We start from the raw sequence: 57,671 nt of genomic DNA on the forward strand, positions 1-57,671 counted from the left end.
ATTATCGTCTCTTAGAATGCGCACCGGGGAAGAAGTTCTGCTTTCCACACCAGCCAAAATTGCGTCCGGTGCGTTGAACCCATTAATTTTTCGTGCAAACGTCTCTACCCCTTCTAGGATGGAATCCGATAAGCAGCTAGGAAGAATACTTCTTAAATCCGAGAATTCATAAAGGCCTTTTATCTGTGGCTGTATGCTGCCAAAGCTTTTGGATTGTTGGTTTTTCTTGAAATCACCATAAAGCTGTACTGGTATTTTTCCATTTCCACATTGATAAGCAGCTTCTTCCAGCTTTCTTTGATACGCAATTCCCGATAAGGGAGAACTGTCTCCAAAATCTTCAGGAGTCACTGTAACGATTAAGGCACTGTTTGCATTCACTCCAGCTCGGTCATGATAGCTCATTCCATTGATCGCCAGACGTCCTTTCTCAGAAGAAGCATTCACTACATAGCCGCCAGGACACATACAAAAAGTATAGATCCCTCTTCCGTTGCTGCTTTTATGCGTCAATTTATAATCTGCCGCCCCTAAAATCTTTGATTTCTTACACCCGTATTGAGATAGATTGATCGCTTCTTGTGGATGCTGTATCCTAAGCCCTACGGCGAATGGCTTGGCTTCCATCGGAAATCCTCTCTGTTCTAAAACTTCAAAGGTATCCCGCGCACTGTGTCCGACAGCCAAGACCAATACATCCGCTGGGATTTCTTCTGCATCATTAACCTTGACGGCACTTAAGGAACCGTCTTTGATGACAAAATCTGTAACCTGAGCGTTAAAACGAACTTCACCCCCAAGACGGTTGATCTCTAACCTCATATTTTTCACAATGTCACTTAAAACGTCAGTCCCGATGTGAGGCTTATTCTTATAAAGAATCGAAGGATCCGCCCCAAATTCAATAAATAATTCCAAAACTTTTCTGCTTCTCAAAAATGGATCCTTAACCAGCGTATTTAATTTCCCATCTGAAAAAGTCCCGGCTCCGCCTTCTCCAAACTGAACATTGCTCTGAGGGTTTACTTCCCCTCCATTCCAAAAAGATTCAACCGATTTTTGTCGTTTGTCTACCGATTCCCCGCGTTCTAATATAAGGGGACGATATCCATTGCGCGCTAACATCACACCGCAAAAAAGGCCTGCGGGACCAGAACCTATGATAACCGGCCGGTTTTTCATCGACTCGTATCCAATTTTAGGAAAGTGGTATCCTTTTTTTACTGTCTTTAATACATTTGCATTCTTTGCCCTATGTATCACGGTTTCTTCTTTTTGTGTTTTTGCATCGATGCTGTAAGTAAAATGAATCTCATCTTTTTTCCGGGCATCTACGGATTGTTTTATAATTTTAATAGATTGTATTTCTTTTACAGGTATTCTTAATAATTTCGCTGCTTGGTTTAATAAATCTTCTTCGGTGTGATCCACCGGTAATTTTAACTGATTAATTCGTATCATATTTTCCTTCTTCCTGCATGAATCCCGGCTGATTTCCCACTCGCCCATGCCCACTGTAAATTGTAACCTCCACAAATTCCATCAACATCAAGAATTTCCCCTGCCAGATAAAGACCGGGAATCCGCTTTGATTCCATGGTGTGAGGATCTACTTCTCTTGTATCAATTCCTCCGCTGCATACTTGACATTGTAAAAAAGAATTGGTTTCTGTAACCACGGTTTGCAATCCTTTCATCGCATCCACCAGCCTTTTTATGTTTTCTGTTGGAATCTCCTTACTTTTATTCATTTTAACAATTCCAGCTTCTTTTAATAAAATATTTCCCAGCTTTTCATGGATCACCCCATGAAGGAACTCTTTGGCAGACCGGTAAGAGAACTGCTGTTTCCGGTCAAATAAAAACCGTTCCATACAATCCCGATCCATAGCAGAAAACAAGTCAATCTCTGCTCTAACTTTTGCCCCTGCGTCCAATCCCTTTGCTGCAAACCGGCTGATCTGAAAAACCGGAATTCCAGAGATTCCATAATCCGTAAACTGGAGTTCTCCCTGGTCTTTTGCAACCTGTTTTCCGTCTATGTACAGACTGACACAAGCTTCCGTCCGAACTCCGGCAGCCTGGGAATACCATGGTTCCTTGCACCGAAGCTGTACCAGTGCTGGCAGAGGTTTAATGATACGGTGCCCCATAGACTTTGCCAATTGATACCCGCTTCCATCTGAACCAGTTTTTGGAGCCGCCATAGAACCAGCCGCCAGAATTACGCCATCCGCCCGATACGATCCCTTTGTTGTCTGAACGGTTAAATCTTTTTTTATGGATTCAACTTCGCAATCTGTTACTGTCTTTACACCCAGATGCCCCAGCTCAAATAACAGGGATTCCAATACTGTAACTGCTTGTCCGGAGTAAGGATAGACATACCCATTTCGATTGGTAAGTACCATTCCAAGTTCACGAAAAAATTCTAGCGTTTGTTCCGTTGAAAACTGATCCAGTACTGTTTTTATGAAATCCGGGTTTCCGCCACGATAGGCGCCTTTTGGTGTCATCAGATTCGTGATGTTGCATTTTCCATTTCCGGTAGAAAGCAGCTTTTTCCCTGGTTTTGGCTTGTGTTCCAATAGAGTCACACAAGCCCCCTGTCTGGCTGCGAATATAGCTGCAGTCAGACCAGAAGCTCCTGCCCCTACTACGATTACCTGCGATCTCATGTTGTCCTCCTGTGTCTATTCTCAGACCTATTCATCACGGTCTGCCTCTTTTTATTGATTTTAACTTGTATAAGATTCTAGGTAATTGAATACCTCGATCATGGAAGAAAACCATATCCCATCCATTAACTTCCCCCGCTCTTCCTCTGGAAAATCGGTTACTGGCATATGGGTATAAAGACATATGGTTGTTTTATCCTGATAGAGGACGAGTAGATATCCGTCCTCTGAGACAAGATAATATTTTTCTTTCTCCTTCGCATTTGCAGGTTTAACGTCTTGCTGATTAATCACGATCTGTGCTTCTGTCACAGTTTCTGTTTCAATGGTCGCCCCAGGCACGGCCTCTTCCGGCCGGACGCTGTCCTTTGTAATGGCAAACCCAATTCCTAAACAGATTGCAGATGCCGCAACGAACAAAAGAAAGCAGAACATATACTTCTTCATGAGATGATACCTCCTTCAAGTAAGTATAGTATCTGCTTTCTTTTTCCATTTTAATCACAATAAATGGAATTTTCGTGCAAGCCGTGTCAGTTTACGCCCCCCCGGAAAGCTAAGAAGCTCATTTTCAGACACACATTGTAGTTTAAGCAGTAAAACTCCATAAAAAATGACTGCAGTCAGAATTGCTGCTAATACACCAAGCAAATTGCTTTTTATTACCAAATATACGATAAAGTGAACACCATAGGCTGCAGCCCCCATGATACTCGCAGACAGTGTGGGAAGAAGAAACGTCTTCTTTATCTCCTGTCTATAATTCAGGATCCTACGGATTGCATATCCATTTAATGAACACATCATCACTGCAAATAAGATATTAGAGAACAAAACTCCATAAATCCCCAAATGAAATCCAAACAGCATAATGCAAAGGATTCCTACATGAAGTACCAAAGAGATCAGCGCATGCTTTAGTGGCACCTGCATATGATTGATTCCTTGTAACACAGCATTGGTAACCGTTGACAGGGAGAAAAAAACAACAGCTATGGAACCGTATATCATCATGCGAATAAGCGCTGTATTATCACTTCTGTGAAACAGCAAATTACAGATTGGCGCAGCGAGTACGGTCAAACCTACCGTGGCAGGAATGGCTATAATCATTGACATGCGGATTACCATAGAGATTTTATTGGTTATCAGTTTTTTCTCTTTTCCTGCGACTGCCTGTGATAAAGATGGGATCAATGCAGAGGATAGAGAATTGGCGATGGCAACCGGTATATTAAAAAGCAACCGATATTTTCCTGAATAAATCCCCCAGTTTACTGCAATCTCAGACGTCTTCATCCCAAGAAAAACCATACCATTCCCGTAGATACTATTATCAATTACAATGCTGATGTTATAAGCTACACTGCTAAATACAATAGGCAATACGGTCATAATCAGCAAACCCGAAATTTCTGTGTAAGTTTCTCTGCGTCTGCTCCGATCTTTCCGAACTCTTTTTTTAATGACTGGCCGGTAGTTAAATAAAATAAAACCTAGAAACAAAAATGCCGCCAAAGCTCCAACACCAGTTCCGATGGTCCCTCCCGCTGCGCCAAACGCATACGAATATTGGTTTGATCCGAAAACAGCATTGGAGTGAAGTCCAACCTGAAACAATTTTGATGCGGCATAGATACTTATTACAGCATTGATAATCTGCTCTAGGATCTGGGAAACAGCAGTAGGCATCATGGTACCCAGACCTTGAAAATATCCCCGAAAAACTCCCAAATATGCAATGATTAAAATGGTTGGCGCCAAAGTTTTCAAAGCATAACTGGTAAATGGCATCTGCAAAAACTTATTCGCAAATAAATCAGCCCCAAACCAAAGAACCGATGCTCCGATGCCACCGACTACGGTTCCATAAAACAATGAGACTTTAAGTACCCTTAAAGAATTTATGTATTCCCTTCTAGCCAATCTGGTTGCAATCATCTTGGAAACCGCAGTAGGCAGGCTGTAGGAAGATACAATCAAAAGAATGGAGTAAATAGAAAAAGCGGAACTGTAATACCCATTCCCTTCATCTCCTAATATATCTGCTAGCGGAATCCGGTAAAACATACCGATAACGCGAACAATAATTCCTGCTGCTGCTAAAATAATCCCCTGAACCAGAAAACTAGAGGAACCTCTGCTATTTGTCTTTTTTTTCTTCCTATTGTTTTCCATATAATTTTACATTGGGAGAATCCTGTGCGGATATTACACATACCCAGGTTTTTCCCTGGTTCAGGATGATCTCTTTATTCTCCATGTCGTAATAATGTGTGGGACCAAATTCCCCATCCTTTGACCACTTTACAGGAATCGCTCTTCCTTCCGTCACATAAGTGCCGTAAGAATCATCCTGTACATTCAAATTTAAATATTCCGTAGTGGCATAATGCGCCATGGGACAGTACTGCAAAATGATGTTTTTTACTTTAATCTGTCCTTCCTCTCCCATATGGGGCTTGCCATACTGATAACGGTAATATAGACCATCCTCTTCATGATATTCAAACCATGGCTTGTTCAAAACGTAACCTGGGTCAACTTTATAAGCATCTTTCCCATCGGAAGCATTTTTTAACGTAACCTTTTGATTGGATCTTGCAAACTGATAATGGCCGCGATATTTGGTATCATAAGATTTTGTAAAACCAAGTTTTTCAATGGACTGATTCAACCTCGCAGCACTTGTATATGCGTTGTGGGGAGATTTTCTGTCTTTGGTTCGAAAATATGCCACTGACCCAATCGCTTCTAATCCATTGATGTGATCAACATTCGATAAATATGGCTTTGCAAAGGTACTTTGACCGTAATGGGCATAAATTGCATCAAATTCTCTGGCGAAGTATGTATAGTACGTTCTGCAGCTTCTGACGGACCCAATTCTCTTTAAGTCATCGTAATTCTCTATGATTGCCATAAAGCGGTTCATACCGCCCTCCACGGGTGCCTCATAAACGACTCCTGCCCGGTTGATCCCATATTGTGGGAGCGCCGCTTTGTCATTGCTCATCATGACTGCAATTGGTCTTCTATTCCCAATCGTGACAGAAACCATCTCTCCTGTAAGGTAACTGCGAATTTTCCCGTCTTTTTCCAAACGTTCTTCAAACGTATACGGACCAGAAGCTTTGTCTGTATTCAATTCTTCTGTTTCACTGGTTATGGTTATTTCTTTTGTTTCAGACAAATCGCCTGACTCTGTAAGGGATCCGGTCATTGATGTTTCTTTGTCTTTTAGCCCACACCCGGATAAACAAATAACCGTCATTGCAACACAGGCAACACCGAATAACCCCTTTTTTATCATCTCACGTACCCCTTCCGGTTTAATATTTCCTCCTGCTTTCCTTCCATCAAAAGCCGTTCCTCTTCTTCCATATGATCGTATCCACATAAATGGAGCATACTGTGCGCCACCAGGAAAGCAAACTCTCGTGTCTGTGAATGTCCATATTTCTCTGCCTGTTCTATAACCTTGTCCACAGATATAACGATGTCTCCAAGAAGAAGTTCTCCGGATTCCGGATTGAAACAATCAAATGCAGATGCATCTTCTAAAAAATCAAAATCGGATGGAGCCTCAAACTCCACCATCGGAAATGAAAGTACATCTGTGGGGCGATCAATCGTGCGAAACTCCTGATTAATACGGCAAATTTCTTCATTTCCTGTAATTAAAACATTAACTTCTGCTTCATACGGACAGTTTTCATAGTCCAGAGATTCTTCCATTATTTCATGAATGATCTTTTCGTAGGGGATATCCAATTTATTGTCTGCCTCATATTCTATATTAATTGTCATTTCGTGCCTTTCTTTCGGTAAATATTTTCCCCTTTTTATCAACTGGTTCTTTCCTTGACTCATACTCTTCATAAGCCTGAACGATTTTTTGAACCAATGGATGTCTAACAACATCACTGCTTGTAAGCTGACAGAAACCGATGTCATCAATTTTATTTAATATTCTCTTTGCCATGTCAAGACCGGAAGCAGCGCTAGCAGGAAGATCCTTCTGCGTCTGATCTCCAGTAACGATGACTTTAGATCCAAAGCCGATTCTGGTAAGAAACATCTTCATCTGGGCAGGCGTAGTATTCTGAGCCTCATCTAGAATAATATAAGCGTTATCTAAAGTTCTTCCTCTCATATAAGCAAGAGGTGCCACTTCAATCAGTCCCTTTTCTGCATTATGAAGATAGCTTTCCGCTCCCATAATTTGATATAACGCATCATAGAGTGGCCGTAAATAGGGATCTATTTTACTTTGTAGATCTCCAGGTAGAAATCCTAGCTTTTCACCAGCCTCAATTGCGGGTCTGGTTAATATGATTCGGTTTACCTCTCCGTTTTTAAACGCTTGAATTGCCATGGCCATAGCAAGATAAGTTTTGCCGGTTCCAGCTGGACCAATTCCAAATACAATTATCTTTTTTCGAATCTGATCCACATACTGTTTTTGGCCAATGGTTTTGGGCTTTACTGGTTTTCCATTGATGGTTCTGCATATAATGTCTTTATCAATCTCCAGAATTTGATCATCACTTTCTGTAAAAGAAAGAGACAACGCGTAATCAACATTTTGCTCTGTTATTATATTACCACGCTTTGATAACTCAATTAAATTACTAAATACACTTTTCCCTTTTTTAACCATCTGTTCTGGACCAATGAGTTTAAGGGCACCATCTCTTGCAATCATGGTTACATGCAAAGTTCGCTCAATCTTTTTTAAGTAACTATCAAATTGTCCACATACGTTTTTTTCATGTTCCACAGGGATATCTATGATTGTCTCAATTACGCTCATTCGTTTTATTCGTCTCCTCCGGTTCATCCGTAGTTTGTATCTCCACCGCCTCTGACTGGCCTAAAGGTTCCTCTGTAGCTAAATCAATAGCGATTTGGCATAAAGATTCATTATCTAGTATTTTAACATGATTTCCCAGAATTTGAACCCCTTTTTCCATTAATTTTTTTTGAATGTCCTCATTCATGTGTTCCGCCAGTTCTTTTTTTTCTTTTTCTGTATAAGGACGTTCATAAGAAACGTATTCTTTTGCCGTAATTTTACCCAAATGTATGGGCAGATAAAAGTTCTGAAATAAATGAAGCTGTGTTTCTTCAGTCGTCCTTTTCCATGATGTCCCAGCCGGGCGAGGTAAGATCAGCAAAAATGAAAACGGTGATACTCTTATATAATGACCTTTCCGGATTCTTCCTGTTTCCATATCTACTTGTTTAAACAGCGGAATCTTATGATTATAATGGTATTCGGTCTTTGCCCGGATATCCGCATCGGAATGAATGTAATGGATATTCATAATAGTCTCACTGTCATCGACTACAGGCAATGTTCCACTGACGAGAATCTGTCCTTTTTCCACCTGATCTCCTACTTTCACCATAGGGACACCACTTCTTACAATCATGGAGGTGATCGTTCCATCTTTTTGAGCAATCAGATCACAGGGCGAATCATCCTTAATGGGAATTGCGGAAAGTACTTCATTTTCTTTTATTTTAACCAAAAGTCTAGTTCCTGATACTCTTGCAGATACCCATGTTATTTCTGGAAATTCGGTTCGTAGCGACTCCTCTAGAACAGTGCAGTTTATGTTTGACTTTTTCATTCCATAGCGTATTTCTACTGACTCACAAAATCTTAACAGGGTATCATACGTATACCTTTGGTTTCCTTCAAATTCAATGTCCCACAGAAAAAGAGAAAGGGAGTAAAGAATTAAAAAAAAGAACAGGCATCCGGCTGCATATAATTTACGTTTTCGATTTCTATGTAAAAAAAAAGGAAGTCCAAACTTTTTTAAAACTCTAAGCCTGACCTTCGATTTCCGGACAAGTGGTTTTATTTTTCGAAACCCAGGAACAGTCATAAAAAATCGATAGGATTGACCGGAATTATTTACTTTCCATAATTCAATTTCATGAACATTACACATATTTAAAAAACGTTCCGGGGAAAACCCGGTTATTTCAACAAAAAGATATCCCAAAAACCGTCGGCTAATCCAAGCAAGCATTCTTTCACCTCCACTTCCTTTATTCAAATTCCAGGGATTTTATAGAACCGTTTATTTTCATTTCTTCTTTGGTGTAATACTCAATCATCAACCGATTCCCTCCTATGATCACCCGACAGTTTTTTGCCTGAAGCTTAATCAGACTATCCGTGTATAGGATAATACTCCTGTAATTTTCTATCACCACACTGTGACGCCCCAGAAAAGATACAAGAACTTCTCCAAGAACCACATCTTTCGGAAGTCTGAGGGCAGAAACTGCTTTTCCCTTTGTCTCCTCCAACATACCTTTTCTGCCTTTCATATTTCATTCATTTATACTATATGCAAATAAGATATGGAAAATTCGAAACACATAAAAAGTCGAAAAAACCCCTGATCATATCGGAACATGACCAGGGGTTTATCGATTAACATTTAGTTATATTTACGTTTTCTTGCAGCTTCAGACTTTTTCTTACGTCTTACGCTTGGCTTCTCGTAATGCTCTCTTTTACGAATTTCCTGTTGGATACCTGCTTTCGCACAGTTTCTTTTGAATCTGCGTAAAGCGCTATCTAAGGTTTCGTTGTCTTTAACGATTACATTTGACATAGCTCACACCTAACCTCCCTCCAGTTGTGTACTTGTGCATAATACAACTGTTTGGGTATTTTATAGCACTGATATGATTATAGCATAATTTTGCCGTACGTCAAGAAAAAAATTTCAATTTTATTGCTGTTTATGACAATTTAATCTGTTCGGCAACAACTTCTGATACTTTTTGAAGACAAGCGTCAACGCCAGCCGGATTTTTACCACCTGCCTGCGCCATGTTTGGGCGTCCACCGCCGCCGCCGCCAATGAGTGATGCAATCGCTTTGATCAGGTTGCCTGCATGGGCACCCTTTTCTTGAGCTACTTGTGTAACCGTTGCCATTAAATTAACTTTTTCTTCCTGAATCGAAGCAATTACAATAACGCCCTCGCCCAATCGATCTTTTAATTGATCTCCCAGATTACGAAGTCCATTCATATCTACATCCAATACCTTTACTGCCAGTACTTTCACACCATTTACATCATTTACCTGGTTCATTACATCTCCAAGAGAATCTTTTGCCAGCTTGCTTTTTAATTTTTCACTTTCTGAATGCAAAGCTTTTATTTCTTCTAAAAGGGATTCAATTTTATCCACTAATGCAGACGAATTCACCTTTAAAAGTTTTGCTGCCTCATGAAGCACTTTTTCTGACTCCTGGTAATAGTCCACCAGGCCATCACCGGTCAATGCCTCTATCCTGCGAACTCCAGCAGCAATTCCTGTTTCAGACAGAATTTTAAATGATCCTATGGCAGATGTATTTTTAATATGGGTTCCTCCGCAAAGTTCGGTAGAAAAATCCCCCATTGTTACAACACGTACCTTATTTCCATACTTTTCGCCAAATAGCGCCATTGCACCAGATTTTTTTGCTTCATCAAGAGACATAACCTGAGTGGCTACGGCAAGGGAAGCTCTTATTTTTTCATTCACAAGATCTTCTACGTCTTTAATCTCTTGAGGAGTCAATGCGGAAAAATGGGTAAAGTCAAACCTAAGTCTGTCTCCGCTTACATAGGATCCTGCCTGTTCCACGTGATTTCCTAATACGGTTCTCAATGCTTTTTGTAATAAATGGGTGGCACTGTGATTTTTACCAGTATTGAGCCTGTTTTCTTCATTGACGCTGCAGGTCACCACATCTTGGATCTTTAGCATCCCTTTTGTCATCCGGCCTACATGACCAATCTTACCGCCCTGTAAATGAATGGTTTCCTCTACTTTAAATTCTCCGTTTTCACTTACAATGTAACCCGTATCTCCCTGCTGTCCCCCCATGGTTCCATAGAAAGAAGTTTTCTCTGTAATTATAGTACCAATCTCACCATCTGTGAGTGCTTCGACCAGATCGGTTTCTGTGGTGAGAGCCGAAATTACTGTACTGCAGTTTAAATCGTCATATCCTGTAAACTCAGTGGTAAGAGCTAGGTCAAGAGATTGGTATACCGTTACATCGGCTCCCATATAATTGGTGGTTTTTCTGGCATTTCTTGCTGTTTCTCTCTGTTTTTGCATCGCAGCCTGAAATCCATCTTCATCCACGTTTAACTGTTTTTCTTCCAATATTTCTTTCGTAAGGTCAAGAGGAAATCCATAAGTATCGTATAGTTTAAACGCAGCTTCACCCGATAATATGGTTTCTTTTTTCTGAATCATCTCTTCTTCCATGTCGTTTAAGATTGCAAGACCCTGATCAATCGTCTTATTAAACTTATCCTCTTCTTGGATTAAAACCTTTCGTATCATGGCTTTTTTATCTTCCAGCTCCGGATACCCATCTTTTGACAATTCAATCACTGTTGAAGATAATTCAGCAAGAAATTCCCCGTTTATTCCCAATAATTTCCCATGTCTAGCCGCTCTTCGCAACAAACGTCTCAGGACATAACCACGTCCCTCATTCGAAGGCATAATACCATCGGAGATCATAAAAGTACAAGAACGAATATGATCTGCAATCAGACGAAGTGACACATCTACAGCCAAATCCTTTTTATATTCTGTTCTAGCCAAATCTGCAACTCGGTTTAGAAGGGTTTTCACGGTATCTATATCAAAGATGGTATCCACATCCTGAACAACCACAGCAAGACGCTCTAGTCCCATACCGGTATCTATATTTTTCTGATCAAGTTCTACATAATGCCCATGACCATCATTCTCGAACTGCGTAAATACGTTATTCCAAATTTCCATATAGCGATCGCATTCACATCCAACGGTACAGTCCGGTTTGCCACAACCAAATTTTTCTCCGCGGTCGTAGTATATCTCAGAACAAGGGCCGCAAGGACCAGCTCCATGCTCCCAGTAGTTGTCCTCTTTTCCAAGGCGAAAAATTCGATCCTTATCAATACCGATCTTAAGATTCCAGATATCGAATGCCTCATCATCTTCTTGATATACGGAGGGATACAGCCTGTCTGGGTCAAGCCCAACTACCTCAGTTAAAAATTCCCAAGACCATTGAATCGCTTCATTCTTAAAATAGTCCCCAAATGAGAAGTTTCCCAACATCTCAAAAAAGGTGCCATGACGTGCTGTTTTCCCTACATTTTCAATATCTCCTGTTCGGATACACTTCTGGCAGGTAGTCACCCTTTTCTTTGGCGGAATCTCCTGTCCTGTAAAATATGGCTTCAGAGGCGCCATCCCTGAATTGATCAACAGCAAGCTGTTATCATTATGCGGAACCAAAGAGAAGCTATTCATAGCCAGATGTCCCTTACTTTCAAAAAAATCAAGGAACATTCTCCTCAGATCATTCACACCGTAATTCTTCACGTTCCTGTCCTCCGTTAGTTATTTAGTTTCGTCTGCCACATGAGAGGCACTTATGGCATCTTTGTGATCTCTGTATTTCTTTCCGCAGATAATTCCGCCCCATGCAAGAAATACAAAAAATATAAATTTTATTGCTGTTCCAAGGAAACTTGCAACGATTGCTGTCATATTTTTATTCCTCCCTAATTTTTGATATAATATTACTCATTTTATTATCCTATCACAAGGTTTTTTATTTATCAAGATATAACGATGGAATTTTTTACTAAAAAAAGCACGGTATAAAAACCGCACTTTTCTTAATTTGCCTTTTTTGTGAGAATTTCACCATATTCACGTATCAGTGCATAGGCTCTAGCTCTTGTCTCTGCGGACAGTGTTGCTGTGTACTCAAGCCCCTCCAGTGTTCCTCCACTGTATCTTTGAGCTGCTTCCTCTGCCTTTTTATCCCTAATTTTCGTCCATGCCTGCTGCGACTCTTCCAGATTCTTTTTATCTTCTTCCTCGAGATTTTCGTATACTGAACCATAGATAATATCCATCTCTCTGGTCCATGCCTTTAATTCTTTCTCTGCCATAGCCTTCATGGAATAAGTGTTGGAATCACCCGATTCATCCCACATCTTTTTAATCTTTGAATCCAGATCCATCAGGTTTTTCTCATAGTAGTTTGATTCCTCTATCGGTTTGGAATCCGAGAATAACTTAGCTTTTGTATCCGGACTCACGGGAGAGACGGATACCTCTGGCATATCATTTTCCTGTGATTTAAAGATTTTACTTTCATCAGGTCCCTTCTTTGATTGGCTGGAACGCATCATGGGCTCGGATTGTGGTTCGTCATCCGAATCAATTGGAGAAGGTACGGGAATGTCTTCTTCCTCGAAAGAATCTTCTTCTGGATCTTCTAAATCTTCTGATGACTTGGAATCAACTACTTTTTCAGGAGGGGTTTCCAGGATTTTTTCCTCTTGAGAAACCTCTTCTTTTATCTCATGATTGATAAATCCTGAAACTTGGTAAGGATCTGTCATGCTCTCTTTCTGTTTTACATAGGTGAAGGTGGCATAGGTCACCAAGATTCCGATAACTAGTATGCAGCCTATTACAATCCAAATCCCTCTATTCTTTTTCATGAGCTTTCATCCTTACATGATTTGATAAAATTACCATAACACAAATAAAGATGATTGAAAATAGAAATTCACATATAGTAAGACATTGTAAGAGATATGTAAGCTTTTACTGTCCCCCATAAATGGGTGCCTAACCCCCTTCATCCACCAGAAGATTGTTCCCATCTGCTGCACTGGTAGCAAGCACGTCGCACCGTTCATTCATTGGATGGCCAGCATGTCCTTTCACCCAGTGAAAGGTGACCTGATGGGGCTCTTTGGCGCTTAAAAGTCTTTCCCATAAGTCAATATTTTTTACAGGACCACTTTTGCCTCTCTTCCAGTTATTTTTCACCCAGTTATCAATCCAATGCTGGTTAAAGGCATCGGTAACATATTTGGAATCGGAATATACTTCTACCTGACAGGGTCTGGTAAGTGCTTCCAGCCCTGCGATTACCGCCATCAATTCCATCCGGTTATTTGTGGTTTTTTCATAACCAGCCGACAGTGTCTTCTCATGGAGCTGCTCCTTGGAATCCGTAAACTGCAAGACTGCTCCATAACCACCTGGTCCATCTGGGTTTCCTCTTGCAGCTCCATCTGTATACAATCGTACTTTTGTCACTTTATCTTGTTCTCCTTATCTATCCCATTTATCACATAACGAATTAATTTGATCTGCAAATTTAGCAAGATCTTTATTGGCTCCTCCTTCGTTGTGGCGAATCACCTGTAAAAGTCTTTCTCCGGCAGCAAAAAGTCTTCCGTAGACACCTACAGGTTTTTTAGCGGTCACAGGTGCTCTGGTGACTTCAATTCCTTCCGTTTCTTTTAACCATCTGCCTAAACTAAGATCATAGATGGATCCGGAATAGGGGGCATTCACCCGGTATCCATAATCTTTTTTAAGCAGTTCTTCGAAGGACTTGCAGACCAGATTATCTCCATGGACCAGAAATACTTGACGAGGCTTTTCTTCAAATGCATTCAACCAGGCAATCAATCCTTCCATATCTGCATGGGAACTCATCCCATCCATCTGTTCTATATGAGCTTCTACCTGAATGGTCTCACCAAACAACCTTACTTCCTGGTTTCCCTCAATCAGGCTTCTGCCAAGCGTCCCTATAGACTGATAGCCTGTAAAGACAATGGTGCACTCCGGCCGCCAAAGATTATGCTTTAAATGATGTCGAATACGACCTGCATCGCACATCCCCGCTGCCGATATAATCACCTTCGGTTTCGAATTAAAATTGATGTTTTTGGATTCTTCACTGGTAACGGATAGCTTCAATCCCTGGAAAGAAATGGGGTTGATCCCTTCCATAACCATCTTCTTGGTCTCCTCATCGTAGCAGTCTGCCAGGTTATCTTTAAAAACCTGCGTTGCTTCTACTGCCAGAGGACTGTCGACATATACTAGAAATCCATCGTGTCCCGATACTAATTTTTCTGCTTTAAGCCGTCGAAACATATAAAGTAATTCTTGCGTTCTGCCTACCGCAAACGCTGGAATCACCACATTACCTCCTCGGTCAAGGGCTTTTTGAACTATATCTGCCAGAACAGAAACATGATCCGGGATGGCTCCATGTAACCGGTCACCATAGGTACACTCCATCACTACATAATCCGCATCTTTTATGTATTGTGGATCACGAATGAGAGGTTTGTTCTGATTGCCAATGTCTCCGGAGAATACAATCTTTCTATCACAGTTAAGTTCTTTGACCCATACTTCTATGGAGGATGAACCAAGAAGATGCCCTACATCAATAAACCTTATCGTTAGGCCATCTTCTAGTTCTACCTTTTCATTATAGTCAAAGGAGTGAAATAATTCCAGTACACCCATGGCATCATCGATTCCATATAAGGGCTCTTCCTCTGGGATACCTGCACGTCTTGCCTTCCTATTTCTCCACTCTGTTTCAGATTCCTGAATATGAGCACTGTCCTTTAGCATAATTTTACACAGGTCAGCGGTTGCCTCGGTTGAAATCACCTGTCCTCTGAAGCCTCTGGCATATATAAAAGGGAGCAATCCTGCATGATCAATATGTGCATGCGTGAGTAATACGTAATCAATTTGCGCATAACTGACTGGGAGATCTGAATTTTCGAATTTGTCAATCCCCTGCTCCATTCCACAGTCCACTAGGATTTTTAAGCCCTCCGCTTCCAGATAATGACAGCTTCCAGTAACCTCGTGGGCTGCTCCAATGAACATCAATTTCATATAAGCCCTCCTTTAGTATCTGATTTTTCTTATTATACCATTAATTTAGATAATAATGCAAATCATACCACCATTACTATCGTTAATGATTTTTTGGAGGGTATCTTGTAGTTTCATCTGACAATCTTCCGTTAATTGCGATACTTTTGCTTGAATTCCATCTTCCACAATTTGTTCAATGGATTTTCCAAATATATTCGTATTCCAAATTCCTTCTTCGCTATCTCTGGCATTTTCTTTGATATAGGCAATCAGATCTTCTGCCTGTTGCTCGCTTCCTACAATAGGGGCAATTTCCGTCTGGATATGTGCTTTGATCAAATTAATGGAAGGAGCTTCCGCACGCATTTTTACACCATATTTGTTTCCATGTTTGATTACTTCCGGTTCGTCTAGCATAATTTCTGACCGTTCTGGTGTCACGACTCCAAATCCTTTTAATCGAACCTGGCTCATGGCCTGATTGACTTTTTCATACTCCGCCTTCATCTTTGCCAGTTCACTTAAAGTCTGCATCAGCTGATACTCCCCTTCTATGGGGATTCCCACATAATCACTTAGAATCTGATAATAAAAACTGTCATCCACATCCATACCCATGGACACACTGCCGTCAGCCATATTCAGATTTTGGACTTTGACGGAATGAACGCTCTCTACTTCACCGTCATATAGATCTGACGATACATCTTTCATGTGTGTTACTTTTTTCACCATATCCTTAGCTACCTGAATAACCTGGGATTTTAACCAATGGGTTGCCGGAAGAATTTCCAGCCACTTTGGAATGAAAAAATCCACTTCTGTTACAGGGAACTCTTTTAAGACACGTTCTAAAATATGAGTTACATCTTCTTTTTTTAATTGCTCGCAGTTAACAGGCAAGACAGTCACTCCATATTTTTCGCTCAGTTCTTTTGAAAGTTCCGTCGTTTCTTCGGAAAATGGTTTGGAAGAGTTTAGCAGAAGAAGAAACGGTTTTCCCAGATTTTTTAACTCTTGGATGGTACGTTCTTCGGCAGCTATGTAGTTTTGACGTTTTAGTTCACCGAATGAACCGTCTGAGGTGATCACTACCCCTATGGTGGAATGATCGTTGATTACTTTTCTCGTTCCGATTTCTGCCGCTTTTGTAAATGGGATTTCATAATCGAACCAGGGTGTTTTTACGAGTCGTTCTTCGTCATTTTCAATATGACCAGCGGCTCCATCAACCATAAAACCAACGCAATCAATCAGACGAACTTTTGTCTCAATTTCATTCCCTAGTTTTATGGTGGCTGCTTCTTTTGGGATGAATTTAGGCTCTGTTGTCATAATTGTTTTTCCTGCCGCGCTTTGGGGCAGTTCGTCCCTGGTTTGAGTTTTCTGATGTTCATCTTCCATTCCCGGCAGAACCATTAATTCCATAAATCGCTTGATAAATGTAGATTTTCCGGTTCTTACAGGGCCGACTACTCCTATGTAGATTTCTCCGTTGGTTCGGGCTTTGATATCATTGTATACGTTATAATTGTCCATAAAGATTCCCCCTTCTGTGCTGTTACACTATATGCAAAGGAGAAGGGAATATTACCTTTTCTTGTGATTCCCATTGTTATGCTTATATCGTTGTCCTGATTGGTTCTAATAATTTCGTCCCCTTTACAAAGTAAAATCACTAAAGAAAAGAAAAGGATGTTACAGTTTTTTTAACTGTAACATCCTGACTGAATATCATTATTCACTTAAATAAGCTTTTTTCACAGAATCATCATTCATCAACTCTTTCGCATCACCACTTAATACGATAGATCCTGTTTCCAGAACATAAGCCCTGTTTGCAATAGACAATGCTTTTTTTGCATTCTGTTCTACCAGTAGTACAGTGGTTCCTGTTTTGTTGACTTCTTTGATGATATCAAAAATTTCATTTACATAGATTGGGGATAGACCCATGGAAGGTTCGTCAAGTACAATCACCTTGGGATGACTCATTAAAGCACGCCCCATAGCAAGCATCTGTTGCTCTCCACCGCTCAAAGTCCCTGCCGGCTGGTTCTTTCTCTCTAACAGACGAGGGAACCGTTTATAGATCATCTGGAGCGTTTCCTCGATTTCATTCTTGTCTCGTCGTGTGTAGGCACCTAGTCTTAAATTCTCATATACGCTTAATGAGGAGAAAACCCTTCTACCTTCCGGAACATGTGCCATTCCAAGTCCCACGATTTTATCTCCACGAATCTTTGTAATGTCGCGTCCATCAAATTGTATCTTTCCGGAAGCCGCTTTTATAAGACCAGTTATGGTATGGAGGGTGGTAGTTTTACCTGCGCCATTGGCACCGATCAAAGCGACGATCTCGCCTTCTTTCACTTCAAAGGAAATATCTTTTAGCGCTTTAATCACGCCATAATATACTTCCAGATTTTTCACTTCAAGTATTGCCATGTTTAAAGCCTCCTTATTCTCCCAGATATGCCTTGATGACTTCCGGATCATTCAGTACATCCGCTGTTTCTCCCTGGGCAAGAACCTGACCAAAATTTAATACGGTCAGTCGTTCGCAGATACCGGAGACAAGCTTCATGTCATGTTCAATTAATAAAATCGTCATATCAAATGTATCTCGTACAAAACGTATAGTATCCATAAGTTCTGTGGTTTCATTGGGATTCATTCCTGCAGCTGGCTCGTCTAAAAGGAGCAGTTTCGGTCCAGTGGCAAGTGCACGGGCTATCTCCAATTTACGCTGTTTTCCATAAGGCAGATTCGCTGCAAGTGTATTCTTCTCTGACTCTAGATCAAACACACGTAATAGTTCTTCCGCCTTTTCATCCATCTGTTTTTCCACTTCAAAAAACTTTGGAAGACGAAGGATTCCGGAAATTGTTCCATAAGAATAGCGGTTATGAAGACCCGTTTTTACGTTATCTAGAACAGTCAGTTCTTTAAACAGCCTGATGTTCTGAAATGTTCTTGCAATTCCTGCGTTGTTAATCTCTACTGTCTTTTTCCCTGTGATTGTAACACCATCTAATAAAATAGTTCCTGCATTCGGTTTATAGACACCCGTTAAAAGGTTAAAAATCGTCGTCTTCCCTGCACCATTGGGTCCAATAAGCCCGTAAAGCTGTCCTTTTTTAATGGTAATACTGAAATCATCAACAGCGCGTAGGCCACCAAATGAGATTCCGAGATTTTTAATTTCCAGTAATGCCATATTTATACCCTCTTTCTTTCTGCCCTGCTTTTATGAAAATACCGTTTTCTGAAATCAATCAGTTTGGGACTCCAGTTAAATATCATCAAGACAATCAGAATAATGGCATAAATTAACATTCGGTATGCGTTTAATCCTCTTAATAGCTCTGGAAGAAGTGTTAAAATCACGGCTGCAATCATAGAACCACGGATATTTCCAATTCCTCCAAGAACGACGAATACCAGTATCATAATAGACTGGTTATAGCCAAAATTCTTTTGAGTTGCCGTAAGGGCTGAAAGATTATGGGAGTAAAGGACTCCCGCTACACCTGCTAAGGATGCAGAAATAGTAAATGCCATAAGTTTATATTTGGTAATGTTTATTCCAATGGATTCTGCTGCAATCCGATTGTCTCGAACAGACATAATTGCCCGGCCAGATCTGGAATGAATCAAATTAAGGACAATAATAAGAGTCAAAATGGTCAGAATTACACCAATTACAAACGTAGAGTTTTTAGGGGTCCCTGTGATGCCCTGAGCACCATTTAATATTATCTTCCCATCGTCTGCCATGTTCAGTGCCATGGCATTTTTCATAGAAAGATGGATTCCATCGGAATCTTTTCCAACGTATATAACGTTAACTACATTTTTGATAATCTCACCAAAAGCAAGCGTTACAATCGCCAGATAATCTCCCCGAAGTCTTAATACCGGGACTCCTACGATCATTCCTGCCACCGCTGCCGCTGCTGCTCCAATTAGGATTGCAAGAAAGAAACGGATCCCCGTATTGGGAATTGAATCCAGCATACTAACAGAAAACAGTGAACTGGCAAATGCACCTACACACATAAATCCAGCATGACCAAGGCTGAGTTCCCCTAAGATTCCTACCGTAAGATTTAACGAAATAGCCATAATCGAATAGATGCACAGAGGAACCAAAAGCCCCTTCATTAAACTACTCACGTGACCAGTTGCAATTAAACTTTGTACCAAAACAAAAGCAATGACCACAATCCCGTAAGTGATCAGATTGCTTTTTAGTGTCTTATTCACCTGAAATTTTGTATTTGCAATTTTTCCCATATCTTCACCTACACTTTCTCGTTAATCTTCTTACCTAAAATGCCAGTAGGTTTTACAAGAAGAACAACAATGAGAACAGCAAACACAATGGCATCGGAAAGCTGGGATGATATATACGCTTTACTTAAATTTTCGATTACGCCTAGCAAAAGTCCGCCAATTAATGCTCCAGGGATGGAACCAATTCCACCAAATACAGCCGCCACAAATGCTTTGATTCCAGGCATGGCACCTGTGTAAGGAGTAAGCGTTGGGTAAGCGGAGCAAAGAAGTGCTCCTGCAATGGCAGCCAGTGCAGAACCAATGGCAAACGTTAATGCAATGGTACCGTCTACATTAATTCCCATTAACTGAGCGGCACCTTTATCTTCTGATACTGCAAGCATCGCCTGTCCAGCTCTTGTTTTTTTGATAAATGTAGTCAAAACAATCATGATTACGACACAGCTAATAATCGTAACAATAGTTTCACCGGAAATAGTTAATTTACCATCTGCCAGTTTTAAAGCCGGTACTGTAACCACGGATGTAAAGGATTTTGGATTCGAACCGAAAACAAGCAGTGCGATGTTTTGAAGCAGGTAGCTCACACCGATTGCTGTAATCAAAACTGCCAGTGGACTTGCCATACGCAAAGGACGATAAGCAACTCCTTCTATGACCATGCCCATAACAGTACATACGATAACCGCAAGTAGTATGCCGGCAACTGGTCCTAATCCCATTGTGCTGACAACTGTGAACACCACGTATCCTCCGATCATAATCACATCACCATGAGCAAAATTAAGCATCTTGGCAATGCCATATACCATGGTATAACCAAGAGCAATAATTGCATATACACTGCCAAGGCTTAAACCATTAATAAAATAGGATATGAAACTCATCATACCAACGCACCTCATTCGTCTTTTTTAAGAAAGTTCCGTCTGCAATTGCAAATGGAACGGCCAGTTAGAAACAAAAATCAACCAGCCATAGTAATAACAAAGAAGAGGGTCGTCTCTAAGACGACCCTCCATTGGGTCATATTACATTGCTGTGTAAACACCATTCACGATCTTAATTGCTTTTGGAGCTTTATCCGGCTCTCCTTCTACGGTCCACTTCATATTTTCTCCGGTCACACCATTTAAAGAAATCTCAATCATCGCCGTCTTTAATGAATCGCAGATACTAGAAGCATCCATATCCGCAGTAATTCCTGCTTTTTCAGCGCCTGCCTTAATGGCATAAACTGCATCGTATGCATCTGCAGCAAATGGGGTCAACAACATAACATTCTCTGCCAGAGACATATCGAAGTTCTCAACGGTCAAAAGTCCATCAAGACCATCACAACCAAAGAACTGAGTCTCAAATCCCATCTGTTTTGCCTGAGCAAGAATTAAGGAAGCCTGTGCATAGTAGATCGGCAAAAATACCAGTTCGGCACCAGAATCCTGTGCTTTTTGAAGTTGTACAGAGAAGTTTGTATTGTTATCGACTGTAAATGCTTCATCTGATACAACTTCAATCCCTTGAGCGGGTGCTTCCGTAATAAATTTATCATGAATTCCGGAAGAGTATACGTCGGAGCTGTCATATATAACAGCGACCTTTGTTGCCAGTTTGTTTTCACCGATGTACTGTGCAGAAGCAGCACCTTGGTTTGGATCTGAGAAACAGACTCTAAACTGGTTATCAAACTTTGCACAATCAACCGCAGAACCAGATGGGGTCAATTGAAATAAATTGTCGTTGCTTGATTCAGAACCAACTGCGATACAGGGAGCCGAAGTAACTGTTCCGACCAACATCTGCATGCCCCAGTCTTTTAAGGTATTATATGCGTTTACCGCTTTTTCTGTATCGTTTTCATCATCCTGAAAGTTGAAATCAATATTCACACCAGCGATTCCACCATTTTCATTGATTTCTTCAACAGCCAGTTCTGCACCGTTTTTCACAGCTTGTCCATAAATAGCTGTACTTCCGCTAATTGGACCGATTCCACCAATTTTAAAACTGCCCTCCTCGTTCACTTCTGCGTTTGTGTCGTTTGAAGCAGATTTGGTCTCAGAAGTTTTGCCGCTTCCACAGGCGGTCAGGGATACTGCCATAGCTGCTGCTAAACTAAGGCTTACTAACTTCTTCATAGTTTTTTTCATAATCCATTCCTCCATATAAAACTTTTTTATATATACAGTCCCTCTGACTATATATACATAGACTTAATAATAGAATGGCTTTTTAAAAATGTCAACTAATTTTATATTTTATTAAAAAAATAAAGTGAAGCCTTTAATCATGCCAGGGTAGATCCGAACTTTCAATCGTCTTATCTCGCAGCATCAAATCTCTAACCGCATCAAAAGCAGGTTTACCACTGAATAATACTGCATTTACCTGTGTAACGATAGGCATGGAAACTTCGTATTTTTCAGATAGTGCCAGAGCGGCTTTGGCCGAATAAATTCCTTCAACCACCATTTTAACTTCTTTCACAGCCTCGTCCATGGTCATTCCCTGGCCGATTAAAATCCCAGCTCTCCGGTTACGGCTGTGCATACTTGCACAGGTTACGATCAGATCCCCGATTCCTGATAATCCACAGAAGGTTTGTATTTTCCCACCCATTGCAGTACCAAGCCTGGATATTTCAGCAATTCCTCTGGTGATCAGTGCTGCTTTTGTATTGTCTCCATATCCCAGCCCATCTGCAATACCAGCCGCCAAAGCGATGACATTTTTTAAAGAGGAACCAAGTTCAATTCCCAGAATATCCGGACTTGTATAAACGCGAAATGTTTCATGCATAAAAATACTTTGAATACATTCAGCTGTCTTTCTGGTACGGGCACCTACCACACAGGTCGTCGGTAACCCCTTACTCACTTCTTCCGCATGACTCGGACCAGACAGGACTGCCACATCTGCCATAGGCAGTTCCTCACAAAGAATCTCAGACAAAGTCAAAAGACTAGAATCTTCGATTCCTTTTGCCACATTGACAATCACTTGGTCCTTGTGGCAATATGGTTTCATCTTTTTTGCAGTTTCACGTACATATACAGAGGGAACTGCGGTAACTAAAAGGTCTTTTAAAGCCATAGCTTCTTCCAGCTTATCCGTGAAAATCAGATTTTCCGGAAGAACCAATTCTGGGAGTGTATGATGCCTGTGTGTCTGCTTCATTTCACATATTTCCTCAGAAAGGGCTGACCATACCGTTACCTCATGGTTATTATTATATAGAAGAACTGCAAGTGCGATTCCCCAGCTTCCAGATCCAATGATTCCAATTTTAGCCATTACCTTCACCTCAATTTATTTTTTTCCTGATCCAAATGATATTTTATTCTCCCCACCACGGACAAGTCTCATGATATTAGCTCTGTGACGCCAGAATGCCAGACCACTTATCATGGCTGCTACCATGTAGAATTCCGGCAGTCCTTCCTGAATGAGCCCGTAAGCCCCTGCTCTGGCAAAAAGAAACAACCAGGCAAAAAATATCACAGCAACAATAAGAGAGCCTAGGGATACGTACCTGGTAATTAGTACGATCAATACAAAAGCCACAATACATAAGAGGGTCATTCTCAAATCCGAAGCAACGATGAGACCTGCCGTGGCAGCGATCCCCTTTCCTCCTTTAAAGTTCAAATAGAATGGATAATTGTGACCTAAAATAACGCCAAGCCCCGTATATAAAATCAGAATATAAATCATCTCAGGCTGTTGTTTGAAAATAACACGAACAGCCAGACATGGAAGAAGTGCTTTTAAAAAATCTCCAGAGAAAACAACTGCACCTGCCTTTGGTCCCATCACTCGAAGTGCATTGGTCGTTCCTGAATTTCCACTCCCGTGTTTGCGGATATCAATTTTATGCACTTTTCCATAAAAATAACCTGATTGTATCAGCCCGCATAAATAGCCGGCGATCAGACAAATGATACGTTCCATATTACTGTTCCTTTCCACTTCTTTCTCTATATATAAATTTAAGAGAGGTTCCCTTGAATCCAAAGGCATCCCGAATCCTGTTTTCGATATATCTGGTATAAGAAAAATGAGTCAGGCTCTTATCATTTACAAAGATGACAAACGTTGGCGGCTTTACAGCAACCTGTGTAACATAATATAATCTTAATCGCTTTCCTTTATCTGAAGGTGGCTGCTGAAGTGCTACTGCTTCGGTCATAATTTCATTCAAAACTCCAGTTGCTACACGCATTGTCTGATTCTCCCGAACCATATCAATGAGCTCAAACATCTTATTCAGTCTCTGACCTGTCTGCGCAGATATAAAGACAAATTCGGCATATGTCATAAAGGATAAGGTGTTTTTGATTTTATTGGTATACTCATATATGGTTTTGTCATTCTTTTCAATGGCATCCCATTTATTAACGGCAACAATAATTCCCTTTCCCCGGTCATGGGCGATTCCTGCAATTTTAGCATCCTGTTCGGTAACGCCTTCTTCTGCATCAATAACCACAACCACCACGTCGGCACGTTCAACCGCAGTAACGGTACGGATAATGCTATAACGTTCCAGTTCTTCTTTGATTTTGCTTTTTCTACGTATACCTGCCGTATCAATAAATACATATTCTGTATTGTTATAAACGATGTCAGTATCCACTGAATCTCTGGTTGTTCCTGCAATATCAGAAACAATAACACGATTTTCGCCCAATAGCTTATTAATAATAGAGGATTTTCCTACATTTGGTTTTCCTACGATGGCAATCCTTGGACGGTCATCTTCTTCCTCTTCCAACTGTTCTGTATTAAAATGTTTTGTAATCTCATCAAGAAGTTCCCCAAGTCCCAGTCTTGATGCTGCTGAAACTGCTACCGGATCACCGATTCCTAGATTATAAAATTCATAGATATCATTCCCTAACTTTTGAAAACTATCTACCTTATTCACGGCTAAAATTACAGGTTTCCGTGATTTCCGCAATATATCAGCTACTTTAGAATCTGCATCCACCATACCTTGACGCACATCCACGATAAAAACGATTACATCTGCGGTTGCAATGGCAATCTCCGCCTGTTCACGCATCTGGGATAAAATAATATCACTGCTATCAGGTTCGATTCCACCTGTATCAATCAAAGTAAAATTCATATTTAACCAAGTACAATCGGCATAGATCCGATCTCTGGTTACTCCCGGTGTATCTTTTACAATTGATATAGTTTCACCGGCTAAAACATTAAATAACGTAGATTTGCCCACATTGGGGCGCCCTACAATCGCAACTACTGGTTTACTCATAATATATCTCCTTTAATTCATATCCTTCATAAGAAGTCTCATTCTTCTCTACCTGCCCTAATACCGCTTTCACAAAATCCTGACCGCTTGATTTTACAATATCTACCTGAACATGTAAAGCATTTTGTATATCTTGTCGAGTCAGATCATCAAGAAATACTTCTTCCCCACTCCGAAACATACATTCTGGCAGCAATAAACGCTTCCCAAGGGATTGGCCTTTTAACTGAGTCATCAAATCCTGCCCGGTAATCAAACCCGCAACTGTAATATGTTCCCCAAAGAAAACATTCTTGATGGGATAAACATGGATTTTTCTTCCTGGGAATTTCTTTTGAATCATCTCCGCATATTTATTTAAATACGGGGCTGCTAACTTTCCAGTAGCAACCGATATTTCTTCCTCTTTTTCATCCCCTGTCATCTTCTCCATAAAATTCTTAACTTCTTCTTCCATAAGACGAACCATGCCTACTCCATTCTCTAACTGGATGTATCCATCATAACGTTCCTCTTCCGGAAGCGTGCGTTCTGCCAGAATATAAAACTCATCACTGGCATGTATAAAATGGCTCCCATGTTCCTGGTACAGCTTTTTCTGCCACTTCTCCACGGTCTCCAAAACACGGATTGCGTCTTCCTTTTTTACCGCTTCCAATGGGTGCAGTCCGTCCCGATACTTTGACATCCCTGCGGGTACCACTGACACACTCTCCATATATGGAATGTATCCAGATAGATCCTTAATCGTCCGTTCCAATTCATTCCCGTCATTGATTCCTTTGCACAAAACAATCTGTCCATTCATGGGGATTTGTGCCTCATATAATTGACGAATCTTTTCCAAAGATTTTCCTGCAAACCGGTTATGAAGCATTTCACATCGCAGTTCTGGATTGGTTGTATGGACGGATATATTAATCGGTGCCAGCTTAAATTTTATAATTCTTTCAATGTCATGATCACTCATATTGGTCAGTGTAACATAGTTTCCCTGTAAAAATGAAAGTCTGGAGTCATCATCTTTAAAATAAAGGGTATCCCTCATACCAGGTGGCATCTGATCAATAAAGCAAAAAATACATTTGTTACGGCAAGTCCGGTAGTCACTCATCAGTCCATTTTCAAATGTTAATCCAATCTCTTCGTATTGATTTTCTATTTCAAGTTCCCATTCTTCCCCGTTCTTTTTTCTCACTAACATAAGAATGGATTCACTATTCACATAATATTCGTAATCAAAGATGTCTTCTAACTCATGTCCGTCAATGGAAAGCACGATATCTCCTGGTTCTAATTCCAGTTCTTCTGCAATCGAACCCAGATCGACTTCTTTAATGATATGTCCTCTTTTGCTCATTTTTTTTTACCTTTCTGTCACTATCTTATCTATAATATCAAGATTGCCTCTCTTTGTAAAGGAACCCTTTTTTGTTTTTTTATTGGAAATATGCCAAAGGCTATTGACGTATTCCTCAATTCAATGGTATAAAAAGGTGTAAGATTATAAAACAGGCAGTCTTACGGCTGGCTGTTCATTTATTATGGAGGAATCTTTGTCATGGCAAATGATTATGTATTTAACGACCAATTACCTTTAGCACCCTTAAAAATCGCAGCATTAGAAAGCTGCCAGGGATTGGCCAAGAAGGTAAATGACCATATTGTCGGTTTTCGTAGAAACGACATCGAAGAATTAAAACGCCGGGAAGCGGATCTTCACTACCGGGGTTACGATATTGATTCTTATCTTCTCAGTTGTGACTGCCCCCGTTTTGGAAGCGGAGAAGCAAAGGGTGTTATCAATGAATCTGTACGTGGTACAGATGTGTTTACCATGGTGGATGTCACGAATTACAGTATTTCCTATACAGTCAATGGTTATACGAACCACATGTCTCCCGATGATCATTTCCAGGATTTAAAGCGAATTCTCGGTGCATGCTGCGCAACCGCTCACAGGGTCAGCGTAATTATGCCATTCTTGTATGAGAGCCGTCAGCATAAGAGAACGAAAAGAGAATCACTGGATTGTGCTATGGCGTTAGAAGAACTTGTTGGTATGGGAGTAAGCAACATCATCACCTTTGACGCTCATGACCCAAGAGTTCAAAACGCCATTCCTTTAAGTGGATTTGATAATTTCATGCCAACGTACCAGTTCATTAAAGCTGTGTTAAAAAGATACCCAGAATTAGTGATTGATAAAGAGCATATGATGGTTATCAGCCCCGATGAAGGTGCAATGGATCGCGCTGTCTATCTGGCAAACAATCTAAGCGTGGATATGGGTATGTTTTACAAGAGACGTGATTATTCAAAAGTGGTTGGTGGACGTAACCCAATCGTTGATCATCAGTTTTTAGGTGCTTCCGTAGAGGGCAAAACCGTTCTTATCGTAGATGATATGATTTCTTCAGGAGAAAGCATGCTAGATACCGCCAAAGAGCTAAAAAACCGGAAAGCATCTAAAGTAATCATCTGCTGTACGTTTGGTTTATTTACCAGCGGTTTGGACAAGTTTGATGAATACTACGACAAAGAATATTTTGACTGTGTCGTTACGACCAATTTAAATTACCGTCCAGTGGAATTACTGAGCCGTAAATGGTATGTAGAAGCTGATATCAGCAAATACATTGCCGCAGTCGTTAACTCTTTAAACCATGATGTTTCTATCAGTACCGCTCTTTCTACCACAGAAAAGATTCAGAAGGTATTAAAAAATTATCATGAAATAAAGTAATACGAATACGTTCCAAAGAACAACCCTGAGGATTTTTCGGTATGAATCGAATAAGCCTCAGGGTGTTTTTGCTGTAATTATTTTAATGATAAGAATGCAGCTAGATTGCCTCTCTCCTTTCCCATAGTTCGATGAGAAAATAAATAGTTCGAATTGCAATGAGTGCAGATATCTGTAACCTGAATGTTTTCCGTTTTCACTCCTGCTTCCAACAGGATAATCTCATTCACCTTCCAAAGATCCAGAAGAAATTTTCCATTCTCTTTCCCCGTAAGGATATCTTTTAAGTATTTGGGATCAAATGATTTTTCAAATTCCCCAGCGACCTCTTCTCCTACCTCATAGCAAGTGCCGCAAATACTTGGGCCAATGCAGGCTATGATATCCTGAGCCTTTGATCCAAATTCTTTCTTCATTCTCTCTATGGTCTTTTCACCCATTCGATTTACCGTTCCCCGCCATCCGGAATGACTGAGTGCAATCACTTTATGTACTGGGTCCAAAAAGTAAAGAGGAACACAATCTGCATAAAATGTCACTAACGTGATCCCTGGAATATTGGTAATTAAACCATCGACATCCCTATAATCCCGTTCTCTTGTAATCCCCTTCCCGATATCTTCTGCTGTTACAGTTAAGAGGTTCGTGGTATGAGACTGATAGGACAAAACCATCTTCTCTGGGGATACACAAAGGGCACGCCCCATCCGGCGATAATTTTCCATCACATGTTCTTTGTTGTCTCCGGTTGTAAATGCAAAGTTCATGGTTGCAAATTTACCTTCACTGACTCCCCCCATTCGGGTAGAAAAACCATGTTTTACCAAACCTGTTTTTTTCAATAATGGAAAAGACAGATAGGGAACCCCTTCTGAGGTCAAATAGGTTAAACCTGCATTCTTATTCTTACGTTTCCAAATCTCTGTCAATCTGACACCTCCAATTAAAACGCATTTTGTATGAGCCGAACATCCTGGCCTAATATTGCTACCACATCAAATCGACAGGGGGTATCCTCTTCCAGATGATGCCGATATAAATATCTTCTTGCCATATTCCTGATCTTGAACTGTTTTTTCGCATCCACTGCTTCTGCAGGGTCTCCTTTTTTTCCATTTGCCCTGTATTTCACTTCTATAAATACATAGTATTTTCCATCGTTTGCAATGAGATCAATTTCACCTGATCGATCCCTGTAATTTTGTTCCAATATATCATAACCTGCCTGTTTTAGAAAAGAGGCGGCAAGTGATTCATACGTACTACCGATTTCCCTAGTATTCATAAGATCCCTCTTATACGAATTTTTTAATAAACGTTTTTCGGTGAATTGGACAAGGACCATACTCTTTTAAAGCAGCAATATGAGCTGGCGTCCCATATCCCTTATGTTTTGCAAAACCATATTGCGGATACAATTTATCATATTCTATCATCATGTGATCTCTTGTCACTTTCGCCATGATGCTAGCTGCGGCTATAGAAACACTCCTTGCATCCCCTTTTACGATGGGGATCTGTTCCATGTCCACATTGGGGATACGGACCGCATCATTTAACAATACATCTGGTTTGATCTCTAATTTTGTTATCGCTTGTCTCATAGCCTCGTAGGTCGCTTGTAGTATGTTGATCTCATCAATCATACCAGGATTAACAATCCCAACCCCATATGACACTGCTTTTTCCGCCACCTCTTTATAAAGTGCCTCTCTCCGTTTCTCTGACACCTTTTTGGAGTCATTAAGGAAAAGAATTTCACAATTAACTGGCAGTATTACAGCTCCTGCCACTACCGGACCGGCAAGAGGTCCTCGTCCCGCCTCATCAATTCCACAGATACGGATATGCTCCTCATAACCAAGTTCAAATTCTTTCATCAATTCCAGCCGTTTACGTTCCTCAATCAATTTTTCTTCTGTTAATTTTCTCATTCTTAGCTCCTGTATGTAATGAAAAACAGGCCCCTACTCGAAGAGCCTGCTCTTATATTATCGATCTGGAAACTCCATAGTCATTCGACCAAGTTTTCCGTTTCTAAAATCGTCAATCAGCAGATTGGAGGCCTTAGCCAGATCCAGTTCTCCACCCTTTGCCAGGCAAGACCGAACCCTCGCAACTTGCTTCAACATCTCCAGCGCATCTTCTGTCTGAATCTCATAACGCTCTGCGAGAACCTCTTTATATTTTCCTGTCATAAACCGGATCAGTTCCATAGCAAGTTCATCTTTATCTAATATCTGATCATTAATTGAACCAATTAAAGCGAGACGAATCCCTACTTTCTGATCCTCAAACCGAGGCCATAAAATACCTGGAGTATCAAGCAGTTCCAAACTTTTGTTCAGTCTAATCCACTGATTCCCCTTGGTTACTCCTGGCTTATTCCCGGTCTTTGTACATGCTTTCCCAGCAAAAGAATTAATAAACGTAGATTTTCCTACATTCGGAATTCCAACTACCATTGCGCGGACCGGTCGGTTCAGTATTCCCTTTCGTTTGTCCCGATCTATCTTTTCTTTACACGCTACCTGTACAACACCGTTGATTTGTTTTAGGCCAGCTCCGCTTTTGGAATTCACTTTTAATACATGATATCCCTTTTCTTCAAAATAGGTAGCCCATGCTTTATTGTAACGTTCGTCTGCAAGATCCGATTTGTTTAGCAATACCATGCGAGCCTTACCAGCTCCCAAATCATCAATATCAGGATTTCGACTACTTAATGGAACTCTTGCATCAACCAACTCGATAATCAAATCAATTAATTTGATATCTTCTTTCATCGCTCTTTTTGCTTTGGTCATATGACCTGGATACCATTGTATATTCATAAACATTCCTCTACTTCGAACGAATTAATTCTATCTTACCTACAGGGAGCATTCGAAACCAAACTTTTCCCTTGATCTGACTTCCGCTTACATTACCAATATTGGAAAAACGGCTGTCTTCGCTGCTGTCTCTATTATCTCCTAAAAGGAAATATTCATCCTCCCCAAGCTTTACTGGTTTTTCTGCCAGTCCAGCAAGAGAAACCCGGCCAAGACCAGCCGGCTGCTGTAATTTTACGCCATTCATGTAGATGTCATCATTTTTTATCTGCAGGGTCTCCCCTGGCAAACCAATGACACGCTTTACATTCATCTTCTGGTCATCTCTTTGAAATACAACTACATCAAATCGGTCCGGATGACCGAAATCATAGGAAAGTCGGTTCATCAAAACCACATCATCTGATGCAAGTAGTGGAAGCATGGAATGACCCGAAACCACAATCTGTGTTCCATAAGCATAGACCAGAAACCATGCGAATGCAATCACTACTACAATGTCAACGATCCAGTTGACAACATGGCGGAGTTTGTTATTATCCTCACTGTGATAAAAATCCATAATTAACACCCACCTACTAAAGAAAGGGACAATTTACATTGTCCCCCTCATCTGTTCCTTAATTATCTTACCAATTCTTTAACCTTAGCTGCTTTACCGACTCTATCTCTTAAGTAATTGAGTTTTGCTCTTCTTACTTTACCCTTTCTAACAACTTCAATGTTGTCTACAGAAGGGGAGTGAAGTGGCCAGGTTTTTTCTACGCCAATGCCGTTGGAATTCTTTCTAACTGTAAATGTTTCTCTGGAACTACCATTCTGTCTTTTCATAACAGTTCCTTCGAAAATCTGAATTCTTTCACGAGTTCCCTCTTTGATCTTGTTGTATACTTTAACAGTATCTCCAACATGAAACTCCGGTACGGACTGCTTTAACTGTGCTGCTTCGATATTCTTAATAATTTCGTTCATTGTGTGAACCTCCTTGATTTTATTTGATGTTCTTAATACTTCATACTAGAATCCGTAACAGAGGACCATCGCCTTTCATCACAACATTCGTATTTTAACACAAAGAATCCAGGAATGCAAGTCCTTATTATTGAAATAAGTCCTTGTTTCCCTCATTTTCCAAAAGCTTTTTTAAATATTCTTTTTCACTTTTTGACAATGAAGCAGTCTCCAACAAATCTGGTCTTCTTTCAGCCGTACGCTTTATGGATTGCTCTCTACGCCATGTATCAATATTCTTATGATGACCAGATAAAAGGACATCTGGGACTTTTAGATTTCGATATGTTTCCGGTCTGGTATACTGGGGATATTCTAGTAAATTATCATGAAATGATTCAAACTCAGCAGAAGTTTCGTTGTTTAAAACACCTGGAATTAATCTGGATATGCAATCAATCATAAGCATGGCGGGAAGTTCTCCACCTGTCAAAACATAATCTCCTACGGAAATATAATCCGTGGCTATCAGCTCCAACGCTCTTTCGTCCACACCTTCATAATGACCACATAAAAAGACCAAGTCCTCTTCTTTTGATAGTTCCTCTGCGATTGTCTGATTAAAAACCCTCCCCTGGGGAGTGAGATAAATCACACGAGGTTTTTTATCCAGAGTTTCACACAAGGAATCATAAGCATCACAAATAGGCATCGGCTGCATAACCATACCAGCACCTCCGCCATAAGGATAATCATCTACGCTATGATGCTTATCTGTTGAATAATCCCGTATGTCAATTGCCTGAACCGATAAAAGCCCTTTTTCTGCTGCTCGTCCAATTATGCTGGTATCCAAACCATTCTTTACCATCTCAGGAAATAACGTTAATACGTGATAGTTCATACTTTACTCCTCTATTTCAATCCAGAAGCCCGTCCATAATATGAACCATAACGATCCCTTGATCCAGATTTACATCAAGAACACATTCTTTGATTGCTGGAAACAGGACTTCCTTCCCTTCTTGCGTCGTTACAACATAAACGTCATTGGCACCTGTCTTAATCACGTCGGTTAATGTTCCAAATTCCATCTGTTCATCGGTAACTACCTTAAGACCAATCAGATCAAAAATAAAATTCTCATCCGGTCCAAGCTCTACGGCCTGTTCTCTCGGTATCAACAAATCTTTCCCTTTGTATTTTTCAATCTCGTTAATCGAATCGATTCCCTTGAATTTTAAAATAGCCATATTTTTGAAGAATTTTACCCCTTCAATTTCCAAATCCACTTGTTCTTTGCCCGTATCAAGAATTACCTTTTTCAATTTTTTAAATCGAGCTGCATCATCTGTGGTAGGAAATACCTTTACTTCTCCCCGTAACCCATGGGTAGAGGATATTATTCCGACTCTTAACAAATTTTCCATCTATCTCTCCATATTATACAAAAGAAACCGGATAATAGTATCCGGCTTATTTCTAAATGTTTCCACATAAACCAATGGTTTATGGAACAAAAGAAGACCGTCTCCCGACAGGTCGGCGGTCTTATCCATTACTGTATTTCTACAGTAACTTTTTTGTCTTCTTTGGAAGCTGCTGCTTTTACAACAGAGCGGATGGCTTTTGCAATCCTACCCTGCTTGCCAATCACCTTACCCATATCGGAAGGTTCAACCGTAAGTTCAAGAACGATTTCATCGTCTTTTACAGTCTCAGTAACAGCAACATGATCTGGATAATCAACCAGTGCTTTTGCAATTACTTCTACTAATTCCTTCATATGCTTCACCTCTCACTACTGGATACCGGCGATCTTTAAAAGCTTGCTTACAACTTCAGTTGGCTGAGCACCTGTTGCTAACCATTTCTTTGCATCTTCTTCGTTAAACTTGATTACACTTGGTTCTGTATTCGGATCATAGTAACCAATTTCTTCGATGAATCTTCCATCTCTAGGAGATCTGGAATCTGCAACTACAATTCTATAGAAAGGAGCCTTTTTCTGACCCAATCTTTTTAATCTCATCTTTACTGCCATTTTTTATTTCACCTCCTTAAATCTACAATTAAATATATATATAGTCAATGCAGGAAACTGCCTTGCTAACGTGATTAATTTAAAACGGTAATTTCAATTTTCCTAGTAAACCGCCACCATGACGCTTACCTGCGCCACCCATCATACCCGGAAGCTGTTTCATCATCTTTTTCATCTGTTCAAACTGTTTGACAATGCGATTCACTTCACCGATATCGACACCAGCACCTTTTGCTACCCGCTGCTTTCTAGAAGCATTCTTCATAAGATCTGGACTGGTTCTCTCTTTGTTACTCATAGAAAGAATGATCGCTTCCACACGATCCATAGCTTTTTCATCAAAATCCATATCCTTCATCTGTCCCATACCTGGCATCATGCTCATAATGCTAGACATACCGCCCATCTTTTTGATCTGGCTCATCTGGTCCAAGAAGTCATTGTAATCAAATTCTGCTTTTCTTAATTTCTTTGATAATTCTTTCGCTTTTTCTTCGTCTACCTGGGTTCCTGCTTTTTCAATTAGAGAAAGGATATCCCCCATACCAAGAATTCTGGAAGCCATACGATCTGGATAAAATTGCTCCAAATCTGAAAGTTTCTCCCCCATACCCACGTAAAGAACCGGTTTGCCTGTTACTGCTCGAATGGAAAGTGCAGAACCACCTCTGGTATCTCCATCTAATTTGGTAATAATCACTCCGTCAATCCCGACTTTGTCATTGAACATTCCAGCTACATTTACTGCATCTTGTCCTGTCATTGCATCTACTACCAGAATTGTCTGATCTACTTCCACTACAGCTTTGATTTCTTTTAGTTCATCCATCATGTCCTCATCAATATGAAGACGTCCTGCAGTATCTAAGATTACGGTATTTTGACCATTCTTTGCTGCGGATGCAATGGCAGCTTTTGCAATATCGGCAGGTTTCTGATTTTCTCCCATGGAAAATACCGGAACATCCTGTTTTTCGCCGTTAATCTGTAACTGTTTTATGGCAGCTGGACGATAGACATCGCAAGCCACTAACAACGGATTTCTGCCTTTTGTTTTCAATTTTCCTGCAATCTTAGCAGTCGTTGTAGTTTTACCTGCCCCTTGAAGACCAGCCATCAGAATGACTGTGATTTCTCCTGCAGGTTTTAACTGAATTTCTGTTGTCTCAGAGCCCATCAGTGTTACCAGCTCTTCATTCACAATCTTTATTACCATCTGTCCCGGAGTTAGACTATTCTGGACATCTTGGCCCACAGCCCTCTCTTGAACAGCTTGAATAAACTGTTTCACTACCTTAAAATTAACATCAGCTTCTAACAAAGCCATCTTAACTTCTTTTAATGCTGCTTTTACATCGGTCTCAGACAAACGTCCTTTGCCCCGCAAATTTTTGAATACAGTTTGTAATTTATCGGATAAGCTCTCAAAAGCCATACAATGCCCTCCTAATGAGTTTCCAGCTCTATGATTTCGCCCGATATCTCTTCGATGCGATGGATCAGATTTCGGTCAGACGTTTCAGTAAACTGTTTTGTCAGACTTTTGATTTCTACCGCTAGTTTCTTTGTCTGTTCAAATTTTTCAACCAAATGAAGCTTTTCTTCATAACCATTCAGGATTTTATCACACCGTTTAATCAGGTCATGAACCCCCTGACGGCTGATCCCACGTTCATTGGCTATCTCACTTAGCGAAAGATCATAAAATATCACATCTTCATACACCTGTCTTTGGTGCTCAGTCAAAAGAGCGCCATAGAAATCATATAAAAAACCTTGTCTTGCAATCTTCTCCATAACATCACCTGTGATATCATACAATATTTTTTTTGAGGTGTCAAGTGTTTTTTCTTTACACCCTGTTCTTTAAAAATTTTTCCATATAACAATAAAGCTTTTTGCTGTGAACTACATAGCTTCCATGAGTTTCGCCCGCAAGAATTCTAAGGCAGCTATTTTTAATCTTTGAAGCCAGATAAACCGTGTGGGAATGACGAACCATATCTTTTTCTCCAGCCAGAACTAAGGTCGGAACAGCAATTTGTTCTAGTTCCTTTCCAGATATCTTAGGCTCTCTCAACATCATTCGAACCCTGGGATCACGAAAAACCAGTGCAAGGAACCCATAAAAAATGAGCCATCGGCGCTTTAGCCCTTCCGGGTATGCATTGGCACCGCAGATCACCATTTTCGAGAAAAGTTTCGGATGCTTAACCGCTGCTAGTATTCCTATGATTGCTCCGTCGCTGAATCCACAGTAGATCGGATAATTCAACTTCAAAATCCGGACAAACTCTGCCACATCTTCTGCCATCTGCTCATAGCTGATCGTTTCTTTTCCAGCACTTTTACCATGCCCCCTGGAATCCATGGAATATACCGTATAATCCTTATGAAGCAGATTCGCTGTTTCTTTAAAAATCTTGTGATCTTCCCCGTTTCCATGAACCAGTATCATGGCTGGTCCTCTGCCCGAAACTTCATAATAAAGCCGAATTCCATTCACTGTTATATACACCTTTTTTCTCCTTACTTATCCGGAACTATTTCCAGCCAGTATCCGTCAGGATCGCTTATAAAGTAGATTCCCATGGCAGGATTTTCAAAACATATCACTCCCATTTTTTTGTGCTTTTCATAACATGCTTCATATTCGTCGGTATGAAATGCAAGATGAAATTCACACTCACCAAGATTATATGGTTCCTTCCGATCCCTAAGATAAGTAAGTTCCAGCGTAAAATCCGTCTTCCCATCTCCTAGATAAATTAGTTTAAAAGAACCATCTTCTGCATTCTTCTCCCTTACTGGAGTAAGTCCCAATGCTTCTTTATAAAACTGTAAACTTTTTTCCAGATTAAGAACATTAAAATTAAAGTGATTGAATGTAATCATATGGTTTTCCTCCTTTTTATCAATTTTCTTCCTCTACACGTTTTATAAAAGGGCCCGACCTTTAAAGGGTCAGACCCTGAATCTTTGATTACTTTTGAGGAACAAGTGCCTTTTGTCCACCCATATATGGCTGTAGTGCTTCCGGAATTCTTACGGTTCCATCTGCTTCTAGATTGTTTTCTAAGAAAGCAATCAGCATTCTCGGTGGTGCAACCACCGTATTGTTTAAGGTATGGGCAAAATACTTTTTCCCATCCTCTCCAGCCACTCGAATTTTCAGACGTCTCGCCTGAGCATCCCCTAAGTTCGAACAACTTCCTACTTCAAAATACTTTTTCTGTCTTGGAGACCATGCTTCCACATCCACTGATTTTACCTTTAAGTCTGCTAGATCCCCAGAACAACATTCCAGCGTTCTTACTGGTATATCAAGAGAGCGGAATAAATCAACTGTATTCTTCCACAGTTTTTCATACCAGTCCATACTCTCCTCTGGATTACAAACAACGATCATTTCCTGTTTTTCAAACTGGTGGATCCGATATACGCCTCGTTCTTCTAATCCATGAGCACCCTTTTCTTTACGGAAACAAGGAGAATAACTAGTCAAAGTCTGAGGGAGTTCCCCCTCTTGCAAAATTGTATCAATGTATTTACCGATCATGGAATGTTCACTTGTACCAATCAGGTAAAGATCTTCCCCTTCTATCTTATACATCATTGCATCCATCTCCGCAAAACTCATAACGCCTGTTACTACTTCGCTGCGGATCATAAAAGGTGGAATACAATAGGTGAATCCACGATTGATCATAAAATCTCTTGCATATGAAATAACGGAAGAATGAAGTCTAGCAATGTCACCCATTAAATAATAGAAACCGTTACCAGCCACTTTTCTTGCGCTCTCTAGATCGATTCCATGAAAGCGTTCCATGATATCGGTGTGATACGGAATTTCAAATTCTGGAACCACAGCCTCTCCATATCGTTCCACTTCAACGTTCTCACTGTCATCCTTTCCAATGGGCACGCTGGAATCTATGATATTTGGTATGATCATCATGATTTTTTTAATCTTTTCATCCAGTTCGCGCTCCTTTTCTTCCAGTTCAGCCAGATGATCGGAAGCATCCGTGACTTTTTTCTTCATATCTTCTGCTTCTTCTTTTTTCCCTTGTCCCATTAAGGCGCCGATCTGTTTGGAAAGTTTGTTGCGTTCCGCTCTTAAAGCATCTCCTTCCTGCTTTGCCACACGGCTACGAGCATCCAACTCGATGACCTCATCGACCATTGGAAGCTTGCTGTCCTGAAATTTATTCTTAATGTTTTCCTTTACAATTTCAGGATTTTCTCTTACAAACTTTAAATCTAACATGGTATTCCTCCTGGTTTCTCCTCAATATTCTCTGCGAATTCAATTCACATCATAATCTGCCGTTGATTATACTACAAAAAAAGGGCAAAGAAAAGCCCTTTTCCCAAAATTCCCCTTTCGTTCCTAGATTACTAACGAATCCTTTCAAATAATCCAGAGCGAATCAGTGCCCTTCGAAGAGGAATATAGATCATGACTGCAACGACCGTGGAAGTAACTGCATTCACGATTGTAGATGCCACATTCCAAACCAGTGAGAGTTGTGCTGCTGGTTTCCCTAAAATCAGAAGTTTATAAAAATAGCCAATCAATGGATCGGAAATCACATTAAATAAAAGTCCAAAAACCGCTCCCATAGTCACATAGAGAACCACACGTTTCTGATCAGAAGTCTTATTAATTTTGCCAATCCGATGTGCTACGAGTCCGGTAATCAGTCCAATGCAAAGTTTTAATACAAATGTCTTAGGAGCATACACCACGTAAACAGGATCAAGAAGATCCCCGATGGTCATTCCAATCGCTCCTCCTAAGCCTCCATAAAATCCGCCTAATAACAATGCACCCAAAACACAGACTGCATTTCCCAAATGAATGGAAGTGGCATCTCCACCTGGCAATGTGATCTTAACCTGCAAAAACGTAAATACCACATAGGACATTGCTGCAAAAAGACCGGTAAGTGAAATCTTATAAAATGTATTTGATTGTTTCATCTTTTGTTTCTCCCTTGCTGTTTTAATGATCCTTATCTTAGCATGCAAGTGGAGTGATATAAATATCCAGTTTTAATCTTTTGAACCATTCCAGTTAATCGTGAGATTCCACACAGATCAATACCCCAGAATCAAAGTCGATGGAACCAGTCTCACTTATAAGTTCATTGCTGATGCAAAGGCTTTTTCCTATGGTAATATCTTTTTTATGAAGCGGATATTTAAACCCTGTGAGGGTAATTCCATGCACTTCCATTGTCAAAGGCAGGAAAGAAATATATTTCCCCCATACCTGATCCACATAAAACCATCTTTTTTTATCAAGCACAGTAACCCTGTTTTTGGAGTCAATCACAGAAGCCGTAACTCCTCTTTTTAAGCAGTCGTATAATAGATGAATATTCCCTAGAGAATGATCCATCCTTCCTCCCATCGCCCCTAAAAGTGTAAGATCTGTACAGCCAAGTACTATAGCCTTATTTATTCCCAATTCTGTATCCGTTTCATCTTTTTCCGGTTTATGGATATCCCAGGTAATCTCATCAGAACTGCTTTGATATTCTAAAAAAACATCTGGATCAACAGAATCAAAATCACCGACGATTGCATCTGGCTTTAGATTTAGTCTGTTAACTGCCAAAAGACCGCTGTCAACGGCAATGACGTGGTCAAATGATTGATTCTTCAAATAAGCATTTGCGAATTCATAATCCATAATTCCGCCTGTTACAATTAAACCTTTTGATTTTTCTTTCACTTTTCATATTCCTTAAATATATCTAAAAATGATTGTGTGTTGGTTTTTAAATCACCCTTAAACACAGCCGATCCAGCTACAAAGATATTGGCTCCTGCCTCGATCAACTCTCGGACATTATCACAAGTCACGCCTCCATCCACTTCAATATCCAGATTAATCTTTCTCTCTTCACACAACCTTCTTAATGATCGGATTTTCTCCAGTGTGTATGGGATAAATTTCTGGCCCCCAAATCCTGGATTCACGGACATGATCAGCACCATATCTACTTCTGCTAAAATACAATCAAGAGCCGATAAGGGGGTTGCCGGATTTAAAGCTACTCCAGCCTTTACTCCTGCTTCTTTGATTTGGTTGATGGTCCGATCCAAGTGAGTGCATGCTTCTGCATGAACGCAAATAAGATCAGCACCTGCCTGTTTGACATCATCAATGTAACGGCCTGGTTCTTCCACCATCATATGCACATCAAATTGTTTGTTGGTGCAGTTCCTAAGACTGGAGATTACGGGAAATCCAAAGGAAATACTTGGAACAAATGCTCCATCCATTACATCTAGATGAATATAACTGGCTCCTGCCTCCGATACCTCCGACACCTGTTGTCCAAGATTTTTAAAGTCTGCCGCTAATATTGATGGGGCAAGTTTAAGCATATTAATATCTCCTTTTCTCTTTTAGTTCCTGATACAAGAGCTGATAATTATGATATCGGCTCTCACTGATTTTTCCTTCCTTTACTGCATCCTTAACGCCACAAGTGGTTTCACCAATATGGACACAACCCAGAAAGCGGCATTCCTCTTCAAATGCATCAAACTCGTTAAAGTAGTTTTTTAACTGACCGCACTCCAGATCTTCTATATACATAGAACTGAATCCAGGTGTATCCATCATATACGTGTTATCACCTATTCCAAATAGTTCTGAATGCCGGGTGGTATGTTTCCCTCTCTGGATTTTTTCACTTATCTGAGCCGTTTCCATATCTGCCAGGGGATAAATCAAATTGGTAAGGGAAGATTTTCCGACTCCTGAAGGTCCAGCTAGTACCGTTGTTTTCCCTTTCACCAATGACTTAATCTCATTGATTCCCTGATTTTCGTAGGTACTGGTAAAATAAACAGGATAGCCGGCCGGCTCATAGGTGGCCTTGAGTTCTTTTTGTCTATTCACATCCGAAAGATCCGATTTATTAAAACATATTTTAACAGGAACATTTTGGACCTCCATCATAACTAAAAATCGATCCAAAAGATTTAAATTCGGTTCTGGATGGGTGATGGAAAAAAACACCAGAGCCTGATCAACATTCGCAACCGCGGGACGAACAAGTGCATTTTCTCTTGGAAGAATTTCATCTATATTTCCTTTTCGTTCCATCTCATCTAGAATGGTAATCTTTACATTATCTCCCACCAAGGGTTTGATATTTATATTACGGAAGATCCCCTTTGCCTTGCATTCATAAACCATTCCATCTGTCCCGTGTACATAATAGAATCCTGCGATTCCTTTTAATATTTTTCCAGTCATATACCATTCCTTATGATTGAGGAACTGGGACAAATGTAATGGAGTAAGAATTGATTACATCACCCGTTTCCACATTTACGATTTCTATTGCTCCGCTTGTTACACCGTAAGCTCCCTCTAAGTTTTTAAACGAAACAGGAAGCATCTGGTCCCCCTTCATGGTAACCGGTCCCATCAAAGCTCTTACCTCATCTTTTCCATTAATCGTTTGTCTTAGCTGAATTTTCAAAGTCAGTTGTGTACTTCCAGATCCTGGACCAATGATATTCTGCAAAGAATAGGACTTATCAATGGAGGCAATGTATTTATAACGGGACTGTTGTTCTGTTCCCGTACTGATCACATAATTTACCGAACTCCCAGCTTCTGCCTGACTGCCTGCAGTTAAGGACTGACTGACTACGCTCCCTCTTTGTACGGTTTCTGAAGATACTTCTGTAACAGTTCCCTGCATAAGTCCTACGTCTGCCAGCATCTCTATGGCAACTTCCTGTGTCTGTCCCTTAATATCCGGAACAACAACCGGATTAACAAGCGCCGGTCCATTGCTGGATACCAAAGTTACTTTGCTTCCTTCTTTCGCTTCTTCCGGATGATAGCTCATTACATATCCAGCCATAACGGAATCACTGTTTTCCTGTTGAACATCCACAACAAGACCTTTCTTTTCCAGCAATGCCTTAGCCGTTTCTGTATCCATTTTATTCAGGTTAAGATCTTTTAAATCAACAGTGACATACTCTGGTCCCTTACTGATTACCACATAAACAGCAGAATACTTATCAACCACCTCCCCGGCAGAAGGATCTTGTGATATTACATCTCCTTTTGGGATGGTTTCATCATAGGCATAATCTTTGATCTTCATATAAAGACCGCCATTGTCTTTCAGCTTTTGCTCAGCAATGTCTTCCGTTAGCTCTAACACATCTGGCATTTCAACTGTTTTATCGCTAAGTGTTACTTCTGTAGATGATTCTAATTGTGAAGGCTCTGTATTATTGCTAGATCCAAACCGCAATAATCCACTCACTTTAGAAAAAACCACAATGAGCACGATCACAATTACAACTGCAACGATTATGCCTGCCGCTGTTAAAAGTTTTTCAAGTTTAGGGTTTAAATCATCCTCGTTGTCATTGCGCTTTGCCTTTCTACCTTTGGGTGGCAAGGATTCTCTCCCCCCCTGTCGTTGATTGGGTGAGGATTCTTGTGTATAATAATGTTTATTCTCTTGCACTTGCTCTTTTTGAATCTTGCGTCCAGAACGAATCTGTTCCAATTCCGGTTTTCCAATAATTACAGTCTGCGAATCATCCACCTGTGTATTATTTTTAACAAAATCTCCATTTGGATTCACAAGAGCTTTCCGAAGATCTGCAACTACCTCATACATGGTTTGATAACGGTATTCCGGCTTTTTTTCTGTACTTTTTAGAATTATATTCTCCAGTGCAACGGGAATACTTTCATTAAAATAGCTGGGAGGTGTAATCGGGTCTTCCAAATGAGCCAAAGCAACCGTTACCGTATTCTCACCTTGAAATGGAACTTTTCCAGCAACCATCTCATACATGGAAATCCCAAGAGAGTAAATATCACTACGAACATCGCTGTAGCCACCTCTTGCCTGCTCTGGCGATATGTAATGGACTGAACCCACTGCTGTCGCATTCATTGTCTGAGTCGACGCTGCACGGGCGATTCCAAAATCCGCAACCTTTACTTTTCCATCTCTAGCTATGATAATATTCTGAGGTTTGATATCCCGGTGAACAATTTCCTGTTCATGTGCTGCAGCAATTCCCTGCGCAACATAAATGGCAATCCCAATCGCTTCTTTGATATCTAAACAGCCTTTTTTTTGGATATAATTTTTTAATGTGATCCCTTCAATCAACTCCATCACAATGTAATGGAGTGTTTCTTCATCCACAACATCATAAACATTTACAATGTTAGGGTGGGACAGGCGTGCCGATGCCTGTGCTTCCATCTTAAATTTACTGACAAAACTACTGTCAGTACTGAACTCTTCCTTTAATACCTTAATGGCAACAAGGCGGTTTAATTTATGGCACAGGGCCTTATACACATTTGACATCCCTCCGGAACCGATTTGTTCCAGTATTTCATATCTGTCCTGTAAAAATGTCCCTGGTCTAAGGATCATAAGCTTACCTCCCTGCCAATCTGCGGGTCTATTAAAACAACAGCAATATTGTCTTTTCCGCCATTGTCATTGGCTACTGTGATTAGTTTTTCTGCCTTTTCCGAAAGCTTCAGCTCTGAGCAGATGATTTGTTCCATCTCTGCGTCCTCCAACATATTACTAAGTCCATCGGAACACATGAGCACATAATCCCCAGGCTCAAGATCAACTTCAAAAAAATCAATCTCCAGTTTATCTTCTGTACCTATCGCCCTTGTTATAATATTCTTCTTTTCCCTATAATCTTTACTTCCCCGTTCCATCTGTCCCAAAGAAACCAATTCTTCTACATAGGAATGATCCTTCGTGATCTGAAGTAACTGGTTTCTGACCAGATAGAGTCTGCTATCGCCAACGTTAGCAATATGCAAAACGGAATCCTCAATGACTGCTGCAACCAGGGTTGTCCCCATTCCATTCAACTCTTCTTTTTTCTTTGATTCCTGATACAGCATATTGTTTGCTAATTCGATCCCTTCCCGGAGAAGAGTAATGATTTTTGTTTCTTTTGCCTGATTCATATACTTCACTAGATTTTCAACAATAAATCTAGAAGCATAATCTCCTGCCTGGTGACCGCCCATGCCATCTGCAACCAGGAAAAAATTCGGCAGTTTGCCTACCGATTCTATGGATGCATAGACATAATCCTGATTCGCCGTGCGGACTTTACCAGTATCCGTCATTGCGCAAGCCTTCATCGCCCAATTCTCACTTCCTTTATTCCTGATTTAAAAAGCTTTTTCTTAACTGGCCACAAGCTCCATTAATATCTCTTCCCATTTCTCTTCTAATAGTAACATTTATTCCGTTTTTTTCAAGATGATTTTTAAATGCATCAATTGATTTTTTATCGGATTGAACAAAATCTCTTTCTTTAATGGGATTAACTGGAATTAGATTTACATGGCCGTGCTGGTGCTTTAATAATGAAGTCAAAGCGGCTGCCTCCGTCAAATTGTCATTCACACCGCTTACCAAGCTGTATTCAAAGGTAAGTCTTCGTCCTGTTTTCTGAAAATATATCTGGCATGCCTGTAATACCTCTGATAGGGAATAACGGTTTGCAACAGGCATTAAATTCTTACGCACCTGGTCATTGGGAGCATGAAGAGAAAGCGCCAACGTAATTTGAAAATTTTCTTCTGCCAATTTGTAGATTTCAGGCACAATTCCGCAGGTAGACACAGTAAGATTTCGTTGACTGATATTCAGCCCGTTTTCATCGGTTAGTAGTTTTATAAACTGTATCAGATTTTCATAGTTATCAAGAGGTTCCCCTGATCCCATAACCACAACGTTGGAAACCCGCTCTCCTGTTATACTCTGGATTCGATAAATCTGATCGAGCATTTCTGCAGGCGTTAAATTACGTTCCAGCCCATCCAATGTGGATGCACAAAACCGACATCCCATACGGCAGCCCACCTGAGAGGAGATGCATACAGAATTCCCATGCTTATATCTCATAAGAACGCTTTCGATTATATTACCATCGGAAAGTCCAAATAAATACTTTCTGGTTCCATCAATCTCAGATATCTTTTCCTCTACCACCGTAAGTGAGGTATAGACTGTTGACTGCTGTAATTTTTCTTTTAGAGATTTGGAAAGATTTGTCATTTCCTCATAGTTAAAAGCCAGTTTCTGGTGCATCCATTCATAGATCTGTTTTCCACGGAACGGTTTTTCCCCTATCGATCGAATAAAAGAAGTCAGTTCATTCAGATCCAGAGATTTTATATCTGTTTTATTCATTCTTTTTTCCTTTTTTAAATGCCCCAATAAAAAATCCGTCACAGGGATGGACACCGGGCAAAAGCTGTATATATCCATGCTTCATGGTTTCTGAATGGAATTCACTTCCTAGCTTTTCAGAAAGATCAACTCCATGAAAGGAAGAAAACTGCTCCAAGAACCAATTCACGTTCTCTTCATTTTCTTTCATATTGATCGTACATGTACTAAAAATAAGGGTACCACCTGGTTTTACATATTCCTGAACAACTGAGAGAATCTCCCTTTGTAACGATGCAAGACGATTAAGGTCTTCTGGTTGTATCCGATATTTTATATCTGGTTTCCGTCCAATAATGCCAAGTCCGGAACATGGAAGATCTGCAATCACAAGATCCGCTTTCCCAATGGAATCTGGATCCTTAATCCGTGCATCCTGAATACGAGTTTTCATATTAGTAAATCCACACCGAGCGATGTTCTCCTGTATAAAATTTACCTTCACTTCACTTAAATCACGTACCTCTACCATCCCAGATCCTTTTAGTCTATCTGCAATATGAATGCTCTTCCCACCGGGAGCTCCACAAACATCAATGCAGTAATCTCCATTTTGGGGATCTGCAATTTCACCAACCAAACTAGAGCTTACATCTTGTACCTGAATATAACCTTGTTGAAACGCTTCCAAGCCTTCTAGATAATCGTACTGTTCTAGATAAATCATCTCATCCGAAAGGGAAGATTCTCGTATCATAGCTCCCTGTTTTTTCAAACTATCTAAAACATCTTCTTTGGAAGCTCTTGATCGATTGATTCGTACAGACATTTTACTTTTTTCCAGGAAAGACTCCATCATGAGCCGAGCCGTATCTTTGCCATATTCATGATTCCACATATCCACAAGCCAGGAGGGAATCGAATAACGGACGGAATCGTTTGGCCAGCTTATATCTGTTTTATTTCTTGATATGTTCCGAAGTACTCCATTGACAAACCCTTTCAATCCAGTGAATTTTCGTTTGCCAGCTAATTTAACAGCTTCGTTGCATACGGCAGAGTCTGGAACACGATCCATAAATAGAATCTGATAAACCGACATCCGCAATATGGTTCGGATCAACGGTTTCATCTTTTTGACTTTTGTAGTAGAAAAAGAATCTATGACATAATCAATCTGTATTAAATGTTCCAATGTACCATCTACTGTTCTGGATATAAAGGAGCGTTCCGGTTTATCTAAATACTGATACTTATTCAAAGCTTGACGCAGGATTAAATGACTATATCCCGATCGTTCCAAAATTTCTAGCAGAATATCAAGAACAATTTCCCTGCCGTCTGTGTCTTTAGTCATTATTTCTTCTTCCTCCAAATAATAATACCAATCGTAATAACTGGAGTACCGTTGCCGCCAATGCTGCGACATAAGTCAGAGCAGCCGCTCCAAGTACCTTTTTTGTATGGCCAAGTTCTTCATCCCCTAAAATCCCCACACTACCAAGTAAAGTTACTGCACGTCTGGAAGCATTGAATTCAACCGGAAGGGTCACAAGCTGGAACAAAACAGCCAGTGAAAACAAGATCAAGCCAATATTAACAAGTGGTGAACCTGCTCCCCCAATGAAAAATCCAAGCAAAATAACAGGGAACGCTGCTTGGGAACCAATATTGGAAACCGGAACGATGGCACCTCTTAAACGCAGAGGAACATATCCGTTGTGATCCTGCATGGCATGGCCGCACTCATGTGCCGCAACCCCAATCGCTGCCACAGAGGTGGAACCAAACACAGAATCGGAAAGATTCACTGTTTTTGAACGGGGATCATAATGATCGGACAATTTACCACTGACCGCACGGACATCTACATCGTAAATTCCCTGGGAGTTTAAAAGACGTTTTGCTGCCTCTGCTCCTGTCATTCCAGACATACTCCTTACCTTAGAATATTTATTGAATGTACTGGTTACTCTGGCAGATGCCGCCATAGACAAAACTGCACCGATTAACACAAAAATCCAAGTGGGATCAAAAAAATAACCCATCATGCCTCCATAATACATTGATCTTCACTCCTTTCTTTCAAATGCTCCAATACTCATATACTGTAACTCGTTTTTTTAACTTTTTTCAAATACCGTTCCTTCTAAAAGTTTATAACCACGAAGAAAATCACCTGCAACCATACGTTTTTTGCCTTGTAACTGTAACTCACGAATGGACAGACTTCCGTTTCCAGTTTTAACCATCAAATAGTCTTTTCCAGTCTCCACTACTTGACCGCATACTCCATCATAATCCTTCGCTACCACATCTGCATTCCACAGTTTAAGAGTCTTTCCATTCCAGTTTGTATAGGCACTGGGCCATGGATTCAAACCACGGATTAGGCGTTCGATGGAAACCGCATCCATCGTCCAGTCGATGTTTCCCATGGATTTTTTTATCATACCCACATAATTCATCTTCGACTCGTCCTGTGGTTTTAACACAGCGGTTCCTTCTTCCATATTCTTTAATGTCTTTATAATCAGTTTTCCACCAATTGCACCAAGTTTATCGTGAAGAGAACCTCCCGTTTCTTTTGGGTCTAGTTCCACCTCTTCTTGGTCAAGCATATCCCCAGTATCCAAAGCTTCTGCCATCATCATGGTAGTGATTCCACTGGTTCGCTCTCCATCGATCACCGCATATTGAATGGGAGAGGCTCCCCGGTATTTGGGAAGAAGAGAGGCATGAATGTTTACACAGCCATGGGGAGGAATCGTAAGAATGCTTTTGGGAAGCAGCTGTCCAAAGGCCGCTACCACCATCACATCCGGAGCCAAATCAGTTAGTAACTGAACAAATTCCGGATCCCTTGCCTTCACCGGTTGGTAAACGGGAATCTGATACTCCATCGCCTTTTCTTTCACCGGTGACATCTGTACTTCTTTTCCCCGTCCCTTTGGTTTATCCGGCTGTGTTACAACAGCGATTACATCGTGTCCAGCCTCAATCAAAGCACAAAGCGCAGGCACTGAAAATTGGGGCGTTCCCATAAAAATTATCCGCATATTTATTCAAAAACCTCCTCTTCCTCATCCATGGTCACATCTTCTAGTTCCCCTTCTACTTTATTGACATAAAGTTCCCCATTTAAATGATCACATTCGTGACAAATTGCTCGTGCAAGAAAATCTTCTCCTTCTAACTCAAATAGCTGCATCTGAGTATCGTAGGCCCTTACCTTCACGTAGCTTGGTCTAATTACTGTACCTGACTTACCCGGCACACTCAAGCAGCCTTCCGGACCAGTCTGACTTCCTTTCATTTCAATGATCTCTGGATTGATTAAAACATACTGATTTCCGTCCTCTACATCAATCACAACGATCTGTTTTAAAATCCCAACTTGAGGAGCTGCAAGACCCACTCCACTTGCCTGGTACATCGTTTCAAACATATCTTCAATCAAATCGGTTATTCTTTGAGTCATCTCTTTTACCGGTTTGCATTTCTTCGTTAAAATTTCATCACCTATTGTTCTAATCTTTCTAATAGCCATAATCTTCTATCCTCTCATTTATGAAAAATCGTATTGGATCAACACCTGATCAAATAATTCTGGTTGGTGTTCAAAAAAATCATCAAACTGATCCCTGATTTTAATTAGTATATCATAATTTTCTTGTTTCAAGTATAAAATTTTTCTATATATATCATTAATTTTATAGACAGATGCTTCAACTGGGCCGATTGTTTCTATCTTTTTCTGTTCGGTAAAGGGGGTTATATGTCTGGTTGCTGCTTCCGCTGCTTTTCTCAGTGCAGGCTCATTTTTTGAGGAAAACTGAACCGTCAGCAATCCACTTGAGGGAGGATATTTCATCATTCGCCGATATGCCATCTCCTGCTTGTAGAAGGCTTCATAATCCTGGGCTGCTGCCGTGACTATGCTGTAATGCTCTGGGCTATAGGTCTGAATTACAACATCGCCTTGCTTCTTATCCCTTCCAGCTCTCCCCGCTGACTGAGTCAAAAGCTGAAAGGTACGTTCTGCCGACCGATAATCCGGGGTATTTAATGATAAGTCGGCAGCCAGAACCCCCACCAGCGTCACATTGGGAAAATCATGGCCTTTTACAATCATCTGTGTCCCGATTAAGATATCCGCTTCTCCTTCCGAAAAGGCCGATAATATGGATTCATGTCCCCCTTTTTTTCTGGTAGTATCTAAATCCATACGAAGTATTCCCGCTTGGGGAAATAGTTTTTTTATCATCAGTTCGATCTTTTGAGTCCCCACCCCAAAATCCGCAATGTAAGGAGATCCGCATGCCGGGCACCGGTCCGGCATCTTGATTCCATAACCACAATAATGACAAACCAATCTATGGTTGTTATGAAGCGTTAGACTCACATCACAATGAGGACACCGAATGGCTTCCCCACAAGATCGACACGACACAAAATTAGAATATCCTCTCCGATTGATAAAGAGCATAATCTGCTCTCGTTTCTCTAACCGATCCTTGATCAGCGACTGTAGTTTACGACTAAATATAGATTTATTCCCTTCTTTTAATTCCCTTCGTAAATCCACCACCGCCACACGGGCCAGGCTGCTATCTTTTTTAGCTCTTTCTGTCAGATGAAACAGTTTAAACTCACCCCTTAACGCTTTAGAATACGCCTCTAAAGAGGGCGTTGCCGAACCAAGAACCACAGATGCGTGCTGCATAGAAGCTCGTTTTACCGCCACCTCTCTGGCATGGTACCTTGGGACTGTTTCACTTTTGTAAGCACCTTCGTGTTCCTCATCTATAATAATAAGCCCAAGATTTGAAAAGGGAGTAAACAAGGCAGAACGGGGGCCTATCATAATATCGACCTCACCATTTTTCGCCCGTTCAAACTGATCATAACGTTCTCCGGCAGACAAACGGGAATTAATAATAGAAACCCGGTTACCGAATCTACCGTAAAATCGCATTACAGTCTGGTAGGTCAGCGCAATTTCCGGAATCAAAACAATCACCTGTCTACCATCTAAAATCACATGCTCAATTAGTTCCATATATACTTCTGTCTTTCCACTTCCAGTAATTCCATGGATCAGATAGGTGTAGTTGATATTCTTTGTATCATCCTGACAAAAACAATCTACAATCGTTTGCTGTTCCCCATTCAAATGGGTTTTGAGTCCCGTTTGTTTCAGCTCTCGAATGGGATTTCTATATATCTCTTCGGTTATAAGGCCTATCATTCCTTTCTCTATCAGGGGTTTTAAGGTGGTCGCAGATAGATTCATCTGATTTACAGCTATCTCATAGGGAATCACCGGATTCATTAACAAAGCCTGAAAAAGCCGGACTCGTGCCTTATAATTTTTTCTTTCTGCTTCTTTTAAAGCCTTCATGAGCGCTTCCGGTTCTAACTGACTTTTCACTATTTTTTTTTCTCTGGGTTTTACCTTTTGCTTAATCGGAAGAACTGTTTTTAAAGCCTGATTCATGGTGGAACCATACTGAGCTTTCAGCCACCATGCCAAGGATATAAGCAAAGATTCTGCCGACACTCCGTCGGTCACAATTCCGGTAATACTTTTAATTTTATCAGGATCATAATCCGGCTGAGAGGTCACACCCACTACATATCCTTTTCGCACAGAATTCCCTCTGCCGAAAGGAATCAGAACCCTAGTACCAACCAAAACCTGACCAAGAAGGTCATCTGGTATCCGATAATCGAAGGTTCTGTCTACTTTTTCATGGGATATATCTATGATAATCCGGGCATACGTTTCAGTCATTTTTTCCTCCAGCTTCACATGTGTCATATCCTTTTATAGGACCGAATGAAATTGATTGGCTATTTGCCCCAGTTTCATACTGTTAGATCCTTTAAACAGGACACAATCTCCTTCCTGTAACTCCTTTTTCAAATACGAAAGCAGAGAAGACTGCTCCATAAATTCAAGCACCTGAATGTGGGGAGCCAGTTCCCTAACTGCTCTTGCAATCTCACCAGCCAATTCTCCCAATGTTACAACTTCATAAACCGGATGTGCGGCGATGTATTCTCCTATTTCATAATGATAGGAACGAGCTCCTTCCCCAAGTTCCTTCATATCGGCAAGAACCGCAATTCTTCTTTTGGCTTTCTTCATGGAATTCAAGACTTCCAGTCCAGCTTTCATCGAAACCGGACTGGCATTATACGTATCATCAATTACAGTCAGATCGTTCGTCTCATAAATTTGCTGACGATTTTTAAAGCCAGTAAACGTACGGAGCGCATCCACTGCTTTTTCCATTGGGATTTTACATTCTACTGCCACTGCGAGAGATACCATGGCATTTAAAACGTTGTGGTTCCCCATAACCGACAAGCGGACTGGAACTTTATTTTCCCCATGGACGGCTGTAAATACAGGAAAACCTTCTTCTAAATGCACGTTCTCTGCACGGTAATCACAATGAGAACCGGTTCCGTAATAGATCGTTTTACAGCCCTTTTTTGCTTTCGTATTTTTTAATAATTCATCATCTCCATTTAAGAATAGAGTTCCACCTTCTAAAAGACCATCCTGAATCGTCAATTTCTCTTTGTATATATTTTCTCTGGAACCAAGCTGTTCAATATGGGTGATTCCAACATTAGTTATCACTGCCATTTGTATGTTTGCGATTTTTGTAATCACAGTTAATTCTCCTGGCTCGCTCATTCCAAGTTCAATGACTCCGATTTCATCCTCAGGTGTGATCTCCGATAATGCAATAGGAACCCCCACCTGGCTATTGCTGTTTCCTGGTGTTTTATAAACCCGATAGCTTGCGCTCAAGGCACAAGAGATCATCTCGCGCGTTGTCGTCTTCCCAACGCTCCCTGTTATCCCTATGAGCGGCAGGTTAAGGAGCCTCCGGTAATAACTTCCAATCGCCTGCAGAGCCTTTTTGGTATCCGCAACGCGTATAAATGCTTTTTGTGAATCACTGGTATCGTGTCGACTGGTTAAGACAGCAACAGCCCCCTGTTCCAATGCCTGATTAATAAAATTGTGCGCATCCACTTTCTCCCCAATGATAGGAACAAACAGATCATTGCCTTTCATGGTTCTGGAGTCTATACTTATATGCGTTAGAATGGTCTCTTCCTTCCCACTAAGGAGTCTGCCTCCTGTTGCAAGAAGAATGTCTTTCACCCTTATATTTACCATGGTTTCCTCCAATTCTTGTACGTCAACACCGCACAACTTTCTATCAACCGTGCAAATGCCGAAAGCCGAATTTTCTCTTCAGCTCCCGGCATTTCCTTACTATTTTTTTGTATCACTAATGTTAAATTCAGGACTATCCACTATCTTTAGAATTTCTTCCCGATCTGAAAAATGGTGACGGACACCATTTGCTTCCTGATAATCCTCATGTCCTTTCCCAATGACCGCTATCATATCACCAGGATTGCAGTGACACAAACTGTATCGGATCGCTTCTCTACGGTCTGGAATTTCAATAAAAGTCCCTCCCGTTTTTTTCATACTACCCCTGATATCAGCAATAATATCTTCTGTCTTTTCAAAACGGGAATTATCTGCCGTTATGATCGTATAATCAGCCAGACGTCCCGCGCAGTCTCCCATAGAATAGCGGCGGTCCTTGGAACGATTTCCACCACAGCCAAACACACAAACCAAACGTTTTGGATTATAGTCCCGTAAGGTGGTAAGAAGACTTTCCATACTGATCGCATTATGAGCATAATCTACGATTACTGTACATTTTTCAGAGGAATATACAATTTCCATACGTCCATTGACGCTTAGATTCTCTAATCCATGGCAGATCTTATCTTTCGGCAGATTAAGAAAGCTTAAAACGCTGACCGCCGCCAATGCATTGGCTACATTAAAGCGTCCCGGTATATTAACCCGAACTGGAAGCTCATAACGCCCTTTTACATCAAATTCCACTCCAACAAAATCAGGCTCAGACAGATAGCGAATCTCTTCCGCTTTAAAATCAGTTCCTTCCTGATCCAGAGAAAAAGAATAAACCGGACAAGTAGCATTCTTAACAACTTCATCCCAGTGGGCATCGTCTTTGTTCATGATTCCAACTTTGGAGCACTGAAAAATCTTTGACTTATAAGAGAGATACTCTAAAAAATCTTCATGTTCATCCGGCCCGATATGATCTGGGGATATATTCGTAAACAAACCATAGTCAAAGACAATTCCCTCTACCCGATGCATTTTAAATGCCTGAGAGGAAACCTCCATTACCACATATTGGCAGCCTTCTAATCGCATTTGGTGAAATGCCTCATGAAGCTGATAGGATTCAGGGGTTGTATTTGCTGTCTTTTGTACATCCGATCCAATCACAATCCCAGTGGTTCCGATCATGCCTACTTTTTTTCCGCAAGACTCCAATATCGTCTTGATCATATGAGTTGTTGTTGTTTTCCCCTTGGTACCAGTTACTCCAATCATAATCATCTGTTTCGCTGGTTGCCCAAATCTTGCAGCCGATAAAAGTGCCAGTGCTTCTCTTGAATTATGTACTAGGATTGCAGTTACACCATCTGGAACTGGCACCTTTTGTTCCACGATTAGAACCGTCACTCCTGCTGCCACAACTTCTGGGATAAACTCATGAGAATCAATCCTAGTTCCTTTTGTACAAACAAAAACAGCCCCTGCTTTTGCTTTCCTGGAATCGTAAACCAATTCCTCTACCTCTGTCTCAAGACTTCCCTGTAACAGCTCAAACCCAATGCCTGAGAGCCAATCTTTTAATTTCATATAACCTCCAAATTAGAATAATCCTGTGATTACTCCATTATTATTAACATCAATTTTATCTGCTGCTGGCTTCTTAGGTAAACCTGGCATGGTCATAATGGCTCCTGTTATTACAACAACAAAACCAGCTCCGGCAGAAACATAAGCATCTCGCACATTAATATCAAACTCTTGTGGACGGCCCAGTTTTGTCTGGTCATCGGATAAAGAATATTGTGTCTTTGCCATACAAACAGGAAGATTACCAAATCCCATTTCTTCTATCTTTTTTAACGCTCTCATGGCTGCTGGAGCATAGGTTACCCCTTTTGCTCCATAAATCTCACTTGCAACGGTAGTGATTTTATCTTTTAATCCCATATCATCTGGATATAGAAGCGTAAAATTGCTTTTTTTGTTGTCTAATGTGGAAAGCACCTTATGTGCAAGTTCTCTGCCGCCTTCTCCACCGTTCTCCCATACTCTGGAAAGTGCAAATTCGCAGCCTTTCTTTTCGCAAAAATGTTTTATAAACTGATACTCAGCCTCTGTATCTGTAACAAAAGAATTCAAAGTCACAATAACAGGAACTTTGTATTTTTGCATGTTTTCAATGTGCTTTTCCAGGTTCACAATCCCTTTTTCTAGTGCAGTAAGATTCTCTACTTTTAACTGGTCTTTCGCCACTCCACCGTTATATTTTAATGCTCTTACGGTTGCCACCAGTACGATGGCATCTGGTTTTAATCCAGCTTTCCGGCATTTGATATCCATGAATTTTTCCGCACCAAGATCGGCCCCAAATCCAGCTTCTGTCACTACAATATCGGACAATTTCAATGCTGTTTTTGTAGCCCTCACACTGTTGCAGCCATGAGCGATGTTCGCAAACGGGCCACCATGAACAATCGCAGCCGTATGTTCTAGCGTCTGGATCAAATTTGGCTTTAAAGCGTCTTTTAAAAGTGCCGCCATCGCTCCTACTGCATGAAGCTGGCTGGCAGTTACTGGGTCTCCTGCATAATTATATGCGACAATGATCTTTCCTAGCCGTTCTTTTAAGTCATTCATGTCATCTGCCAGGCACAAAATTGCCATAATCTCAGACGCGACCGTTATAACAAAATGATCTTCTCTAACAAACCCATCTGCTTTGGAGCCAATCCCAACAACAACATTTCTAAGGGCACGGTCATTCATATCCAGACACCGTTTCCAGAGTATCTGCCTGGTATCGATCTCCAGTGCATTCCCCTGATGGATGTGATTATCCAATAAAGCGGATAATAAATTATTGGCAGAAGTAATGGCATGAAAATCTCCAGTAAAATGCAGGTTTAAATCTTCCATGGGAACGACCTGGGCATATCCACCTCCAGCCGCACCACCTTTGATGCCAAAGCATGGCCCAAGAGAGGGTTCCCTTAATGCAATCATAGCTTTCTTTCCCATCTTGCCAAATGCCTGTCCAAGACCCACCGTCGTTGTGGTTTTTCCTTCTCCTGCTGGAGTGGGATTAATAGCTGTAACAAGCACTAGTTTTCCGTCTGGGCGGTCTTTTACCTGATCCCATAACTCGTCGGAAAGTTTTGCCTTATATTTCCCATAAAGTTCTAAATCATCTTCATTGATTCCATATGCCAAAGCCACATCTTTAATGGGAATCATCGTTGCATCCTGCGCGATTTCAATATCTGTTTTCATCAAAAATATCCTCCTTATATGTATGTAAGGGAACCCCCTAATTATATTACTGATTCATCATCGCTTCAAACGCTTCCATAGCCATTAGCACTTTTCTTGGCTTCGTTCCCTCTTCTTCTCCAACAACCCCTGCTTCTGATAGCTGATCCATGATTCTTGCAGCACGATTAAAGCCTATTTTAAACATTCTTTGTAACATGCCAATGGAGGCTTTATCTTTCTCGATGATGAATTTCCCTGCTTGAGTAAAGTATTCATCGCGATCACTGGTACCACCTTTCACTTCTCCCCCAGAAGAGGAAGAGGTAATCATATTCTCTACTTCTGGATTATACTGAGCCGTCATTCCTTGTTCAATTAAGTAGTTTACCACTTTTGACACTTCCGTATCTGAAATAAACGCTCCCTGAACCCGCATGGGTTTTGGATAACCGGCAGGGTAAAACAACATATCACCTTTTCCAAGGAGTTTTTCCGCACCATTCATATCAATAATGGTTCTGGAATCCACTCCAGAGGATACTGCAAATGCGACCCGGGAAGGTACATTGGCTTTGATCAGTCCTGTAATTACATTAACAGACGGTCTTTGCGTTGCAATGACCAGATGAATTCCTGCCGCACGGGCAAGCTGAGCGAGCCGGCAGATGGCATCCTCTACCTCTCCAGGTGCAACCATCATAAGATCAGCAAGCTCATCTATGATAATCACGATCTGTGGCATCCGTTCCGGCTTGTCTTCCATTTCAATATCCTTTAAACCGTCAACCTTTGCGTTATAGCCCGTGATTTCTCTTACATTGTACTGGGCGAATTTATTATAACGGTCCGTCATTTCCGCTACCGCCCAGTTTAATGCACCAGATGCCTTCTTCGGATCCGTGACCACTGGAAGGAATAGATGTGGAATGCCGTTATAAACGCTTAATTCTACCACCTTTGGGTCAATCATAATCATTTTTACTTCTTCCGGATCTGCCTTGTAAATAATGCTCATAATCAACGTATTGATGCAGACGGATTTACCTGAACCAGTGGCTCCGGCAATTAGCAGGTGAGGCATCTTTGCAATATCCGTAACCACGACCTGTCCACCAATATCTTTCCCCACTGCAAAGGCTATTTTAGAGGTATGCTTTTGAAAATTATCCGCTTCCAAAATATCACGAAGATAAACCATATTATTCTCTTTATTGGGTACCTCAATCCCTACCGCTGATTTCCCGGGAATTGGTGCCTCGATCCGGATATCAGCTGCAGCCAGACTTAATTTAATATCATCGGTAAGAGAAACAATTTTACTTACTTTTACTCCCTGTTCCGGATGAAGTTCATACCTGGTTACCGAAGGTCCGCAGCTTATATTGGTCACAGTTACGCCTACGCCAAAGTTTTTCAACGTTCGCTGGAGTTTAACAGCTGTTTCTTTGTATTCGCGATCAGAAAAAGCAGTTGCCTTCCCCTTTTTCAACAGTGAAAGAGGGGGAGAATGATATTCCGGCTTGATCACTTTCTTCTTGTGAGCGATCTCCTGACTGACCGTTTTGTTGCCCTCTTTGTCCGCTTCATTTCGTTTGGTTTCTAACTTTTTCTTCAGTGCTTCCGTATCCGATTCAATAATTTTTCCAGAAGCCGTCACAACCTGTTTCTTTTCTTCTGGAATGGAGAATGTCTCATGGTCACTATTTTCTGTGTCCGTATCCTCAATGGGTTCAAATTCATCGAAAACCTCTATCTCCTTTAATGTCCGACTCTCTTTTTTCTTATATGCTGCAGTGTCATCAGGCAAATCAGAACATGATGGAACCTTATCATCCGGTTCAAAAGGAACGGTATCTTCTTTCTCATCTATGGAAGGAAAAATACTTCCACGGAAAACATCAGGTGAATCAGAAACTGTTAAAGCAGATAGACGTTCTGATTCCCTGCCCAAATCGTATTCTGGTTCTGAAGGATTGCATTCCATCTCCTCAGTTTCCGGTTCATACAATCCTTTTGAATGTGAATCATCAATTGTTTGTTCAGAAGAAGCTGTTAAATTCGTAACATCTAAGTTAACACCTCGTAATTTTTGTTCTTCTTTTCGTTTCCTTCTGGCTTCCTGTCTTTCTGCATGAATCTCCAAATGCATGTCCACGTTCTCTTTTGCGTGGCGATAAGCCTTACCACTTCCTTTTTTCACTACATTTACAAAAGACTTTTCTGTGATACAAACTGCCGAAACAATCAAAAGCACCAATAAAACCAAGTATGCACCCACCACTCCTATGATGGCAGTCAGTCCCTCTGCAAGAAGTCCTCCAAGAAGCCCACCGCCGATTCCACTAACGGATGCTTCCAGATATATACCAATCAGACCTGTATCTCC

The 57,671-nt window shown here is 40.7% G+C and carries 57 protein-coding genes (2 of these 57 running past the window's edge); 1 reads left to right on the top strand and 56 read right to left on the bottom strand.

The features are described from left to right. The 25 genes from EFT72_RS08515 to EFT72_RS08630 all read right to left on the bottom strand — a co-directional run. Nucleotides 1-1,461: the 5' portion of an FAD-dependent protein gene (locus EFT72_RS08515; RefSeq protein WP_124066488.1), read on the bottom strand. The gene continues 129 nt to the left of window position 1, outside the view; only the first 1,461 of its 1,590 coding nucleotides appear in the window; its start codon is at nucleotides 1,459-1,461; the stop codon falls past the left edge of the window. Then, nucleotides 1,458-2,678 (bottom strand): NAD(P)/FAD-dependent oxidoreductase, encoded by a 1,221-nt coding sequence (locus EFT72_RS08520; RefSeq protein WP_124066489.1) that lies wholly within the window; start codon nucleotides 2,676-2,678, stop codon nucleotides 1,458-1,460. Before EFT72_RS08520 ends, EFT72_RS08515 begins: the two co-directional genes overlap by 4 nt. A 60-nt stretch (nucleotides 2,679-2,738) precedes the next feature. After that, entirely contained in the window at nucleotides 2,739-3,125 is a 387-nt protein-coding gene (locus EFT72_RS08525; RefSeq protein ID WP_124066490.1) for a hypothetical protein, read from the bottom strand. 54 nt (nucleotides 3,126-3,179) lie between these two features. Continuing rightward, nucleotides 3,180-4,856 carry a polysaccharide biosynthesis protein gene (locus EFT72_RS08530; RefSeq protein WP_124066491.1) on the bottom strand — a complete coding sequence of 559 codons (1,677 nt, stop codon included), beginning with the start codon at nucleotides 4,854-4,856 and terminating at the stop codon, nucleotides 3,180-3,182. Next, a complete protein-coding gene (locus EFT72_RS08535) occupies nucleotides 4,843-5,991 on the bottom strand; it encodes a DUF3048 domain-containing protein (protein ID WP_124066492.1) in 1,149 nt (382 codons plus the stop codon). The genes EFT72_RS08530 and EFT72_RS08535 overlap by 14 nt, the downstream gene beginning before the upstream one ends. After that, nucleotides 5,988-6,488, bottom strand: coding sequence for an rRNA maturation RNase YbeY (gene ybeY, locus EFT72_RS08540; RefSeq protein WP_124066493.1), 501 nt, complete (start codon nucleotides 6,486-6,488; stop codon nucleotides 5,988-5,990). Before ybeY ends, EFT72_RS08535 begins: the two co-directional genes overlap by 4 nt. Further along, nucleotides 6,478-7,494: a PhoH family protein gene (locus EFT72_RS08545; RefSeq protein WP_124066494.1), complete on the bottom strand. Its 1,017-nt coding sequence runs from the start codon at nucleotides 7,492-7,494 to the stop codon at nucleotides 6,478-6,480. The genes ybeY and EFT72_RS08545 overlap by 11 nt, the downstream gene beginning before the upstream one ends. After that, entirely contained in the window at nucleotides 7,481-8,725 is a 1,245-nt protein-coding gene (gene yqfD / locus EFT72_RS08550; protein WP_124066495.1) for a sporulation protein YqfD, read from the bottom strand. The genes EFT72_RS08545 and yqfD overlap by 14 nt, the downstream gene beginning before the upstream one ends. Nucleotides 8,726-8,744: 19 nt before the next feature. After that, nucleotides 8,745-9,011, bottom strand: a complete 267-nt coding sequence (locus EFT72_RS08555; RefSeq protein ID WP_124066496.1) for a YabP/YqfC family sporulation protein — start codon at nucleotides 9,009-9,011, stop codon at nucleotides 8,745-8,747. Nucleotides 9,012-9,142: 131 nt separating this feature from the next. Continuing rightward, complete coding sequence (gene rpsU, locus EFT72_RS08560) at nucleotides 9,143-9,319, bottom strand: 30S ribosomal protein S21 (RefSeq protein WP_008975787.1); 177 nt, start codon at nucleotides 9,317-9,319, stop codon at nucleotides 9,143-9,145. A gap of 130 nt (nucleotides 9,320-9,449) precedes the next feature. Next, nucleotides 9,450-12,062, bottom strand: a complete 2,613-nt coding sequence (alaS, locus tag EFT72_RS08565) for an alanine--tRNA ligase (protein WP_243109978.1) — start codon at nucleotides 12,060-12,062, stop codon at nucleotides 9,450-9,452. A gap of 51 nt (nucleotides 12,063-12,113) precedes the next feature. Beyond that, nucleotides 12,114-12,263: a hypothetical protein gene (locus tag EFT72_RS19260; protein WP_164473117.1), complete on the bottom strand. Its 150-nt coding sequence runs from the start codon at nucleotides 12,261-12,263 to the stop codon at nucleotides 12,114-12,116. A gap of 131 nt (nucleotides 12,264-12,394) precedes the next feature. Continuing rightward, nucleotides 12,395-13,231, bottom strand: coding sequence for a lysozyme inhibitor LprI family protein (locus EFT72_RS08570; RefSeq protein ID WP_124066498.1), 837 nt, complete (start codon nucleotides 13,229-13,231; stop codon nucleotides 12,395-12,397). Between the two features lie 130 nt (nucleotides 13,232-13,361). Then, a complete protein-coding gene (gene rnhA / locus EFT72_RS08575; RefSeq protein WP_124066499.1) occupies nucleotides 13,362-13,838 on the bottom strand; it encodes a ribonuclease HI in 477 nt (158 codons plus the stop codon). Between the two features lie 15 nt (nucleotides 13,839-13,853). Beyond that, nucleotides 13,854-15,455: an MBL fold metallo-hydrolase gene (locus EFT72_RS08580; RefSeq protein ID WP_124066500.1), complete on the bottom strand. Its 1,602-nt coding sequence runs from the start codon at nucleotides 15,453-15,455 to the stop codon at nucleotides 13,854-13,856. A 45-nt stretch (nucleotides 15,456-15,500) separates the two neighbouring features. Continuing rightward, nucleotides 15,501-16,976 carry a stage IV sporulation protein A gene (gene spoIVA / locus EFT72_RS08585; RefSeq protein ID WP_124066501.1) on the bottom strand — a complete coding sequence of 492 codons (1,476 nt, stop codon included), beginning with the start codon at nucleotides 16,974-16,976 and terminating at the stop codon, nucleotides 15,501-15,503. Nucleotides 16,977-17,174: 198 nt separating this feature from the next. Further along, complete coding sequence (locus EFT72_RS08590) at nucleotides 17,175-17,885, bottom strand: ABC transporter ATP-binding protein (RefSeq protein ID WP_124066502.1); 711 nt, start codon at nucleotides 17,883-17,885, stop codon at nucleotides 17,175-17,177. 13 nt (nucleotides 17,886-17,898) lie between these two features. Next, nucleotides 17,899-18,657, bottom strand: coding sequence for an ABC transporter ATP-binding protein (locus EFT72_RS08595; RefSeq protein ID WP_124066503.1), 759 nt, complete (start codon nucleotides 18,655-18,657; stop codon nucleotides 17,899-17,901). 2 nt (nucleotides 18,658-18,659) lie between these two features. Continuing rightward, the gene (locus EFT72_RS08600) at nucleotides 18,660-19,736 is read right to left on the bottom strand and encodes a branched-chain amino acid ABC transporter permease (RefSeq protein WP_124066504.1); all 1,077 of its coding nucleotides are present in this window, start codon (nucleotides 19,734-19,736) and stop codon (nucleotides 18,660-18,662) included. A gap of 8 nt (nucleotides 19,737-19,744) precedes the next feature. Further along, on the bottom strand, nucleotides 19,745-20,626 hold the full coding sequence (locus EFT72_RS08605; RefSeq protein ID WP_124066545.1) for a branched-chain amino acid ABC transporter permease: 882 nt from the start codon (nucleotides 20,624-20,626) through the stop codon (nucleotides 19,745-19,747). A gap of 144 nt (nucleotides 20,627-20,770) precedes the next feature. Continuing rightward, nucleotides 20,771-21,889 (bottom strand): ABC transporter substrate-binding protein, encoded by a 1,119-nt coding sequence (locus tag EFT72_RS08610; RefSeq protein ID WP_124066505.1) that lies wholly within the window; start codon nucleotides 21,887-21,889, stop codon nucleotides 20,771-20,773. Nucleotides 21,890-22,022: 133 nt separating this feature from the next. Further along, a complete protein-coding gene (locus EFT72_RS08615) occupies nucleotides 22,023-23,033 on the bottom strand; it encodes an NAD(P)H-dependent glycerol-3-phosphate dehydrogenase (RefSeq protein ID WP_124066506.1) in 1,011 nt (336 codons plus the stop codon). 15 nt (nucleotides 23,034-23,048) lie between these two features. Continuing rightward, the gene (gene plsY, locus EFT72_RS08620; protein WP_124066507.1) at nucleotides 23,049-23,690 is read right to left on the bottom strand and encodes a glycerol-3-phosphate 1-O-acyltransferase PlsY; all 642 of its coding nucleotides are present in this window, start codon (nucleotides 23,688-23,690) and stop codon (nucleotides 23,049-23,051) included. Nucleotide 23,691: 1 nt separating this feature from the next. Further along, a complete protein-coding gene (gene der, locus EFT72_RS08625) occupies nucleotides 23,692-25,020 on the bottom strand; it encodes a ribosome biogenesis GTPase Der (protein ID WP_124066508.1) in 1,329 nt (442 codons plus the stop codon). Beyond that, nucleotides 25,013-26,380: a DUF512 domain-containing protein gene (locus EFT72_RS08630; RefSeq protein ID WP_124066509.1), complete on the bottom strand. Its 1,368-nt coding sequence runs from the start codon at nucleotides 26,378-26,380 to the stop codon at nucleotides 25,013-25,015. Before EFT72_RS08630 ends, der begins: the two co-directional genes overlap by 8 nt. 201 nt (nucleotides 26,381-26,581) lie before the next feature. On the opposite strand from EFT72_RS08630, the gene EFT72_RS08635 reads away from it, so the two are divergent. Then, complete coding sequence (locus EFT72_RS08635) at nucleotides 26,582-27,766, top strand: ribose-phosphate pyrophosphokinase (RefSeq protein ID WP_124066510.1); 1,185 nt, start codon at nucleotides 26,582-26,584, stop codon at nucleotides 27,764-27,766. A gap of 77 nt (nucleotides 27,767-27,843) precedes the next feature. On the opposite strand, the gene pgeF is transcribed toward EFT72_RS08635, so the two are convergent. From pgeF to EFT72_RS08790, 31 genes are all read right to left on the bottom strand, one after another. Further along, entirely contained in the window at nucleotides 27,844-28,695 is an 852-nt protein-coding gene (pgeF, locus tag EFT72_RS08640) for a peptidoglycan editing factor PgeF (RefSeq protein ID WP_243109975.1), read from the bottom strand. A 14-nt stretch (nucleotides 28,696-28,709) separates the two neighbouring features. Further along, entirely contained in the window at nucleotides 28,710-29,051 is a 342-nt protein-coding gene (locus tag EFT72_RS08645) for a YraN family protein (RefSeq protein ID WP_124066511.1), read from the bottom strand. 10 nt (nucleotides 29,052-29,061) lie between these two features. Continuing rightward, entirely contained in the window at nucleotides 29,062-29,700 is a 639-nt protein-coding gene (locus tag EFT72_RS08650) for a ribonuclease HII (protein WP_124066512.1), read from the bottom strand. Between the two features lie 57 nt (nucleotides 29,701-29,757). Beyond that, entirely contained in the window at nucleotides 29,758-30,600 is an 843-nt protein-coding gene (ylqF, locus tag EFT72_RS08655) for a ribosome biogenesis GTPase YlqF (protein WP_124066513.1), read from the bottom strand. A 10-nt stretch (nucleotides 30,601-30,610) separates the two neighbouring features. After that, nucleotides 30,611-31,162, bottom strand: coding sequence for a signal peptidase I (lepB, locus tag EFT72_RS08660; RefSeq protein WP_124066514.1), 552 nt, complete (start codon nucleotides 31,160-31,162; stop codon nucleotides 30,611-30,613). A 62-nt stretch (nucleotides 31,163-31,224) separates the two neighbouring features. Continuing rightward, nucleotides 31,225-31,572: a 50S ribosomal protein L19 gene (gene rplS / locus EFT72_RS08665; RefSeq protein ID WP_124066515.1), complete on the bottom strand. Its 348-nt coding sequence runs from the start codon at nucleotides 31,570-31,572 to the stop codon at nucleotides 31,225-31,227. A 127-nt stretch (nucleotides 31,573-31,699) separates the two neighbouring features. After that, the gene (gene trmD / locus EFT72_RS08670; protein WP_124066516.1) at nucleotides 31,700-32,455 is read right to left on the bottom strand and encodes a tRNA (guanosine(37)-N1)-methyltransferase TrmD; all 756 of its coding nucleotides are present in this window, start codon (nucleotides 32,453-32,455) and stop codon (nucleotides 31,700-31,702) included. 16 nt (nucleotides 32,456-32,471) lie between these two features. Further along, on the bottom strand, nucleotides 32,472-32,981 hold the full coding sequence (rimM, locus tag EFT72_RS08675) for a ribosome maturation factor RimM (RefSeq protein WP_124066517.1): 510 nt from the start codon (nucleotides 32,979-32,981) through the stop codon (nucleotides 32,472-32,474). A 128-nt stretch (nucleotides 32,982-33,109) separates the two neighbouring features. Continuing rightward, nucleotides 33,110-33,337, bottom strand: a complete 228-nt coding sequence (locus EFT72_RS08680) for a KH domain-containing protein (RefSeq protein ID WP_124066518.1) — start codon at nucleotides 33,335-33,337, stop codon at nucleotides 33,110-33,112. Between the two features lie 15 nt (nucleotides 33,338-33,352). Beyond that, nucleotides 33,353-33,595, bottom strand: coding sequence for a 30S ribosomal protein S16 (gene rpsP / locus EFT72_RS08685; protein WP_124066519.1), 243 nt, complete (start codon nucleotides 33,593-33,595; stop codon nucleotides 33,353-33,355). 79 nt (nucleotides 33,596-33,674) lie between these two features. Beyond that, nucleotides 33,675-35,030 carry a signal recognition particle protein gene (gene ffh / locus EFT72_RS08690; protein ID WP_124066520.1) on the bottom strand — a complete coding sequence of 452 codons (1,356 nt, stop codon included), beginning with the start codon at nucleotides 35,028-35,030 and terminating at the stop codon, nucleotides 33,675-33,677. Between the two features lie 11 nt (nucleotides 35,031-35,041). Then, nucleotides 35,042-35,392: a YlxM family DNA-binding protein gene (gene ylxM, locus EFT72_RS08695; protein WP_124066521.1), complete on the bottom strand. Its 351-nt coding sequence runs from the start codon at nucleotides 35,390-35,392 to the stop codon at nucleotides 35,042-35,044. A 55-nt stretch (nucleotides 35,393-35,447) separates the two neighbouring features. Continuing rightward, the gene (locus tag EFT72_RS08700; protein WP_124066522.1) at nucleotides 35,448-36,113 is read right to left on the bottom strand and encodes an alpha/beta hydrolase; all 666 of its coding nucleotides are present in this window, start codon (nucleotides 36,111-36,113) and stop codon (nucleotides 35,448-35,450) included. 11 nt (nucleotides 36,114-36,124) lie between these two features. Continuing rightward, nucleotides 36,125-36,490 (bottom strand): VOC family protein, encoded by a 366-nt coding sequence (locus EFT72_RS08705; RefSeq protein WP_124066523.1) that lies wholly within the window; start codon nucleotides 36,488-36,490, stop codon nucleotides 36,125-36,127. An 88-nt stretch (nucleotides 36,491-36,578) separates the two neighbouring features. Continuing rightward, nucleotides 36,579-37,868, bottom strand: coding sequence for a serine--tRNA ligase (gene serS / locus EFT72_RS08710; RefSeq protein WP_124066524.1), 1,290 nt, complete (start codon nucleotides 37,866-37,868; stop codon nucleotides 36,579-36,581). A 131-nt stretch (nucleotides 37,869-37,999) separates the two neighbouring features. After that, nucleotides 38,000-38,584, bottom strand: coding sequence for an ECF transporter S component (locus EFT72_RS08715; RefSeq protein ID WP_124066525.1), 585 nt, complete (start codon nucleotides 38,582-38,584; stop codon nucleotides 38,000-38,002). 94 nt (nucleotides 38,585-38,678) lie between these two features. Continuing rightward, nucleotides 38,679-39,341 (bottom strand): thiamine diphosphokinase, encoded by a 663-nt coding sequence (locus tag EFT72_RS08720; protein ID WP_124066526.1) that lies wholly within the window; start codon nucleotides 39,339-39,341, stop codon nucleotides 38,679-38,681. Beyond that, complete coding sequence (rpe, locus tag EFT72_RS08725) at nucleotides 39,338-40,000, bottom strand: ribulose-phosphate 3-epimerase (protein WP_124066527.1); 663 nt, start codon at nucleotides 39,998-40,000, stop codon at nucleotides 39,338-39,340. Before rpe ends, EFT72_RS08720 begins: the two co-directional genes overlap by 4 nt. A 1-nt stretch (nucleotide 40,001) precedes the next feature. Continuing rightward, nucleotides 40,002-40,880, bottom strand: coding sequence for a ribosome small subunit-dependent GTPase A (gene rsgA / locus EFT72_RS08730; RefSeq protein WP_124066528.1), 879 nt, complete (start codon nucleotides 40,878-40,880; stop codon nucleotides 40,002-40,004). A 10-nt stretch (nucleotides 40,881-40,890) separates the two neighbouring features. Then, complete coding sequence (gene pknB, locus EFT72_RS08735) at nucleotides 40,891-43,053, bottom strand: Stk1 family PASTA domain-containing Ser/Thr kinase (RefSeq protein ID WP_124066529.1); 2,163 nt, start codon at nucleotides 43,051-43,053, stop codon at nucleotides 40,891-40,893. Continuing rightward, nucleotides 43,050-43,793, bottom strand: a complete 744-nt coding sequence (locus EFT72_RS08740; RefSeq protein ID WP_124066530.1) for a Stp1/IreP family PP2C-type Ser/Thr phosphatase — start codon at nucleotides 43,791-43,793, stop codon at nucleotides 43,050-43,052. Before EFT72_RS08740 ends, pknB begins: the two co-directional genes overlap by 4 nt. A 19-nt stretch (nucleotides 43,794-43,812) precedes the next feature. Next, nucleotides 43,813-44,850: a 23S rRNA (adenine(2503)-C(2))-methyltransferase RlmN gene (gene rlmN, locus EFT72_RS08745; RefSeq protein ID WP_124066531.1), complete on the bottom strand. Its 1,038-nt coding sequence runs from the start codon at nucleotides 44,848-44,850 to the stop codon at nucleotides 43,813-43,815. Then, entirely contained in the window at nucleotides 44,843-46,186 is a 1,344-nt protein-coding gene (gene rsmB, locus EFT72_RS08750; RefSeq protein WP_124066532.1) for a 16S rRNA (cytosine(967)-C(5))-methyltransferase RsmB, read from the bottom strand. Before rsmB ends, rlmN begins: the two co-directional genes overlap by 8 nt. Then, nucleotides 46,179-46,895 carry a zinc metallopeptidase gene (locus EFT72_RS08755; protein WP_124066533.1) on the bottom strand — a complete coding sequence of 239 codons (717 nt, stop codon included), beginning with the start codon at nucleotides 46,893-46,895 and terminating at the stop codon, nucleotides 46,179-46,181. The genes rsmB and EFT72_RS08755 overlap by 8 nt, the downstream gene beginning before the upstream one ends. 57 nt (nucleotides 46,896-46,952) lie before the next feature. After that, on the bottom strand, nucleotides 46,953-47,888 hold the full coding sequence (gene fmt / locus EFT72_RS08760; protein ID WP_124066534.1) for a methionyl-tRNA formyltransferase: 936 nt from the start codon (nucleotides 47,886-47,888) through the stop codon (nucleotides 46,953-46,955). A gap of 2 nt (nucleotides 47,889-47,890) precedes the next feature. Beyond that, nucleotides 47,891-48,379, bottom strand: coding sequence for a peptide deformylase (gene def / locus EFT72_RS08765; RefSeq protein WP_124066535.1), 489 nt, complete (start codon nucleotides 48,377-48,379; stop codon nucleotides 47,891-47,893). 18 nt (nucleotides 48,380-48,397) lie between these two features. After that, complete coding sequence (priA, locus tag EFT72_RS08770) at nucleotides 48,398-50,626, bottom strand: primosomal protein N' (protein ID WP_124066536.1); 2,229 nt, start codon at nucleotides 50,624-50,626, stop codon at nucleotides 48,398-48,400. Between the two features lie 33 nt (nucleotides 50,627-50,659). Then, on the bottom strand, nucleotides 50,660-52,033 hold the full coding sequence (gene murF / locus EFT72_RS08775) for a UDP-N-acetylmuramoyl-tripeptide--D-alanyl-D-alanine ligase (protein WP_124066537.1): 1,374 nt from the start codon (nucleotides 52,031-52,033) through the stop codon (nucleotides 50,660-50,662). A 99-nt stretch (nucleotides 52,034-52,132) separates the two neighbouring features. Continuing rightward, entirely contained in the window at nucleotides 52,133-53,620 is a 1,488-nt protein-coding gene (locus EFT72_RS08780; protein WP_124066538.1) for a UDP-N-acetylmuramoyl-L-alanyl-D-glutamate--2,6-diaminopimelate ligase, read from the bottom strand. A 12-nt stretch (nucleotides 53,621-53,632) separates the two neighbouring features. Next, on the bottom strand, nucleotides 53,633-55,303 hold the full coding sequence (locus tag EFT72_RS08785) for a formate--tetrahydrofolate ligase (protein WP_124066539.1): 1,671 nt from the start codon (nucleotides 55,301-55,303) through the stop codon (nucleotides 53,633-53,635). Between the two features lie 46 nt (nucleotides 55,304-55,349). Next, nucleotides 55,350-57,671: the 3' portion of a DNA translocase FtsK gene (locus EFT72_RS08790; protein WP_206426623.1), read on the bottom strand. Its footprint extends 396 nt past the window's final position; only the last 2,322 of its 2,718 coding nucleotides appear in the window; the start codon falls outside the window, past its right edge — the gene reads right to left on this strand; its stop codon occupies nucleotides 55,350-55,352.

The sequence above is a fragment of the Clostridium sp. E02 genome (assembly GCF_003833015.1).
Taxonomy (GTDB): domain Bacteria; phylum Bacillota; class Clostridia; order Lachnospirales; family Lachnospiraceae; genus Lacrimispora.

Coding starts and splice junctions, on each gene's coding strand:
- EFT72_RS08590 (WP_124066502.1), bottom strand. CDS start 17,885: ATGGCAATACTTGAAGTGAAAAATCTGGAAGTATATTATGGCGTGATT.
- alaS (WP_243109978.1), bottom strand. CDS start 12,062: ATGTTCCTTGATTTTTTTGAAAGTAAGGGACATCTGGCTATGAATAGC.
- EFT72_RS08580 (WP_124066500.1), bottom strand. CDS start 15,455: ATGAAATTGATGTTCATTGGAGCAGCCCACGAGGTTACTGGAAGCTGT.
- EFT72_RS08545 (WP_124066494.1), bottom strand. CDS start 7,494: ATGAGCGTAATTGAGACAATCATAGATATCCCTGTGGAACATGAAAAA.
- rimM (WP_124066517.1), bottom strand. CDS start 32,981: ATGGAAAATTTGTTAAGAGTCGGAATAATATCCTCTACCCATGGGTTA.
- ffh (WP_124066520.1), bottom strand. CDS start 35,030: ATGGCTTTTGAGAGCTTATCCGATAAATTACAAACTGTATTCAAAAAT.
- yqfD (WP_124066495.1), bottom strand. CDS start 8,725: ATGCTTGCTTGGATTAGCCGACGGTTTTTGGGATATCTTTTTGTTGAA.
- spoIVA (WP_124066501.1), bottom strand. CDS start 16,976: ATGGACAATTATAACGTATACAATGATATCAAAGCCCGAACCAACGGA.
- trmD (WP_124066516.1), bottom strand. CDS start 32,455: ATGAACTATCACGTATTAACGTTATTTCCTGAGATGGTAAAGAATGGT.
- rsmB (WP_124066532.1), bottom strand. CDS start 46,186: ATGACTAAAGACACAGACGGCAGGGAAATTGTTCTTGATATTCTGCTA.
- rpsU (WP_008975787.1), bottom strand. CDS start 9,319: ATGTCAAATGTAATCGTTAAAGACAACGAAACCTTAGATAGCGCTTTA.
- fmt (WP_124066534.1), bottom strand. CDS start 47,888: ATGCGGATAATTTTTATGGGAACGCCCCAATTTTCAGTGCCTGCGCTT.
- EFT72_RS08570 (WP_124066498.1), bottom strand. CDS start 13,231: ATGAAAAAGAATAGAGGGATTTGGATTGTAATAGGCTGCATACTAGTT.
- plsY (WP_124066507.1), bottom strand. CDS start 23,690: ATGGAACGTATCATTTGTCTGATCGCCGGCTATTTATGCGGGCTGATA.
- ybeY (WP_124066493.1), bottom strand. CDS start 6,488: ATGACAATTAATATAGAATATGAGGCAGACAATAAATTGGATATCCCC.
- rplS (WP_124066515.1), bottom strand. CDS start 31,572: ATGAACGAAATTATTAAGAATATCGAAGCAGCACAGTTAAAGCAGTCC.
- murF (WP_124066537.1), bottom strand. CDS start 52,033: ATGGTAAATATAAGGGTGAAAGACATTCTTCTTGCAACAGGAGGCAGA.
- EFT72_RS19260 (WP_164473117.1), bottom strand. CDS start 12,263: ATGACAGCAATCGTTGCAAGTTTCCTTGGAACAGCAATAAAATTTATA.
- EFT72_RS08635 (WP_124066510.1), top strand. CDS start 26,582: ATGGCAAATGATTATGTATTTAACGACCAATTACCTTTAGCACCCTTA.
- EFT72_RS08520 (WP_124066489.1), bottom strand. CDS start 2,678: ATGAGATCGCAGGTAATCGTAGTAGGGGCAGGAGCTTCTGGTCTGACT.
- der (WP_124066508.1), bottom strand. CDS start 25,020: ATGAGTAAACCAGTAGTTGCGATTGTAGGGCGCCCCAATGTGGGCAAA.
- EFT72_RS08600 (WP_124066504.1), bottom strand. CDS start 19,736: ATGGGAAAAATTGCAAATACAAAATTTCAGGTGAATAAGACACTAAAA.
- rpsP (WP_124066519.1), bottom strand. CDS start 33,595: ATGGCAGTAAAGATGAGATTAAAAAGATTGGGTCAGAAAAAGGCTCCT.
- EFT72_RS08755 (WP_124066533.1), bottom strand. CDS start 46,895: ATGTATTATGGAGGCATGATGGGTTATTTTTTTGATCCCACTTGGATT.
- lepB (WP_124066514.1), bottom strand. CDS start 31,162: ATGGATTTTTATCACAGTGAGGATAATAACAAACTCCGCCATGTTGTC.
- rpe (WP_124066527.1), bottom strand. CDS start 40,000: ATGCTTAAACTTGCCCCATCAATATTAGCGGCAGACTTTAAAAATCTT.
- EFT72_RS08525 (WP_124066490.1), bottom strand. CDS start 3,125: ATGAAGAAGTATATGTTCTGCTTTCTTTTGTTCGTTGCGGCATCTGCA.
- ylxM (WP_124066521.1), bottom strand. CDS start 35,392: ATGGAGAAGATTGCAAGACAAGGTTTTTTATATGATTTCTATGGCGCT.
- def (WP_124066535.1), bottom strand. CDS start 48,379: ATGGCTATTAGAAAGATTAGAACAATAGGTGATGAAATTTTAACGAAG.
- serS (WP_124066524.1), bottom strand. CDS start 37,868: ATGTTAGATTTAAAGTTTGTAAGAGAAAATCCTGAAATTGTAAAGGAA.
- pknB (WP_124066529.1), bottom strand. CDS start 43,053: ATGATCCTTAGACCAGGGACATTTTTACAGGACAGATATGAAATACTG.
- EFT72_RS08595 (WP_124066503.1), bottom strand. CDS start 18,657: ATGGCATTACTGGAAATTAAAAATCTCGGAATCTCATTTGGTGGCCTA.
- rsgA (WP_124066528.1), bottom strand. CDS start 40,880: ATGACTGGAAAAATATTAAAAGGAATCGCAGGATTCTATTATGTACAC.
- EFT72_RS08705 (WP_124066523.1), bottom strand. CDS start 36,490: ATGATTACATTCAATCACTTTAATTTTAATGTTCTTAATCTGGAAAAA.
- EFT72_RS08780 (WP_124066538.1), bottom strand. CDS start 53,620: ATGAAATTAAAAGATTGGCTCTCAGGCATTGGGTTTGAGCTGTTACAG.
- priA (WP_124066536.1), bottom strand. CDS start 50,626: ATGACTGAAACGTATGCCCGGATTATCATAGATATATCCCATGAAAAA.
- EFT72_RS08785 (WP_124066539.1), bottom strand. CDS start 55,303: ATGAAAACAGATATTGAAATCGCGCAGGATGCAACGATGATTCCCATT.
- EFT72_RS08615 (WP_124066506.1), bottom strand. CDS start 23,033: ATGGCTAAAATTGGAATCATTGGATCTGGAAGCTGGGGAATCGCACTT.
- EFT72_RS08630 (WP_124066509.1), bottom strand. CDS start 26,380: ATGAGCAAAAGAGGACATATCATTAAAGAAGTCGATCTGGGTTCGATT.
- EFT72_RS08555 (WP_124066496.1), bottom strand. CDS start 9,011: ATGTTGGAGGAGACAAAGGGAAAAGCAGTTTCTGCCCTCAGACTTCCG.
- EFT72_RS08740 (WP_124066530.1), bottom strand. CDS start 43,793: ATGAAGGCTTGCGCAATGACGGATACTGGTAAAGTCCGCACGGCGAAT.
- EFT72_RS08715 (WP_124066525.1), bottom strand. CDS start 38,584: ATGAAACAATCAAATACATTTTATAAGATTTCACTTACCGGTCTTTTT.
- EFT72_RS08535 (WP_124066492.1), bottom strand. CDS start 5,991: ATGATAAAAAAGGGGTTATTCGGTGTTGCCTGTGTTGCAATGACGGTT.
- EFT72_RS08645 (WP_124066511.1), bottom strand. CDS start 29,051: ATGAATACTAGGGAAATCGGTAGTACGTATGAATCACTTGCCGCCTCT.
- EFT72_RS08610 (WP_124066505.1), bottom strand. CDS start 21,889: ATGAAAAAAACTATGAAGAAGTTAGTAAGCCTTAGTTTAGCAGCAGCT.
- ylqF (WP_124066513.1), bottom strand. CDS start 30,600: ATGAATATACAATGGTATCCAGGTCATATGACCAAAGCAAAAAGAGCG.
- EFT72_RS08650 (WP_124066512.1), bottom strand. CDS start 29,700: ATGAGAAAATTAACAGAAGAAAAATTGATTGAGGAACGTAAACGGCTG.
- EFT72_RS08605 (WP_124066545.1), bottom strand. CDS start 20,626: ATGAGTTTCATATCCTATTTTATTAATGGTTTAAGCCTTGGCAGTGTA.
- rlmN (WP_124066531.1), bottom strand. CDS start 44,850: ATGAATAAAACAGATATAAAATCTCTGGATCTGAATGAACTGACTTCT.
- EFT72_RS08530 (WP_124066491.1), bottom strand. CDS start 4,856: ATGGAAAACAATAGGAAGAAAAAAAAGACAAATAGCAGAGGTTCCTCT.
- EFT72_RS08680 (WP_124066518.1), bottom strand. CDS start 33,337: ATGAAGGAATTAGTAGAAGTAATTGCAAAAGCACTGGTTGATTATCCA.